Below are 57,671 nucleotides of genomic sequence, written 5' to 3'. Positions count from 1 at the left end.
ACAAATAGTGAAACGTCATCAACAGCAGAGCCAACAACCAATAGAGCAGATGCTTCTGCAACAGAGACATCTACCAATACGTCATCTTCTTCGGGAGATAGCACAGCAACAGCACAAGCAAGTGCTGATCTACTGGGCAAAATCAAATCTATTGACGGTAATACGATTACCATATACAAGTCTACAATAGATCCTTCTCAGATGGGGCAAGGTGGAGACAAAGGTATGAATGCTCCACCAGAAGGACAACCCGGTGATGGAGGTGCTTCCCCAGCAGATGGCGGACAATCCCCTCCAGCTACGCCAGACGGAGAGTCTGCTCAAGCACCCGTCAATGAAGGTTCACAAGCTCCAGCCTCTTCTGAACAAGCGAGCACGGGTGGAAAAGATATGTTCTCGGACGAGACCGTTACGATTACAGTATCCGACAGTACAAGGTTCTCTACAATGACGATGGAGAATAATGAAATGACGACAACGACCAAAGCCCTTTCCGATCTCAAAGCAGATGATGTCATCAACGTTTGGTTAAATACAGAAGATTCTTCAGTAGCCGATCAGATTCAACTATTTATTGGTATGGGCGGTATGCATAGTGGTCAGATGAAAGGTGATATTTCGAGTCAAGATACTTCCTCAGATACAACATCTACAGATCATTCATAATACAGCAAAAAAGAGTGAACACGATGGTTCACTCTTTTTGCTATACAACTAAATCTAGATCATTATTTTTATGTTATGAAGACGATTCTTGGGTAGCTAATGGAGCAGAAGCATTTGCCGGTGGAGTCGGTGGTGTACTTCCATCTACAGGTGGAGCTGGTGGTGTAGGAGGCGTACTTCCATCTGCTGGTACAGGTGGAGCTGGCGGAGTGCTTCCGTCTTTAGGTGCAGGAGGTGTCGGTGGAGTTCCGCCATTTGCTGGTGGTTGCGGAGCTTCATGAATTTCAATTTTAGTCGCTTGTTTACTTGTGTCGGATGCAAGTGTCACAGCGATATGATCTCCAACATTAAGAGCCGATAAGGAGATGGTTGTTTCCACATGTCCTTTTTCTGGACTGTGCGAAGTTTTCACAATATCGGTACCACTGTATACATTGATTGTAACGCTTGTGCCTTCTGGCAAAGGTCCTTGTGGTTTGCTATACGTATCTTTACTAACGGATGAGCGACTAGAAGATTTCGTATTTTTAGAACCCGATTTATAGTTCGCTTTGCGATCAGTTGCAGGTAGTGGTGGTTTTTCAGGTGCAGTGATCGTAATTTGATTGCCATTGATTGATTTAATTTCACCGATAACATCGGCGCGTTCTCCTTTAAGTCCTGGACCACCTAGTTTACCTGGTGCAGGTGGAGCGGGAAGGACTGGAGTGGTTCCATCTGGTAGTGTAGGTGCATCTGCAAGTACCTGACGTTGTTGAGATTGTACTGATGTAGATTGTTCAGAAGAAGATGCTGCAAATGCCGATGGGGCTGCTACAGCACCTGCAATGAGAGCTGCTGAAAAAGCGACGTTAGATAATACTTTAAGTGTCTTCATAAAGAAACCTCCTTTGGATTGGAAGGACATTTCAAAAGGCACGTCCTATAAACGGAAGTATAGAGAGCGATTGTGAACTCAATGTGAACTAAAAATGAATGAAACCTTAAAAAGTAAGATATTCCACATTATTGTCTAAACAAGAGTAAATCAAAGAAAAAAGGCAGAAAACCGCTGACTTCAACGGTTCACTGCCTGCTTGTTTCAACAAGAGACTCTTTACATTTTGTGGGAAAATAGAGATGAAAAATATTTTAAATGAATCAATATATCGATTATTTGCTAGTAGTAGCAGGCATAACTTCAATTTTGGTGGCTTTGGTAGTACCAGAAGCGAGTGTAACGAAAATAATATCACCTGCTTTAAGACTCGATAATGCTTTTTTCGTTGGAGTGGCTTTGGTGCTACCCGCAGAACGTGTCACACTTACGATACTTGTAGCACTACTTACAGTCACACTTGTCGTTGTTGTGCTAAACGTCTGAGCAGGTGGAGTAGTACCTGTTCCTGCTGTTGGAGCGGAACCTGTAGGCGGCGCGGCTGGAGCTGTTCCACTTGGAGGAGCTTCTCCTGCTACTGGAGCTTTTGATCCTGCTGTTCCTGTGGGAATATCCGGTTGAGTGGAGGATTTGTACAATGTAATTTTGCTACCGCTGATTGATTTTATTTTACCGATCAATACATTGTTCATGGCTTTGGCATCTTTGGTAGCAGTCGTGGTCGATGGGGTCGTTGTAGCGGCATGAGTTGGTGCTCCTATAGATATCGATCCCACCAATAAAGCTGCGGACAAAGCGACACTCGAAAGTACTTTTAATGTTTTCATACAATAGATTCCTCCTAAAGTGAATGAGCATTAGATAAACGATTCAGACGATATCTTATGGCTCTTCACGTAGTATAAAAGGAGAATATGAACTGCAAATGAACATTCACTTTAAGAACACAAAAAAGCCAGTTTCTCGCTTCCTCTTCATAAAGAAAAAGCAGACAACTGGCTTTTGGATATCATATTAAGTATGAATCAATCGGTTTGAAACATTGTTGATTCACGAGAATACAAGCTTTTGGTTCCAGATTGTAAGTTACGCACGCGAACAGCTTCGTTCGTATAAGCTTCTACATAACCACGTCCAATTTCACAATATACGCCAGTAGGATCTTCCTGCCATACTGTAATAAGACTGCCAGACAGTCCAGCGGTGAAAAAGTCCATATCTTCAGTAAGTGTGTGTTTCTTGTTCGATTTCATGGGGGTTCCCCTTCCTATATTTAAAACTGCCTATAGCCGACAGATGACTTCCGCTAACGATTATACTCTAAGATGCACTCATAAGGCGATGGTTTTTTACGAAAAGACAGAAAAAAATCGGGAAGTGATATATTCCCGATTTGTATTTGTTAAAATACCAAACGTATGATCGCAATAATAGCTAAATGTGCGGGATAAAAAGAACGCCATATCCAGCGTGGAGGTGAATAAAGCTTTGTTTTTGGATACAAATTTAGATGAATAGCAATTAAAGCCGTAGCCAGCACACTAAATACCTGAATATCTGAAAACCCTCCAAACAGGACAAAAACAACAGTGAGTGCCAAATGAGCGACAATCACCCAATACCCGGTCGTGTAACGAAATACCAATACAAGCAGAACGCCGTACATCCCATAATCCATATGTAGCTGATCTGCCAACCAACCTACAATAAGAATTAGAAGAAGCGAAACCGGAAAATATTTCAGGGATAGTTTATCAATTACAATCATTAAAAGCAAGGAAATAAATAATGTACAGACCACATTTAAATTAGTAATATCAAAAGCGTACATAAAAGGAAGTTGTGATAAAGCTGCAATTAGAAGTAACCTAATCGTATATTTGCGTACATTTCGTGTACGTTGATAACCGAGTACTAGAAAATAACAATAGATCGGAAAAGCTATTCTACCAATAACACGCAAATACCGTTCATCGGGAAAGAAAGCATACCCCAAATGATCGGTTAGCATCGTGATCATCGCTAACCACTGCACAGGCATACCTCCTTTAATTTACTTCATCAGACTAAAGTTAAATATCGTTTGTACAATCAATGAAATAATCAGTAGTCCAAAAATAGAAAAGCCGATTCCTGCTCCTTTACGACTTTCTTTGAAAAATTTGCGACTCAATGCAAATACAAGTCCAGCAATGGCTAATAATACGAGCACGATAATAATACGAAGAAAAATAAACACACCAACACTCACGAAGGGCACCTCCTGCAAATTTTAAATAATCTTATGTTTACTATACGACATATTGAGGGGTGTAATCCAAGTAAAAGGTGAACATTTCGCAAAACCACAAAAAAATGCTCTTTTCCCCATGGATTCTTGATCCAGTGAAGAAAAGAGCAGGGATAAAACAGAACTACATTTTCATATTACTACTGTGTCCTGGAGACAATTTCGCATCAGGATCTACATAGACTTTAGCATTGTTAATAGCGGTAGGCGCTTCACCAAAACCGACAGCGATCAATTTGAGCTTACCAGGGTAAGTCGTGATATCGCCAGCAGCGAAGATGCCTTCTACATTGGTCTCCATACGAGAATCGACCACGATAGAGTTACTATTGATCTCAATGCCCCATTCAGCGATCGGACCCAATGAAGAGATAAAGCCAAAGTTGACGATAACATCATCGACTTCGATTTCTTGTGTTTCTTTGGTTTTTACATGAGAAAGAGTAACACGTTCAATCGTATCTTCACCGTGTAGTTCAGTAATTTCTGTAGGTGTAATGATTTTGACGCCAGAAGCATTCAAGTTTTCTACACTGTGTTCGTGGGCACGGAATTTGTCACGGCGATGGATCAAGTATACTTCAGCAGCGATCGGTTCGATCATCAATGCCCAGTCAACTGCGGAGTCGCCTCCACCACTGATCAATACTTTTTTACCTGCAAAACGGCTCAAGTCGCTGACAAAGTAGTGTAGATTTGTTTTCTCAAAATGACTTGCGTTCGGTAAATCAAGACGGCGAGGTTCAAATGCGCCTACGCCTGCTGTAATAATCACTGCTTTACTTTCGTGTGTACCTTTATCAGTAGTCACTACAAAATGACGATCTGCTTTCTTTTCTACATTAAGTACTTTTTCTTCCAAACGAATATCAGAATCAAAATGATTCATTTGTTGTTGTAAGTTGTTTACCAGCTCTTGCGCTGTAATTTTCGGGAATCCAGCTACATCATAAATATATTTTTCAGGATAAAGGGCAGCTAATTGTCCGCCTAGTTGAGGCATACTTTCGATTAGTTTTACTGACGCTTGACGCATACCGCCATAAAAAGCAGCAAACATCCCGGCAGGCCCTCCACCAATAATAATAATATCGCTTAGTTCGTTGTTTGTTGTAGATGACACTTCACAAGCACCTCCGTAAATTAGTTCGATCTCACCCAATTATATATCATAAAGAGAATATTTTTAAAACGACAATTCTCAAAACAGCTCATATCCTTTTTATTGGAACGCGCAAAGTAAACAAAAAATATCTTTCGTATGCACAAAAATATATAAAAAGATAGATAAAAAATTAAATTTACTCTTGATATTTCAAAGAAAAATAGATATCATTTCAGTTGGGCTAATGATGTTTTGTGACGAAAATAAAACATTTTTTTCAGAAAACATAAATTTTTTTGAACATATCCGCTAGAAAGAGTACAATATAATGTGACATATCCTATTGCACTTTTATAGGTGAATATAATCATTTGTCTACTGTTGTGTATATTTTCACAATTTTATGAAGGTATACGGAGCAATCATGGTTATATATGGGTATTAACTATTTTAACTGATTTTATCGTTTCAGTGCAAAGTCTATTATTAATGATCTTTACCAAGTATTAATGTAGGCGATGTACTTCAATGAAATACATTCTAAGTGAATCATTGGAAGGGGAAAATGAATATGAGTAGCATTCCTAAAATTGTTATTTTGGGTGCAGGTTATGCAGGTATTCTTGCTGCACAACGTTTGCAAAAAGATCTAAATTATAATGAGGCTGACGTAACTTTGGTTAACCGCCATGACTATCATTACTTTACAACACACTTGCACATGCCAGCAGCAGGTACAGACAAATTGGATAACGCGCGTGAGCAAATTTCCAAATTGGTGGATGAGTTCAAAATTGATGTTGTAAAATCAAACGTACAAGAAATCATCCCACAAGAGAAAAAAGTTATTTTGGAAGACGGAACTTTGTCTTATGATCACTTGATCATTTGCCTAGGTGGCGAACCAGAAACTTTCGGTATCCCGGGTATGCTTGAAAATGCGATGACTATTCGCAGTATCAACTCTGTACGTAAAATCCGTGATCACATTGAAGCTCAATTTACAGCTTACAAAGTAGATAAAAAACCAGAGCGTTTGACTTTCGTAGTCGGTGGCGCAGGTTTCACAGGTATCGAATTTATCGGTGAATTGGCTGATCGTCTACAAGAATTGTGCAGAACTCATGGCATTAGCCGTTCTGAAGTTAAATTGTACAATGTAGAAGCAGCTCCAACAGCATTGCCAGGTTTCGATCCTGAATTGGTTGAATATGCTATGAAAGTTCTACAAAACAAAGGCGTAACATTCAAAATTGGTGTTGCGATCAAAGAATGTCTAACTGACGGTGTTATCGTTGGTGAAAATTCTGAAAAAATCCATGCAAACACTGTCGTATGGACAGGTGGTATCCGTGGTAACCGTCTAGTAGAACAAGCTGGATTCGAAGCAATGCGCGGACGCGTTAAAATTGACGAATACTTGCGTGCACCAGGACACGAAAATGTATACATCATTGGCGATAGCTCATTGATGTTCAATGAAGAAGGTCGTCCTTACCCACCAACAGCTCAAATTTCGATGCAACAAGGTGTACTTTGTGCACAAAACATCGTAGCAGCTATTCGTGGACAACAACCTAAGAAATTTGTATTCAGTAACAAAGGTACTGTAGCATCGCTTGGTAAAGGCGAAGCAGTAGGTGTTGTTGGAGATCGCAAACTTAAAGGTTTTGTAGCAGCTCAATTGAAAAAAGTAATCGATATCCGTTACTTGTTTATCATTGGCGGCGTATCGCTTGTTATGAAAAAAGGAAAATTCTTATAAGATGCGTCATTGTAGCGTTCAGGTACGTGGGCTTCTTACGCGTGAAGAGCTGGATCGGTATAATGGATTAATAGAAGTAGGTGGATTTTTGGAAGAGCAGGGTCGCTATGACCTTGCTTATCCTGTTCAAAAAGAAATCGATATTCTAATCTTACCAGCGATCGAACGTTTGAAAGACAAAAGCCGTGCACGAGATCGTGATGATCAGGAATATATGGCATCATTAGAACGTGATCAGGATTTGTCTGAAGAAGTCTGATTTGAAATGCTAACTAAAAAGCGAGGTTCCTCAACAGGAACCTCGCTTTTTTTGTTTTTTTATCTAACTTATTGATTTGAAGTTGGTGCTGAAGAAGATGGAGTAGAATCGCTCTCAATTTTGAATTGTCCCACTTCTTTTAATAAGTGATTCGCACTTTCAGACAGATTTTTGGATGCAGTAGAGATACTTGCAATCGATTGAGTCTGTTCGATAGTGGATGAAGCAGCTTCTTCGGTAGCAGCTGCACTTTCTTCGGATACCGCAGCAAGCCCTGTAATAACATCGGATACTTGATTTGCGCTTGATTTGAGAGAAGTCACACCATCAGATACATGACCAATTTGAGAAATAATATCGTCTACAGAATAACGAATGTGTTCAAATGAATCTTTCGTTTCATTTACCGATTGTTGTTGTTGAACGGTAGTATCACGGAATGAAGAAAGTTCCAACGAGCTTTGTTTACCTGCTTCATTTAACTGAATCAATAGCGCATCAATATCCGAAGCCGAGTGAGAAGCTTGTTCTGCTAGCTTACGCACTTCACTTGCAACAACCGCAAATCCTGCTCCATGTTCACCTGCACGTGCCGCTTCAATCGCTGCATTGAGGGATAATAGATTAGTCTGGTTACTGATTTCACGGATAACATTCGTGATTTGTGCGATTTCGTCTAATTTTTTCAATAGAATGGTGTTCGATGCTTCTACCCGTTGTGTCGATTCTTGTCCTGCTTGAGCAAGTGCAGTCTGTTGTGAAATCGCTTGTGTTCCCCGTTGCATTGCTTCGTTCACTTGTGTGATCATATGAGCCGCTTGATCAGCACTTGCAGCTACTTTTTCAAGGGATCCGGTCATATCCATAACCATCTCAGCGCCTGATTGGATCGATTCTGCTTGATCTCCTGCTCCACGAGCAATTTCTTCAATAACGGTAGAAATTTGTCCGGCGATATCCCCCGAGTTAGAAGCATTATTGTACATTTCATCAGAAGCTTTGTTCACGCTTACCGCAGATTGCGCAACGGTCTGAATTAAGTTACGAAGAGCGGCAGACATGGTATTAAAAGCAGTTCCTAACTGTGCAATTTCGTCTTTACCTTTAATTGCTACGACAACTGTCAAATCACCTTCAGCCAACTGCTGTGCACTTTTCTTAAGCAAGATAATAGGTTTAACCATCCGAACCGCTACCCAGAAAGCAAGTAAAGCAAATAATAAAGTAAGGGCGATAATCACGATTGTGTATTGATTGCGTAATTGAGTATATTCAGCAAAAGCTAATTTTTTGGAAGTGGATGAAGCAACAACCCAATTGATTCCTGGAATTTTTTCATAATATAGTAATTGAGGATCACCTTGATAAGTATATTCAACACTACCTGAATTTTGACTAAGTAATGTATTGGCGATACCGCTATAATCCGGTTGATCTTTCAATTGCTTGTTTACAAATGATTCATCGGGATGAGACATTACATTACCATTAGGATCGATCAAAAATGTGAAGCCGTTATTTGTTTTGAGTGTATTGATATAACTGGTGATTGTAGATAACAAGATATCTTCCGCAATAACACCAGCAAAGTTACCTTGAGGATCTTTCAGAGGAGCGCCAATAAATATAGCTTTGTACGTTTTGGTACCGGCATCTTCATAAGGAGCACTGATAAATAGTTTGTTAGCTTTTTTGGTTTCTTGATACCATGGTCTTGTTCTAGCATCGTAACCTTCAGGAGCTACCCAATCGCTACCATCTAGAAAAGTACCATCTTCTAACGAGAAATAAATATCAGAGATTGTTTTGGCATTGCTTTCATCTTTAAAGACTTGTAGATGTTTTAATGTAATTTGATCTAAAGGAACAGTAGTATTAATCACAGAAGCTAATGTTTCGACTACTTTACTATTGGTATTAATCCAACCATTGATCTGGGTTACCCCTTGAGTTACTGTTTTCTTTACATCTGCATCTACAGATTGAGTTGCTTGTTTTTTGATGATATACAGTGCAGACCAGCCCACAGGAACAGCAATAAGAATCGCAGTGGCTATAACAAGCAAAATCAATTTTACCTTTAAAGTCATACATACTCCTCTTTTCTCTACGTATATAAAAATAATGAACGAATATGAATACCGTCTAGTTGCTTGTTATTTATATCGTCATTCCAACTGCATTTAGTTATCTTTTCCGACAAATTTCTGCCCATATTTGCTATTTTTGTCACATAAATGATTCTTTGTACCTAATAATTAATGATTCAATTTTAAAATGGATAAAAATGGTGGTAAAGTAAAGAGTGCATGAATTTACATATAATAAAAGAGCCAAGTTCATTAATAGAACTTGGCTCTTGATTGAACACTATATTTACTTGTTATGGATTGGAGAAGAAGTAGAGGATGAGTCATCGGTTTCGATTTTGAATTGTCCAATTTCTTGTAATAGATGATTAGCACTTTCAGATAAGTGTTTGGATGAAGTAGAGATACTTGCAATCGACTGAGTCTGATCCAAAGTAGAAGAAGCTGCTTGTTCTGTAGAAGCTGCACTTTGCTCCGATACAGCTGCAAGCCCTGTAATGACATCAGATACTTGATTAGCACTATATTTAAGCGTCGTAACCCCTTCAGACACATGACCTATACGAGCAATAATCCCATCGACCGATTGGCGAATATGTTCAAATGAATATTTAGTTTCATCGACAGACTGTTGCTGTTGAGTCGTTGTAGTACGGAATGAAGACAATTCTAATGAACTTTGTTTGCCTGCTTCATTTAACTGAATCAATAGGTTATCGATATCCGAAGCCGAGTGAGAAGCTTGTTCTGCTAGCTTGCGGACTTCGCTTGCCACAACAGCGAACCCTTTGCCATGTTCCCCTGCACGAGCTGCTTCAATCGCTGCATTCAGAGAAAGTAGATTCGTTTGGCTACTGATCGCCCGAATGACATTTGTGATCTGAGCAATTTCATCTAATTTCTGAATTAAGATACTATTGGAATGTTCGACACGCTCGGTTGAAGCTTGTCCTGCTTGTGAAAGCATCGTCTGTTGCGCTATCGCTTGCGTGCCTCGATCCATCGCTTCATTGACTTCTTTAATCATATGAGCCGCTTGATCAGCACTTGCCGCTACCGTTTCCAGTGAATCGGTCATCGTCATAACCATTTCAGCACCGGATTGAATCGATTCAGCTTGCTCAACAGCACCCCGAGCAATTTCTTCAATAACGGTAGAAATTTGTCCGGCAATATCGCCTGAATTTGAAGCATTATTATACATTTCATGAGAAGCAGTATTAACTCCATGAGCCGATTGCGACACCGTTTGAATCAAATGACGAAGCGCTGTAGACATTGTATTAAACGCAATAGCGAGTTCTGCAACTTCATCTTTTCCTTTGACTGGAACATGTACAGTAAGATCGCCTTCTGCTAATTGTTGAGCACTTTTTTTCAGTCCAATAATCGGTTTGACGATTCGAACTGCTACCCAGAATGCAAAGGCTACAAATAATAAGGTCAATGCAATAATAGCAATCGTATATTGATTTCGTAATTGTGTATATTCAGCAAAAGCTAATTGTTTGGAGGTAGAAGAAGCAACGATCCAGTTGGTACCCGGAATTTTACTGTAATACAATAATTGAGGCTCGCCTTTATAATTGTATTCGGTACTGCCTGACGGTTGACTGATTAATGTATCGGCAATAGCACTATAGTCGGCTTGTTCTTTAAGAGGTTTATTGATAAAAGTAGCATCAGGATGAGACATTACATTACCATGTTGATCGAGTAAAAACGCAAATCCACCACTGACTTTAATATTGTTAATATAATCGGTAATCGTTGAAAGTAAAATATCTTCAGATAATACGCCAGCAAATGTACCTTGATTGTTGGTTAAAGGAACAGCAATCGAAATGGCATAACCATCGGTAGTGGCATCAAGGTAAGGGTCACTAATAGACAAGGCATTGGTTTCTTTGGCTTTTTGATACCATGGACGTTGTCTTGCATCATAACCAGCGTCAGGAATCCATTCACTTCCATCTAGGAAAGTGCCATCTTCCAGTCCAAAATAGACATCAGATATACTCCCTGCATTAGAAGGGTCTTGATAGACTTGCAGATGCTTTAAAGTGATCTGATTGATAGGAACCGTTTTGTTGATTACAGAACCCAAAGTTTCGATCACTTTGCTATTGGTATTGATCCAACCATTCACCTGAGTAACTGCTTGGGATACTGTATTTTGAAGCGTAGCATTGATAGATTTGGTGGATTCATTTTTGATAATATACAGTGCTGACCATCCAATCGGAACAGCGATTAGAATCGCAGTAGCCATTACTAACAAGATCAATTTTACTTTTAACGTCATAAGTATCCCTCTTTTCTATACGTATATAAAATGACTTTCTTGGATAAATTTGATTTGTAATTGTTCCTTATATCGTCAGTTGATCTGCATTTATGTATATTTTTCGACACGAAAATCTTCGATTAAGGATTTTATTATTTATTTTTTAAGCCTTGAGCACTAATAAATAGGTATATATTCTAAAAATGCTCAAATAAAAAACCTTTTTACTATCCATAAAGATAGCAAAAAGGTTTTTTAATTCTACATATATTTATTTTGTGATGCAGACTAAATTATTTTAAAGTTTGAGCATTTCTTCGAATTTAGCGGTGTCTAGCATACTACCGACATAGAAAGAACCAAATTCTCCAAAACGAGCACTTGCTTCATCAAAGCGCATTTCGTATACTAGTTTTTTGAATTGAAGTGCATCGTCAGCGAATAAAGTTACGCCCCATTCCCAATCATCCAATCCAACAGAACCCGTAATGATTTGCTTCACTTTACCTGCATAACTACGTCCGATCAATCCATGACTACGGATCATTTCACGACGCTCATCCATCGGAAGCATATACCAGTTGTCTCCTAGATTACGCGTTTTGTTCATCGGATAGAAACAGATATAACGAGAATCAGGTAGAGCTGGCTTCAAGCGAGCCAGAATATGTGGATTCTCCATCGGATCGCCTTCCACATGACTAGCCATATAGCTGCTAAGTTCTACGATACTTACATATGAATAAGATTTCTTCGTAAAACTAGCGAAAGTGGTTTTGTTAAATTCATTTTCTATCGCATTTAAATCTTCTAACGTTTCACGTAGATGCATCATCATAAAGTCAGCTTTTTGTCCAACAACAGTATAAATAACCGTACTCCCACTGCCATCGTTGCTGACAGCTTGCCAATCATGAATCAATGCATTTAACTCGTCGATTGCACCGGCACGTTCTTCATCATCTGCTGCTTTCCAAGCATGCCAATCAATAGTGCGAAAATCATGTAATGCATACCAGCCTTCAAGCGTTGCTACTGCTTCATTCATAAAATCACTCCTATATATTAGTGGAATCCGTTTTTAGGTCATATCGTGCTTACACATCTTGATCTATTGTAACCGAAGGAGTCGATACAGAGCAATTGACTTCACAGTCTGTTCATGGTTACTTCATCATTATGTTTATTTCAATCGATCATTGTATAAAATATATTCATTTCTAGCGTAATGGCGCAAAAGGATGATTGTTATGGAGATCGAGGGTGTTTATGTTCCAAATTCACCTTTCTTTTCAGCATTGAAATTTCAAGATTTGTGTTAGAATAGAATTCCGCATGCACAGGAGCAAAAAGAGAGGGGGCGGATCATGCGCATTAAGAATCTACTTCATTTTACTGAAAATCATCGATATTGCGTATACCGCGAATTCGGTATAGGTGCGCTGGATGAACGGATGCTCAGTCTGGTTTATCAACCGTTAACAGGGGCTTTTGCGATTAGTGTGTATCGATTATTGTGTGAACATGTCGAAGCACAGCAAGTCGGTTATTCGCCTATAGAACAACAGCGTCGTTTATTTTTAACTTTAGGGCTTGAACCGGGGGAACATGGACGTAAATTTTTGGTTGAACAGACTTCTTTATTAGAAGCTGTAGGCTTATTACAGACCAATCGAGTATACTTTCCCGATCAGGATGATTATATATATGAATATGAATTACAACAGCCGCTATCACCAAGTGAGTTTTTCCGCACACAACATTTAACATTGTTATTACGGGACAAAATCGGCAAATTCGCTGTGTTGTCTTTACGGGAACGCTTTTTAGCCAAAGAGCCTGATGGCTGGGGTGATAGTACAGTTCAGAAAGAAAATATTTCACAACCGTTTTATGATATTTTTGAATTAAATACGCATGTGATCGATTATGAATTAGAACAGGCGTTAACTGAAGTGAGTGCACAACAGCGTAGCAGTCAGCCGAAGCTAAGTGAAGATGATCTGATTAACTATGCAGATATTATTCGTTATTTCCCGCGCGGTTCTCGTAACCGTATATATGTAGAAAAATTACGCTTTCTTCCAGAGCAGATGAATGTACTGAGTTATATTGCTTATAAATATCGTTTGGATATTCAAGATATTTGCCGGATGTTAGATGAAGATGGTGTTTTTGATGCCAAAGGTGAGCTGGCTGAAGATGAGATTCAGCGCCGTGCTAATCTGCAATTCCGTCAAGGGAAAAAGCGTCAAGAAGAACGCCAGATTCACGAAGCTAAAGTGATCTCATTACGAGAAGAGAAAAAAGAAGAATCGCAAGATTTACCTGTAGAATATGCAGTCGAAATGGAGTATTATCTGGAAGTACCGCGTCAATTTACAAGCAAATGCGATATTCATCAATATAATACAATTTTACGCAATGAACCATATACGCGCGTTCTGGAAATGTTCTATCCCGGTAGCGTGCCTAACAGTGTGAATGATATATTCGAACATGTCGATATTAATTATAAATTGTCTGAAGAAGTGGTCAATGTACTGATCCATTATTTATTGGCAATCAAAATGTCTCAACCCGGGGAACGCTTAAGTAGTAAATTTGTCGATTGGGTCGTGACGAATATGCTTAATCAACAAGTCGATACGTATGAAAAAGCGGTTCGTTATGTAAGAGAACAGAATAAGCTAGATCTCAAAATCAGTGATCAAGCGAAATCACAAGCCAAAGGTGGAACCGCTGGCGGTAATAAACGTACCAATACACGAACATACAATCGAGCGCCTAATGCCAAACCGGAGATTCCGATTGTCAAAAGTGCACGTGAAGGTTCAAGTATCGTGTCTGATGAAGAAATTGCAGAAGCGATGCGGTTAGCTGAACAAATGCAATCCGGACAAGATCGTGTCCAAAAGACCAATAGCTGAGTGAATGTAAAAGGAAGGGGCAAACTGCCATGGAATCCCTCGGTGATCTGTTACGGCAGATGAAAAGTCCGCGCTTTCGGGAAGAGTCACAAAAGATTGCCGCGCGTCTACTCAGTGATCCGCTTGTGCTAGAACTAAGAGCAGAGCATCCAGAGCTTACCGATCAGGAACTCATGACGAACCTTAGTAAGCTGTATCAATATGTAGGCGACCGTGGTCATTGTGATAACTGCCCGGGATTGGATAACTGTCCCAATGATTTTCAAGGACATTACACCAAATTAAGTGTAGAGCCTTCAGAGTCGGGACCCAAGTTATACGATCGCAAAACACCTTGTCATAAACAATTGACAAGACAACATGAGCAACAGGTCAAACAGCGTATTCATAGTTTCTATATTGATGAACGCGCGCTGAATGAAGGGTATAATCCCAAAGAAATTGTAGCTAAAGATTCGAATCGTGTACCTGCTGTGGTACAGATTTTTCAATATATTAGTGAAACCAAGCAAAATGGATTATCGCCACAAGGCTTATATTTAGAAGGTGGATTTGGAACAGGTAAAACATTTTTGGCTTCGTATCTGTTACATGAATTAGCCAAAGTAGGTCATACCGGTGTCATTGTGTATATGCCTGACTTTGTAGAAGACTTGAAGTCAATGTTCCAGGATAATAATCGGATGAAAGAAACGATGGATATTATGAAGCATACCGATCTGTTGATTTTTGATGATATTGGAGCTGAAAATCTAAGTTCATGGGTACGGGATCATGTATTGGGTTCGATTCTGAATTATCGAATGAATCGCAAACCTACTTTTTACACGTCTAATTATTCATTAGCTGATCTGCAAAAGCATTTGAGTTTTACGAATAAAGATGGTGAAGAGTTCTACAAAGGGGAACGTTTGATGAACCGAATTAGTCCTTTTGTAAAAGTGATTCGGGTTGAAGGTGAAAACAAACGGGGCGGAATGAGCAATAGCTAGTATGCTGTTTCGTTATTTATGATACAATACTTACTAATTGAAAGATAATTATGAATAAATCGTAACATCTGTTTCGGAATGACCAATGTTGTGTTATAATAAAAGAGTCAGCAATGACAATACTTGTTTAATGTTTAAATAATATTAATTCAAAATAAAAGTTACTCAAGGAGGATATTTCACATGGCTATCGTTAATGTATCTGATCAATCTTTCACAAACGAAGTTGAAGGACAAGGAACAGTATTGGTGGATTTCTGGGCACCATGGTGTGGACCTTGTAAAATGCTTGCTCCAATCTTGGACGAGTTATCTACAGAAGTAGGCGACAGTGTTAAAATCGCTAAAGTAAACGTAGATGAAAACCCTGAAACAGCTTCACGTTTTGGTGTTATGAGTATTCCTACAATGATCTTCTTCAAAGACGGTCAACCTGTAGATAAAGTAGTAGGTTTGAATTCGAAAGATGCTCTTAAATCTATTCTTGCAAAACACCAATAATTAGTAATTCCATATACACGTAAATCCTGCCGATTTACTCATCAAGAGTCTTTATCATAAGTCATATGAATTACCAATAGACATAAGTGAGTGTATACGACTAGCTTATGTAAAACCTCCGGTCATGCACCGGGGGTTTTTTAGTTGTATAATTAGGGTACATTTGTTCTATATCGTTAGAAAGGAGAGATTTATGGACTCTCATATGGATCTTATTCAAGAGCAAGAACAAGCGATGATCAATATTCGTAACAAACTAGCATTGTTGCCCGATCTGTCGGGTTGTTATTTGATGAAAAACCGTGAAGGTACAATTATTTATGTAGGAAAAGCGAAAGTACTCAAAAATCGAGTTCGCTCTTATTTTACAGGAAGTCACGATGGTAAAACGCAACGTCTTGTTGCTGATATTCGTGATTTTGAATATATTGTGACTGGAAGCAATATGGAAGCACTTATTTTAGAATGTAATCTGATCAAAACGCATCAGCCTAAATACAATGTACTGCTCAAAGATGATAAAACTTTTCCATATATCAAAATTACCAATGAGGCGCATCCACGTCTGGAAGTCACGCGACGTATTTTAAAAGATAAAGCCAAATATTTTGGACCGTATCCTAATGCGTTTGCAGCACAACAGACCAAAAAATTGTTAGACCGTATGTATCCGTTGCGTAAATGCAAAGTGATGCCTAAAGAAGTCTGCTTGTATTATCATATGGGGCAATGTCTGGCACCTTGTGAGTTCGAAGTGCCTCAACAATCCTATGATGAGATTAAGCAAGAAATCAGCAAGTTTTTGAGTGGTGGTCATGAAGAGATCAAAAAAGAGTTGCAACGTAAAATGGAAGAAGCCGCTGAAGATTTGTATTTTGAGCGTGCTAAAGAATTGCGTGATCAGATCATTAATATCGACGCTCTGATGGAAAAACAAAAAATCACCATGGCAGATGCTAAAGATCGTGATGTATTTGGTTTTGCTGTCGATAAAGGCTGGATGTGTGTACAGATTCTGTATATGCGTCAAGGTAAAATGATTGAACGTCATGCTTCTGTGTTCCCTTTTTATGGAGAGCCGTATAATGACTTTATGTCTTATGTGACTCAGTATTATAGCGAAAATCCAGCGATGCCACAGGAGATTATGTTGCCTGTTGAAGAAGTGATTGTGGATGAAGAAAATGATGTTCAGGATGAAGCTGTAGATCATGCAGAACAAGCAGGATTGGATGATAGCGAGCAAGCGACCTCAGAAGTAATGAGTGACCGTGTAGCAGAAGAAGGAACCGCTTATGCTGTTCACACGACAGAACAGTCTGTAGAGCAAGCAGAAGCTGCTAATGCTTCTGAAGCAGCACTTGCTAATGAACAACAGGATGCACAAGCAGAAAGTGGCGAACAAGCTGATCCTTCAAGCAGTGCAGCCGCTCTCCAACAATGGCTAGGGGTTAAAGTATTGATCCCTCGTCGTGGACTCAAAAAGCAGATGACAACGATGGCACAAGATAATGCTAGAGTGTCTCTGGACGAAAAATTCCGCTTAATTGAACGTGATGAAGAACGTACGTCCAAAGCCGCAGGTAATCTAGGACAAGCGATTGGTCTAGAAAGTTTGGAACGTATTGAAGCATTCGATAACTCGAATATTCAAGGAACCAATCCGGTATCTGCGATGGTTGTATTTATAGATGGTAAGCCTGCTCGTAAAGAATACCGTAAATACAAAGTACGTACCGTTGAAGGTTCAGATGATTACGGAACCATGCGTGAAGTGATTCGCCGTCGCTACGAACGTGTGGTAAAAGAAAATCTACCGATGCCTGATCTAATCGTTGTCGATGGTGGTAAAGGACAAATTTCAGCGGCAACCGATGTATTAGAAAATGAGCTAGGTCTATTTATTCCAGTCTGCGGATTGGTCAAAGATTCTAAGCACCGTACCTCTCAATTGATGGTGGGCGATCCAGCAGAACCAGTGAACTTAGCAAGAGATAGTCAAGAATTTTATCTATTGCAACGGATTCAAGATGAAGTCCATCGTTTTGCCATTACATTCCACCGTGAACAACGGGGCAAGTCGATGATTACTTCGCAATTAGACAGTATCCCAGGAATCGGAGACAAACGTCGTAAGCTGTTACTGAAGCACTTTGGTTCACTCAAAAAAATCAGAGAAGCCAGTGTAGACGATTTCCGCCAGTTGGGTATTGGAGACAAATTAGCGAAGCAGATTTTGGATGCTTTAAAAGAAGAATAAATGTACCAATAATATCAATACAATGATTATAATAGCTCCCTACAATCAACAAAATATAGATAAAAAAAGAGTAGCCTAATGGCTACTCTTTTGGTTTATTTTCCTGTTCAGACGGTGGCACTGGATTAGAATACTGTTGAAATTGCTGCGGATGATCTGGATACTGCTGCTGTCCTTGTGTAGGATCATAATACACTTGAGGGATAGGTGCGGGCGGTACATAAGGTGGATAAGCATTTTCGACACCTTTATTTTTGGTAAAAGTATAGATGATAACAGCCACAATAGCAGGTAACACAATATAGAATGCACCGAGCAAGATATTGACGATTCCACCCATACTAATCAGACTGAGCGACATCAATATACTATCAAATATAACGTGTGCAAATACGGCTGCAATAAAACCATATCGTAAGAAGATAAAGCTAAACAATAAACCGATAAATAATAACTCGATCGGACGTGAATATATTGGATAGATTGGATATAACGTATGTCCAAGCGCCCAGATCATCGTCGTGATAAAGCAAGCTACAAATGTATTGCGTAACAGTTTCTTCAACATGCCGATTCCGAATAGACGGTAAACTGCTTCTTCGCCAATCCCTGCCATCCATGCTAATAATGGGAATAAGGCTGGATAGATCATATTATAAGGCGAACTCGTATCATCTGTAGCAGAATAGACACCTAGCGCATTTTCTAAGATTAAATAAATAATGGATTGTACACCTAGTAAAATAAGTGCATACAAGTAACCTACAGCTACGCTATGCAATACATATTTACCATAACCGATTTCTTTGGAACGTGGCCAGATATTGATTCCTCGTTCTCTCCATAATCCATCTCCACCTACAAAAGAGAAGTAGAGTAAAACTGCCATCAATATATTTAATATTAATTGTAGACCGATAATCACATAAGAAACGATCTTGTTGGATTCACCTAAAGTAATATCTACTAAAATAGGCCACATATTCACAACGCTAAATATAGAAATTGCACAATAGATTACACTTAGCACAATACCCCGTTTAAATGAAGTATGTCTGCGTTTGAGTGCGCCGAATACAATCGCGAGTACACCGAGTACAAGAGTGAACAATCCATAACCCAAAGCTGTTAACCAGCCAGCTAAAGCGGTCTGTTCTTTTACATAAGCTGTATACGTATCCGGTGGAGTTAATACCGGTTGGAAGGAACGAATTTGTCCATATTCATAGGTGAACTTGAGTTGTAATTGACTATCACCTAATTTGCCATCTGCGGCAGTGTACAGTAAATCTTGCTCGTTACCTTTAGTCTGTAATGTTAATTGTCCTGCATCAAATCCTAGTGCTTTTAAAATAGGTTGTGCTTGTTCTTGCTTTTCAGCCAGTGTAACGGATTCGTCTTTTTCCGTAGTTGCCGTAGGATCTAGACTGAACGGTTGTGATGCTCCTGTCTGGTTGTCATACATAGAAAAAGCAACCACTTTACCGGTATTCATATGTACATCAATATCAAGTGCATCTCCAGTACCCACATCTGGATAATGAACACGGAATACATCATAAGGAGCTACTTTTTCTAACTTCTTCATATACGTCTGTGTTAATTTTTCTTTGGCTACATAACCGCTTAATTCAGCATTCGTATGATACGTTACTGAAGGGGCGGGAAGATCGGGTAATACCAATGTGTCACTAGCAAACGCTTTGGCGCTTTCGATCGCTTTTTCCTGACTGATGATATTCACTTGTTGCACTTCTAACGTATCTGAAGCAGTGGAAGGGAATACTTGTAAAAGCAAAAATAATACCAGTCCGACAGCAGCGAGTACACTGAGAATTTTGTAATTCGGTTTGAGCTGTACGGGTTGTCCGGTGGGGTTCATGAATGTCCTCCTTCAATTTTAAAAATACCTAGTTAGCATAGAGAAAGATATTTTGGTGTACACAAATTCTTTATACTTAAGCTATTCGCATGTATACTACTAAATGCTAGTGTAACGTAATCTTTTTTTGATTGCAAAACGCTATAGCCGTCTGTCTTCAGAGCCACTATAATCAGAAGCAGTGAACAGATTGGAATAAGTCATATTTAGAGAATAGAGAGGTTGAATAGATTTTGAAAAATGTTTTTGCAATAAAAGTTTGGACACCACCTCGTATTCTCGCTTTAGGCTATGCTATCTGTATTTTATTAGGAACGTTTTTATTGATGTTACCTGTTGCGCATCAAGGTGGAGAAGGGTTGAGTTTTTTAAATGCCTTTTTTACAGCGACTTCAGCGACTTGTGTAACAGGTCTAGTCGTTGTGGATACAGGCACTTTTTTCTCGACCTTTGGTCAAGTGGTAATTATGTGTCTGATTCAAATTGGTGGACTCGGATTTATGACGATTGCTACATTATTTGCTTTGGTGTTTCGAAGACGTATTTCTTTACGAGAACGTCTGGTGTTGCAAGAAGCCATGAATCAAGGAGATATGGAAGGTATTGTTCGTTTAATAAAAAAAGTGATTTATTATTCATTTGCTATTGAATTGATTGCTGCATTTTTATTTACGCTACGCTTAATGGCAGATTTTCCTCTTGGACAAGCTATGTATTATGGTGCTTTTCATGCCGTATCGTTATTTAATAATGCAGGTTTTGATTTGTTCGGTCATTACAGTAGCTTTACCCGATATGTATCCGATCCAGCATTCAATATCATATCTATGGCTTTGATCGTATTGGGCGGACTCGGATTTGTTGTATTGTCTGATCTGATTGAATATCGCAAACATCGTAAATTATCAATACACTCTAAAGCTGTATTGTGGATGACTTCTATTCTGCTTGTTGGAGGGTTTATACTGGTTTTCATATTTGAATTTACGAACCTAAAAACGATTGGAAGCTTGAGTTGGGATGGTAAGATATGGGGTTCATTATTTCAATCGGTCACCACAAGAACAGCAGGCGCGAATACGCTGGATCTAACTCAATTAAGACAAGCTACTTTATTCCTGACGATTATTCTGATGTTTATTGGAGGTTCGCCGGGTTCAACAGCCGGTGGTGTCAAAACAACAACGATTCTACTGATTGTTGGAGCAGTCATCAGTATGGTCAAAGGAAAAGAAGATGTGGTTCTATTTTATTTTCGAATCAACAAAGATCGGATCTATAAAGCATTAACGATTACAGTGTTTTCATTATCGTTAGTGATTGTGGCTACGATGGTTCTTACGATGACAGAAGCGACTGACTTTATGAGTGTTTTATTTGAAGCCACTTCTGCCTTCGGTACGGTTGGACTGTCTCTTGGATTAACTCCCAATCTAAGTACGACTGGTAAATTAGTGATCTGTTTATTGATGTTTGCTGGACGGGTAGGCATGATTACACTGGTCTGGGCACTCGCTCCCAAACAAGACAAAGAACTATATCGCTATCCTGAAGGTAAGATTATGATTGGTTAAAAGGGCATATTTATTCATCTAAACGAATAGGATCATTTATCGTTTCAAATTGTTCTTTGGTATCAATAATCCATTGTCTGGCTGCTGAGCCTAGATCAGAACTTTCACTATAAAGGAGACAGGTGGTGCGGCGTGTCTGCTCTAGTTCAGGAATATGAAGAGAGACCAGCTCGTTCCCTGATAACAACTGTTTCCCAACATAGGATTTGGGCAATAATGCAGCAGCCATACAAATAGGCAATAAACGTACAATCGCTTCAAAAGAATCAATTTCCATACGCAAGTCGGGCATCACTGTATACCGATGAAATACATCATCTATTAATTTACGGTACCATGTGCCTTTTGAGAAAATAATCATAGCCAAACCTTGTAAATCCTGCATTGTAGTCTCTTGATGATCTGCAAGCGGGTGATTGCTCGGGACGACTAATTCAAGATGATCATCAAATAAAGGCACGCAAGTAAGACCCGATTCATGGATCGAGGACGCTACAATACCGACGTCTACTTTTTTATCACGGACGGCATTTACAATTTCATGCGTTTTGCCGGTAATCAATTTGAGCTCTGCATAAGGGTGTTTACGAGTAAAGCTACTAACAAGTGGTGGCAACGTCGTCTGTAAGGTCGTCAGACTGGCGCCAAAGGTCACTGTGGTCTGATCTTCAGACTTATAGCGGTTAAGGCTCTGCAAGAACTTGAGGTTCTGCTGACGCTGTTCTAATGCAAATGTATAGGTTAATCGTCCAATTGAAGTTAATTCAAGCCGCTTTCCATTACGATTGAACAATGAGACACCTAGATTTTCTTCTAATTTAGAAATTTTACGAGAAAGAGCAGGCTGAGATAAATTCAATAATTTGGAAGCCTGATTTAAGCTAGATTGTTCCACAACGACCGCAAATATATCAATATCTTCAAGCATCTGGAATTTCTCCTTTCCTCTTATGCGTTTTAGTTATAACAATTAATAATTATATTGCAATTCCATTATAAGTCAAAGTAGAGTAACATAAAAAGTGACACAAGTTGTTCACAGTCTTAGAGCATTGTGAACAGATTGTAAAGCTACGGAAGATGGGGACTTCCTACGCGGAGATTAACGAAGGTCCGAATATCTCTCGTTGATCCACGTCTGGGACAGCATTAACCAATGACTGTCACTATGAAAACGCTCTTATTATGAAAGGGGAACGTCATTCATGAAAGGGTTTTACGCCAGAAGGTTACACTCACTGCTAGGGGTCATTCCGCTCGGAGCTTTTTTTATTGAGCATATGATTACCAATTTTTCTGCATATGAAGGCGGAAAAGAATCCTTTGATAAAAGTGTGGCATTTTTGAATAACTTGCCACTTGTATTGGTTTTGGAAAGTTTATTCATCTTTTTACCACTGATTTATCATGGAGTATATGGTCTTTATATCGCTTATCAAGCGAAGCCAAACAATGCGAATTACGGTTACGAACGTAACTGGCGTTATACACTTCAACGGATTACAGGTGTAATCACGTTTGTGTATATTGTATGGCATGTATTTGAGACTCGTTTCCAAGTTGCACTCGGTAATGTCACTCATGAACAGCTCGGCGGAGTCATGTACAATATCGTGACCAACCCGGTAACCTTCGTTCTTTACACTATTGGTGTATTGGCAGCTTCGTTCCACTTTGCAAATGGTCTATGGTCTTTCCTTGTAAGTTGGGGAATTACAGTAGGACCGAGAGCACAACGTGTATCCTCATACGTGTGTATGACGCTTTTCGTTATTGTGTCAATTATGTTTATTCTATCTCTTGTTGCTTTCCGCAATATGGAGTTCGAAGATCCAACGGTTGCGCTACAAACGATTCGTCATTTTGTAGCATAAGCATATAGCAAGATCCGTGCGGCATTGTTCAATACAACAGTGGATGGCACAGCAGATGTCTCATTGATCAAAATGATGCACAGTACAGCTCGTAGTCGAACAGAGTTAAAGGAATGAACGGTGGCAAGTGAACCGTTCTGCTGTTCGTTTAAGGTAGATAGGATCTAAGGATCAGTAGGCTAAGGGGAGGGTAACTCGTTATGGCAACATCCAATATTATTGTCGTGGGCGGCGGTCTGGCTGGATTGATGTCTACTGTCAAAGCAGCAGAAGCAGGCGTTCATGTACATTTATTCTCATTGGTACCGGTCAAACGTTCACATTCCGTATGTGCGCAGGGCGGGATCAATGGAGCTGTAAATACAAAAGGTGAAGGCGATTCACCTTGGGTCCATTTTGATGACACTGTATATGGCGGTGACTTTCTAGCGAATCAGCCACCTGTCAAAGCAATGTGTGAAGCAGCACCTGGTATTATTCACTTGATGGATCGGATGGGCGTGATGTTCAACCGTACACCAGAAGGATTGCTTGATTTCCGTCGTTTTGGCGGAACGAAGTTTCACCGTACTGCTTATGCAGGTGCAACAACAGGTCAACAATTGTTGTATGCCCTTGATGAGCAAGTACGTCGCTGGGAAACCGCAGGTCTGGTAACCAAGCATGAGAACTGGGAATTCCTTTCTGCTGTATTGGATGATGAAGGCGCATGTCGTGGAATTTGTGCGCAAGATCTTCGCAATATGGAAGTGGTTACTTTTGCGGCTGATGCTGTTATTTTGGCAACAGGTGGCCCCGGTATTATTTTCGGTAAAACAACCAACTCGGTGATCAATACAGGAACAGCTGCAAGTGCTGTTTATCAACAAGGTGTACATTATGCGAACGGAGAATTTATTCAAATTCACCCAACAGCGATTCCGGGCGATGACAAATTGCGTCTGATGTCTGAATCTGCACGCGGTGAAGGTGGACGAATCTGGACGTATAAAGATGGTAAGCCGTGGTACTTCTTAGAAGAAAAATACCCATCCTATGGTAATCTCGTTCCCCGCGATATTGCAACACGTGAGATTTTCCAAGTGTGTGTGGATGAGAAATTGGGTATTAACGGTGAGAACATGGTATATCTGGATCTTTCTCATAAAGATCCAAAAGAACTGGATGTTAAATTAGGTGGAATTATCGAAATCTATGAGAAATTCATGGGCGATGATCCTCGTAAGATTCCGATGAAAATTTTCCCGGCAGTCCATTATTCAATGGGCGGTATGTGGGTAGATTATAATCAGATGACCAATATTCCAGGTCTATTCGCTGCTGGCGAATGCGAATACCAATATCATGGAGCAAATCGTCTAGGTGCTAACTCGTTAGTATCTGCGATTTACGGTGGTATGGTTGCAGGTCCAAAAGCAGTGGAATATATTAAAGGATTGAAAAAATCGGCTGCTGATATGCCAACAACGATGTACGATCAAGTTCGCAAACAGCAAGAAGATAAATATAATCACCTGATGAATATGCAAGGCAATGAAAATGCTTATGTTTTGCATAAAGAATTAGGCGAGTGGATGACTGATAATATGACAGTTGTTCGTTATAACGATAAGCTTCAAGCTACGATCAATAAGATCAAAGAGCTGAAGCAACGTTATACCAAAATCAATATGAATGATTCATCCAGTTGGAATAATCCTAGCGTAGCGTTTACCCGTCAATTGTGGAATATGCTTGAATTGTCTGAAGCAATGACACTTGGAGCATTAATGCGTGATGAGAGTCGTGGAGCTCACTATAAGCCTGAATTCCCAACACGTAATGATGAAGATTTCCTTAAAACGACGAAAGCGACATGGACACCAGATGGTCCACAGATTTCTTATGAAGATGTGGATGTATCCTTGATTCCACCGCGTATTCGTGATTATTCTAAAGATTAAGTCACCAAGACGGCATTCTCAAGTAAAGTGATTAATTTAAGGGGGCATTAGAAATGGCGGAAGTCTCAACACAGAGTCACCCAGCTAATGTAACGGCCAAAAAAAACGTCAAGTTTATTATTACCCGTCAGGATAAGCCGGATAGCCCATCATATACAGAAGAATTTGAATTACCTTATCGTCCAGGGATGAATGTCATCAGTGCGCTGATGGAGATTCAACGTAATCCTGTAGACAACACAGGTAAAGCAACAGCACCTGTTTGTTGGGAATCCAACTGTTTGGAAGAAGTATGTGGAGCTTGCTCGATGGTGATCAATGGTAAGCCACGCCAAGCATGTTCTGCTCTAGTTGATAAATTAGAGCAACCCGTTCATATCGCTCCAATGAAAACTTTCCCAGTGGTACGCGATCTTGTTATTGATCGTAGCCGTATGTTCGGCGCACTGAAAAAAGTAAAAGCATGGATTCCGATTGATGGTACGTATGATCTGGGTGCAGGACCACGTATGCCAGAGAAAAAACGTCAATGGGCATATGAATTGTCGAAATGTATGACTTGTGGCGTATGTCTGGAAGCTTGCCCGAATGTGAATGACAGAACAGACTTTATCGGTCCTGCGGCATTGTCTCAGGTTCGTCTGTTCAATGCTCATCCAACAGGTGAGATGAATAAAGAAGATCGTCTAGATGCATTGATGGAGCCGGGTGGTATTGAGGGATGCGGTAACTCGCAGAACTGTGTACGCTCTTGTCCAAAAGGTATTCCTTTGACAACTTCGATTGCTGAAATGAATAAAGACACATCCAAGCATATGTTCAAACGTTGGTTGGGTGTATAATAGTATAGTCGTATATACGATTATACCGGGTTGATAGTAAGCCACTAATCAGGCGGGTTCCGTGTAAAAGCGGAAACCCGCCTTTTATCTTGAGCCGGTGATCGATAGGAGTGATGTTGATGATCAGTGAAAGACCGATAAGTTATGATCAATTAGTCGATGAATTTAAAGCGTTAGGGATTACAGAAGGGATGAATATTCTAGTTCACTCTTCTTTGAAAAGTCTTGGAGGATGGATTCCCGGCAGTGCTGAAACCGTTATCTTAGCGTTAGAGGCTGTTTTGGGAGAGTCAGGTACATTAATTATGCCAACGCAGACTTCGCAATTAACCGATCCCAAAGGGTGGATGTATCCACCTGCTGAACAGCGTTGGTGGAATCTGATTCGTGACAGTATGCCGCCTTATGATCCTGATTTTACAGTGACGACAGGGATGGGTGTTATAGCGGAGACATTCCGTAAGCAAAAAGGAGTATATCGAAGTGCACATCCGCAAGTCTCTTTTGCAGCATGGGGCAAACATGCAGAAGAATGGATGAGCGATCACGATCTGGATTTTGGATTAGGAAGTCATTCTCCGTTGCAAGATTTATATAATGCAAATGGGTATATATTGATGTTGGGGACGACTTATCATACCAATACATCCATTCATTTAGCAGAATATTTTGCAGAATGGCATGGTAAAAAAGAGATTACGATGAAAGCACCGATGATGACAGATAACGGTAAACAGTGGGTGAAATTCAAAGATTTGAATTTTGACTCTGATGATTTCGATGAGATCGGAGCCGATTTTGAACAAGATTGCCCAAATTTATTTGTTCAAGGCACGATTGCCAAAGCGCAAACGAAGTTGATTCAGCAGCGTGGACTGGTCGATTATGCCGCAGGATGGTTGGAAACGCATCGTTAAGGATAAATAATGAATAATAGAAGTTACATCCTATAGAAATGACTGATATCGAAAGGGGTATACTTATGATTTGGAGAGAGAATGAAGATGCTTTTATTATGATTCGTCAACATGATCATGCGAAGCTATCAGGAGAATTTGCTCGTCATTGGAAGCCTGAATATATTGAACAAGATGAACGCTGGGATGAAGTGCTTATTGGCTGTGAACAACATGATCGTGGTTGGATTCCATTAGATGAAATTCCACTATGGGATGATGCGAAGCAAGTTCCATTTTCGTTTATGCATTTTCCAGAACCGGCGAAGCTGGTTTTTTACAGATATGGAATTAACGAATTGGAAAATATGACTCCGTACGGAGGAATGCTTGCCAGTTATCATTATGCCGCGCTAGTCGGTCATTATGGTGAAGAAGATCCATTTGGGATCGCTTTTGTGCAAGAAGAGAAAGAGCGTCAGGAACGGATCAAAGCACAGTTGAATCCTAACGAAAAAGCACTCAAATTTCACCGATCGATCTTGGAATTATGCGATGATCTTTCACTCTATGTCTGCTTGAATGATCCTGGAGTGAGCAAAGAAAATGAGCAAGAATGGTGGAAAGAAGGATTTGAAGTCGGGAAAAAGTTTGCGTTCACTAACGATCAAGCGATTATGCCACGGTGGGTAGATGAGCATAGTATTAGCCTTGCTCCATTTCCATTTGAAGCTCCTTTTGAATTGGAATTAATCTATCGCAAAGTTAGCAAAACACATATTCAACAATCCGGTCTAGCACAAGCTTTTGCCGATGCTGACAAACAAACGTGGACGATTACATTTGTTCCTGCTGAATCCTAATTGATGATCTATTGCTAGGGGTATCTCTTAATGATGAAGAAAGGATATATATCTATTAAGAGATACATTTTTACATATGTATTTGATTGTAAAAAGAGTAGTCCACTATCGTAAATTTGACGATAGCTGTTGGATTCGGCACAATAAACATAATATATTCAACCGCCTGAGGGCAGCCGAATCCAAAGGAGGAATTTTAGCCTGAATGCCTATTGCTCTTTATACACATTTTACAATCCGATAAGAATTCCTTTTTATTTTAAGCATAGATATGAAATTACACGTCGGCAATTTCTCAAGCGAGGTACGTTGGTCGTGGCTTCGCTTGGACTAGGAACAGCCGGATACAGCTGGCTAGGAGAACCCAACTGGTTAGATAAAGTCTATATTGATCTGGCATTACCTCAGCTTCCTCCAAGTCTAAATGGAATGAAATTGATCCAATTCAGCGATGTTCATTTAGGGATGGGAAAAGAAGCCGCCGATCTGGAAAAGTTAGCCGATATCATTATGGCGGAGAAACCAGATATGATCTGTTTTACTGGAGATATGGTAGATGATGATCCAAACCCTTTACGTGCAGGAGTAGGAGCGCTTCAGAAAATGTCTGCACCGTTAGGTAAATTTGCAGTTCTCGGTAATCATGATTATTTAAACGATGTACTGCTTGTTTCGGAGATGATGGAACAAGGCGGATTCACCATGTTAACCAACGAAAATATACAGATTAAGCGGCCAGACGGAACGCTTGCTATTATTGGTCTGGATGATCAGTTATTAGGAAAGCCGAATGTGAACAAAGCAACATCAGATATTGCTGAAGATGCTTGTCGCATTTTATTAATGCATGAACCGGATTATGCAGATAAGATTCCGATTAACTTTGGTTTTCATTTACAATTATCAGGTCATAGTCACGGCGGGCAGATTCGATTACCGTGGTTCGGCGCTGTGATTACTCCTCGTGGTTCACGTAAATATATTATGGGTTGGTATCAAGCAGGGCCACAGCGTCAGCTACCGCTCTATGTTAATCGGGGCATCGGAACGTCTCAAGTGCCTATTCGATTGATGTGTCGACCGGAATTAACGATATTTACGCTTAGACGAGCAGATCAATAAAGATAAGCAATAGTGGTTATTAAGCCAAGCGCTGAAAGAAAGGTATTTTGCAAGCAAAAATCATGATAGATTGAACTACATGATGGATTGAAGTAGAAGAAGTCGCACTTATCATGCCAAGCGCTAGGAGGAATGAAGGATGGAACGTATTGCTTTGGTGTCTGATATTCATGGTAATTATCCAGCATGGCAGGCGGTATTAGCAGATATTGATCAAAGAGGGATTAAGCGTATTTTTTGTCTTGGCGATCTAGTAGGTAAAGGACCAGATGCTGTCAAAATTACGGATGAAGTTGCGCAACGTTGTGAAGTGATTATTCGTGGCAATTGGGAAGAGCTTGTTGCTCGGATGAGCAGTGATGATGAATTATTTGGCTGGCAAGCTCAGCAATTGGGACCAGAGCGAGTCAAGTATTTGGAAGAATTACCATTTCGCCATGAATTTTTACTAAGTGGACGATGGGTATCGCTAGTCCATGCATCGCCTGAAAATGTATTTCATCGTGTACAACCATGGGATGATCTAGAACGCCGTTTAGGTATGTTTGCACCTGTGGTGAATCCAACGACGCAAGAATCCATTATTCCCGATATCGTAGGCTATGGAGATATCCATAATGCATATATGCAACATCTAGAAGGTCGACTATTATTTAATACAGGGAGTGTAGGGAATCCACTAGATATACCCGCAGCTTCTTATGCGATTCTAGAAGGGGAATATTTATCGGAAGAGATAGCTCCTTATTCGTTACAATTTGCTCGTGTGCCGTATGATATCGAGCAAGCGGTACAAGATGCCCGTGATGCGAATATTCCAGCACTGGATTACTATATCAAAGAACTACGCACCGGCGTATACCGTGCGATGCAGCAAGACTAACTATAGGAGGAATGGCGATGTTGAGTAAACAGGATTTGAAAAAGGGCTTTCCTGATCTGTATACAGATCGACTCAAATTACGCCGTCTAACTGCACAGGATGTGGAGATCTGGTGGGAATGTGCCAGTGATCCACAAGTGATGAAATATTTGTACGGAGCGAAAGAGAGCAAGGAATATCAGTCATTACAGCCAGATCGTCTGGGGCGCAGAGTCGAAGAAGCTTTTCGCAGTCTCAGCTCGATGCATTTTGCAATCACATCCAAAGACGATGGTACTTTATACGGCGTGTGTTCTTTTCAACGATGGGATGAACGGGCAGCACGGGCAGAGATCGGCTTTGCTCTTTGTCGTAGTCATTGGGGAAGAGGATATGCTGCTGAAGCGTCCAGTCGCATGGTTGATTTTGGCTTTGAAGATATGGGTCTATCGCATATTGTGGGGCGTTGTCATGCAGATAATGCACTCTCTCAACGGGTGCTTGAGAAAAATGGAATGCGTCCACAACAACCATCTTCTAATGCAGGGATTCAGAGCTACTGGGAAGAGATGGGCATTATGATTTATTCTATCGCTCATACGGAATACTTGTTGCGCAAAGAACGTGCCGCTTCTCATACACACAGTCAGGAAAGAAGCGGAGGCGCTTCCTCTTCATGAACGGACAACAGTGGTTCACCCGTCCGCTTGGTATTTGGAGCAGTTCACTGATCGCTACCATTTTGTGGGGGAGTGCACTGCCTTTTATCAAGTTAAGTTATGCTCATCTGGGGATACAAAGTCATGATATTTTTGCGCAATGGTTATTTGCAGGATATCGCTTTACACTGGCAGGGCTATTGTTGATGGTATTAGCCAAAATCTTAAATCCCAAAGGGCAACCGATTCCTCATATTCCGGCTAAGCGATTAATCAGCCTGTCAATGTTTCAGACATTATTACAGTATATTTTTGTATATGCAGCACTTGGCTTGGGATCAGGCATGACGATGTCGATTATTGCTGGCTCTGTATCGCTATTTCAAATGTTATCGATTCGTTGGATTGATCAGACCGAACGATTATCGATGCGCAAATGGTTCGGGTTGTTGCTAGGATTTACAGGGATTGCGGTCATGGGCTTTGGGCAAAGTGGAGGCAATGTACATTTTGGTTTTGGACTGGGTGAACTGCTGATGTTACTGTCTGCTCTGACAGGAGGCTGGGGGAATGTGCTAGCACGCCGTGAAGCAGGGATTGAACCTGTACTGAGTCTTACCGGTCGTCAGATGTTCTGGGGCGGTCTAGGCTTGGTTGTCATCGGTTCCTTAACAGGACATCCTTTTCCTTTTCACTGGGATCTAGCGGCTGTAGGGATGCTTCTATACCTTGTCGTACTCTCTGCTGGAGCATTCGCTCTCTGGAATACAGTGATGAAATACAATAAAGTAGGCAAAGTGTCGATGTATCTATTTTTAACGCCATTATTTGGAGTGGTGTTATCGGCTCTCTGGTTAGATGAAAAGTTATCGATCTGGGCGGCGCTTGCTCTAATCTTAGTAGCAAGCGGTATTATATTGGTCAATCGAGAACGTGTTGTACATAAAGAGTAAGATTTTGTTATACAACTGCAATCGTGTTGCAACTCAATCTCAATAGAGAAAAGGTAAGATTGTTCTCAAGACCCCCTTTTTGAATATATGATGGACCTGCGTGAGTGCAGGTCTCTTTTTTTGCGCTTTTATATTATTATCCCGCCGAATAAAAACAAAAACTAAAGAAATACATAACAAAAACTCCAATCTTTATACTGGATATACTACTTGTACGGCTAAGCGGCATATAGCAAAAGATTGGAGTAAGTTGAAAATCTATCGGACATGTACAGTTATCATTTAATATCTATACATTCCCTGTTTAAAAAAGATAATCAAAAATGGCTATAAAAATGAATTGAAAATATTTAAAGCGCTACAGCATGACGTTGCTTTTGCTTATAATAAACCCATTCAGTAAAGCCAATCTCACGCAATTTTTGAGCGACTTTATCAATATCATCACCCACACGCTGAGGGATATGCGAATCAGAGCCAAATGAAATATCGACGCCAAAATGATGAGCACGCTCTAGAATTTCATCAACAGGATGCCAGAGTCCACAGACTTTGATCTTCCCGGAGGTATTCACTTCAATCGCTACACCGCATTCGGCAATCACTTGTAATGTACGGTCGATCGCTTGTGGAGCTTCAATTTGAGTAAAGTCAGGATAATTGCTTTTCATTGCATCGATATGTCCAAGAATCTGGAACATGCCACTACGTGCAGATTCAGCGATCATTCGGAAGTATTCTTCTTTGGTCGCAATCTGATCGGCGGAATTCATGCCTTTCCAACGAGAACGATCGAAAATGCTATAACCACTACTATAATGAACCGAACCGATAATATAATCAAAAGGATATTGAGACAAAATGTCTTGATATAATTTGGCGTAATCAGGGAAATAATCGGATTCGATTCCTAATAACACATCAATTTTGCCTTCGTATTCTTTTTTGAGATCCAATACTTCTTGTACATAATGTTGAAGCTCGCTTTTGCCCATAGCAGTCTGCGGGAAAGCTTGTTCTTTGTCACTGCCGAAAAAAGGGGTATGATCTGAAATTCCGATCACCTGAATATCCGCAGCAATCGCAGCTTCAATATAATCACGGATATCGCCATCCGCATGTCCACAACGATAATGGTGGGTATGAAGATCAAATTTCATAAAAATCGCTCCTTATGTGCTTGGCAGTATAAGCGCAATTTCGTATAGTGAATCAAAAATGATTTTTGCAAAGCAAAATATCTTACTCTGTACTGATAAATTGATCGGCTGGCATGCCTTTGAGATCATCTAGAAATTGACGCATGGCTGAGTTCAAATATCGACCTGATTTATAAATTAGACCTACAGGATGACTTACCTCGAATTCTGGCATTGGAATCATCACCAGTGTACCATGACGCAATTCACTGGTAATTGATTGTCTGGAGATAATCGCGACACCAAGATCAATCTCAACCATCCGTTTTACTTCTTCACTACTAGACAGCTCCATTACAATCTGAGGTTCAATCCCATGTTCTTTGAATACTTCATCTACAAATCGGCGACCTACCGTATCTGGAGATAACATAATAAGAGGTAACTGTTGTAGATCTTGAATATGTGCTTTTTTGGTACGAGCTAAAGGATGCTGTGGAGAAACGACTAACTCAAACATATCATAATACAAAATCGAAGTATTCAAATTCGGATTGCGTTCGATCAGGTAGCTGATGCCTACATCAACCAGACCATTTTCCACACTATGATAAACCTGTGAAGAAGACATGGAATGAATCATCGTCTGAATCAGTGGAAATTGATCCTGAAAATACGAAAGCACTCTCGGTAAAATTTGAATTGCAATCGAAGTTGGAGTGCCAAGCGTAATCCGCCCTTGCGGAGTCTCATCCAAGTCGGATAACCGCTGTTTTAATTGTTCAACAATCGCTAACATCTGTTCAGCATGCTCTAAAAAAACAACACCCTGATCGGTTAATGTAACCGGTTGGTTACGATCGACCAGTACCGTTTTGAATTCATCTTCCAGACTTTTGATCTGAGCAGATACCGCAGGTTGAGTCAGATTAAGTAGTTCTCCTGCTTTACGGAAGCTCATTGTCCTCGAAATGGTCAATAAGGTTTCCAATTGACTGATATTCATGAGTTCCTCCTTATGTATGCCAAATTGTTAAATACTTGCCTAACCGATGAAGTATTCAACAATCGATACCTATTTTAAATTATAGGGGATTACACAAAAAGCATCAATGTACTAAGAAATGTTTAAAATCTATTCATATAAAATGTACATAAATCAGTGCTTGCGACCGATAATAGATAAAGACAGTTAAAAAGACCTAAGATCCATAAAAAAGAGCAACAAATTTACTAGAAAATGTCGATTCATAAGATTATTAGTAGTAGATTTACAAAAAATATTAAAAAATGGAATATACAGCAATGATTCTAGATGATTTGAACTAGGTTATAAGGTATAATATCCATTAACATCATAGGTCAAAAGTTGTATTTAAATATGAACCCAATTGTAAAGGGGAGTAAACGAATTATGAAAGCGGAAGTAATCAATCCATTTTTGGAAGCTGCTCGACTCGTCATTGGACAAGTAGTACAAGTGGCTCCTTCTACAGGAAGCCTTGGTATCAAGGATATGGAACTAGTAGACGGTTATATCTGGATTCAAATCGGAATGACCGGGCAAATGAGTGGTGATATTATGTTCGGAATTGAAGAAGCTGTAGCTTTACGTATGGTTTCAGCAATGATGGGCGGCTTTGTCATTACAGAAATGGATGAGATGAGCCAAAGTGCTATTTCAGAGTTAGGTAACATGATTAGTGGTAATGCAAGTACCATTTTGTCTAATCAAGGCGTTACAGTAGACATTACACCTCCAAAGGTAATGAAGACTAGTGCCATGACTGGATTTGTGTCCACCAAAGCATTAACAATTCCTTTGTTAATGGATGGAATCGGAGAACTCGATATTCAAGTAATGATCTCTTAATCGGGAAGCTATTCAAGTACGATCTCTTATCTTTACAAGAGAATCAGAAAACCTCTTTGACCATAGTCACTATGGTTAAAGAGGTTTTTTGGTATGGGAGTATAAAAAGGTGTAACAACGGATAACATAGGCTATATGGCGTTAAGAGCTCACTTTTTTACCTTCACCACTCAATATTTTCAAAATATCATTCTCATATGCCAAAATATAATGGAGCTTATAAGAACTGTAGACAGTACCAGAATCTTTGCGCTCTTCGGCGGTGATCTCTACAGTGACTTTCACCTGTTCTCCGTCTTTGGTGGCAATAATCGAATCCATAGAGACAGCCCCTGTATTTATATATCCTTGCCGAAAATCAGCATAAGATAGATTACTTTGCCAGCGACTACCCAGTAAAGAATACGCAGTTACATAATCTTGCATACTTAGACTTTCATAAAAGTAACTGACTATATACTGCGCTTCATCTTGGACAGAAGGCATCTCATCATCGACATTTTCAGAAGATGCAGAAGTAGTTGGTACATCTTTCATTGGGGTTTTAGACCAGTTTTGTACGGTTTTTTGGATCTCGGCTACTGGAATACTAAATCCAATCGTATTGGATTCACTTGCCATCGCTGAGTTGATGCCCAGTACTTCACCGGTGTCTGCATGAATCAGTGGGCCTCCGCTATTACCGGGAGCGATAGGTGCAGAGATTTGATACAGATTGGTATACACATAAGGATCGATCGTAAAGTCACGTCCAACTCCGCTAATAATGCCTGTAGTGATCGTATTTTGTAAGCCAAGCGGGCTACCCAGTGCCAGTACATTATCGCCTACATCCGCCGAACCTTTTTGAGCTAGTTTTAAAGGTTCAGTGCCTACCAGTTCTGGTACACGAACCACTGCAATATCCGTATCTGTTCCGATACCAATCACTTTGCCTGTTAGTGTGCGAGCATCTGCTGTTTTGACTTTAACATTCAGCGCCCCTGCCACGACATGCGCATTAGTAATAACATCTCCCTGATCGTTATACAGAAATCCTGATCCTAGTGATCCATCTTCCAATTCAATCATCACTACTTTTTTCTGAGTGTTAAAAATAACATCTTTCAGTGTCGAAGTGCCTGTGTTTGTTTGACTGGCTGTTTGGGCAGTCGTACTCGCTAACAAAGGCTTGTTCGGTAATTGAGTAGGCACTGTACGATTGATATACGAGAAGGAACCTATACCTGCTGCTATAATCACGACACTGGCAATACTGCTAAATATCCATGCTTTATTCATATAGGCTCCTCCTTATTCCAGATACCATGTTATATTATCAATCTGTACAGTTACTTCTTCATACCAATCATATTCATAAGCACTGTAAGATCCGGTTGCACCGGGTTCTAGATCGTAAGGTTCTACTGACGCTGAAGAAGAGAATAGATAATTGCCTGCCGCATCATAACCGGAATAATAGACAGTGATTGAATAGATCGGTTTGGTGGCTACATTTTTAACTTCGCCATAGATTTCAATATCACCGTATTCATTCAGTTGTGTATCTACATTCAATAATTCTACGCCGGCTGTTCGGTTTTTCAAATCTTCTTCTTCGGCTTGTTGAATCGCTCGTTCAATACGCTGTTTTTCAGCCAGTTCAAAAGCTTCTTTTTCAGAAGTGATACGTTTTTGTAAGGATAACAATTTTTCGTCTTTGCTAGAATATTGTAGCCCTGCTTTGACGGCTGCTGTCGCTTGACTAAAATCATTCTGTTGGAGAAGTTTTTCAGCATTTTTCATGCTGATCGTGATGATTTTGTTAATAATCAGTTGATGTACTTCTTTGGCTTCTTGATTGTTCAGTCGATCCACTTCGTCTAGCTTGTATGCCAGCGCATCAATCGTATCTAATTGATCCAATTCTTTTTTCACTTTGAGGACAGCTAACAAATCTTGATTGCGATTAGCTAGTGTTTTTTCTTGCTCAAATATAGATTCTTTACGAGTATCTAAGGCTTTTTGTAAAGTGATTAATGATTTCTCAGCGGGTTCAAGTTGATTTTGTTTAAGGTTAGAAGAGACCGTTTCCAATTTAGTATGAATACGATTCGCTGTCTCAATCATAGTCTGATCTTTTGTTAATACAGCATAGGTGGGTCGTAATGTAGTCGCTTGCGTGATTTTGGCAAGAGCTGGTTCATATTGCCCTTTCAATGCCAGTTGACTGGCTTCTTGATGCAATTGAGTGACTTGTACATTGATATCTTGTTGATGTTGATACCACCAAAATAAAGTGCCTGCAATCCCCAGCAAAAGTACAGTCGGTATAATCCATGTAAGATGACGGGCTGGAGAAGTAGACCGATAGGGTGGTGATCCTGATGGTGGTAGAGATACAGTCGATGATGCAGGTTCTGCGCGATGAATCGGTTTATTAGCAATAGGAAGAGTAGGTTCGGAATCGGTATGATTTGAAGATTGATCAGAACGAAGTTGATCTAAATAATCGACAGGAGTCTGCTCTTTATCTATCTCCTGCTCACTCGGTACTGTGGATTCGGATTGTGTCTGAAGCTTGGCTCCGCATTGACTGCAAAAAACAGCATGATCCGGCTGATTTGCCCCACAATGATTACAATACATATATAACCCCTCCTCAGCGCTTGGCAGTATAAGCGCAACTTCTTCTAGTACAATCAAAAATGATTTTTGCCAAGCAAAATATCTTACATCCAGCGCTTGGCAGTATAAGCGCGACTTCTTCTAGTACAGTCAAAAGTGATTTTTGCCAAGCAAAATATCTTGCATCCAGCGCTTGGCAGTATAAGCGCGACTTCTTCTAGTAGAATCAAAAATGATTTTTGCCAAGCAAAATATCTCACATCCAGCGCTTGGCAGTATAAGCGCGACTTCTTCTAGTACAGTCAAAAATGATTTTGCCAAGCAAAATATCTTACATTCAGCGCTTGGCAGTATAAGCGCGACTTCTTCTAGTACAGTCAAAAATGATTTTTGCCAAGCAAAATATCTTACCTTCCAGCGCTTGGCAGTATTATCACAACATCTTCCATCACTAAGATAATCGCCAAATAACTGACTAAAATATAACATGTTTTCTTGATGTTTAGGAAATAATTTCCTATAAGTAAATCAATAGATCTTTAGATGATTTGGCAGTTCAGACGGATCAAAGTATAATGAAAAAGAATTTTGTAAAGTCTTACCATCAAGACATGCAGGAGGAGGAACATGGCAAAGCAAGCGAACAATTCGATACCTGTACTGATCTACCGTTATCAAGGGCCCAAAAGAAATATAGGATTTCATTTATCCCCTTTTAACAAGGAAGAAAATCAAACAGAGATTTCATTCAAAGATATGTTGTTTATATATAATGAAGATTTTAATTATATTCGTCCGTTATTGGACAAACGATTTCCAATGATACATCCATACACGATGGAAACGATGAATCAATTCGATCCATGTTGGGATAATCCTATTGGTAAAGAAATATGGATGGATATCTTAGCAGAATTGCAACAACAGAATGGGGAAGAGGAAGAACTACAGCTGTTTTTGCAACAATTTCATACATGGATTAGTGAACGGTTACAGTCAGCAGAGGGTATAGAGGTTACTGGTAATTTATAGATTTCGGGTTGGTGATAAAAGGGAGGAATGCAGTATGTTTACTGCGACAATATGGTAAAACTTGCGAATAAAGTTGTTCTTATCACAGGTGCTTCTAGCGGGCTAGGTGCAGGAGTTGCTTCATTATTAGTCGAAAAAGGAGCGATTCCGATTCTGACAGCACGTTCTGAAGATAAGCTTCAGACGTTATCCAGACAATTGAAAGGTGAGCATCAGATTATTCGAATGGATGTTCAGCAAGATGAGGATGTGAAGCGTGTAGTCGTACAAGTCATTAAGCAATACGGTAAGATCGATATTTTGCTTAATAACGCTGGCTACGGACAATTCAAAACGATAGCTGAAATGCCGATCGAAGATTACCAAACGATGATCGATGTCAATTATCTAGGTATTGTACGTTGTACACAAGCCGTGCTTCCTCATATGTTAGCCGCAGGTACAGGACAGATTGTGAATATCGCTTCACTGGCGGGTAAATTCCCGACAGCCAAATCGACCTCGTATACAGCAACTAAGCATGCGGTGTTCGGATTTACCAATGCCTTGCGACAAGAATTAAGAGAAACGAAGATCAAAATTTCGTCTATTAATCCAGGGCCGATTGCGACAGCCTTTTTTGATCGTGCAGATCCTTCAGGGGATTATGTCAAAAATGTGAGCCAATTTATGATGACAACAGATAAAGTTTCTCGGGATATTGTGAAAGTGATGGAAAAGCGCAAAGAAGAACTGGATTTACCACGAATAGCGATTCCTGCTATGCGTATATACGGACTTTTTCCACGATTTATTGATCGGTTAACATATCGTTTGTTTGATCGAAAATAAAAGCATTCCACACTAAAAAGAGTGATCCAGCCGGTTCGCATAGAACCGGTTTTTGGTGCGTTATGATTATATTTGGTGTCCTCTCTGTTTTCGCATATAATAGTAGAGTGTTGTACTCTGTCTGTTTACAATGTTTTAGAATATAAACAAGTGTTGAATAGTTTGTACTTATGAAATGATTCAAGGGCTTGAAAGGATGAAATGTATGGAATCAAATGTGAATTTTCTCGGACTAGGCATCCATGAATGGTTGAACGATGTGCTGGAACGTTATGGAATTACGGAGCCGTCTCCGGTACAAGCGGAGGCTATTCCTCATTTGCTTGAAGGAAAAGATGCTATCGCTCAATCGCAAACAGGTAGTGGTAAAACACTGGCTTATTTGTTACCTGTGTTACAACAGGTCGATCCAGAGCGCAAGCAATTACAAGCGATGATCTTAGCGCCTACGCAAGAATTAGCAATGCAGATCGTACGTGAAAGTGAACGTTATGGAGCAGAACATGGCATTATGACATTGGGTCTGATCGGTGGAGCAGCAATGAAGCGCCAGATCGAGAAGCTCAAACGTCATCCGCAAATCGTTGTCGGTACACCTGGACGGATTAGTGAATTGATCAATCTACGCAAGTTAAAAATGCACCTCGTGAACACGCTGATTGTCGATGAAGTCGATCAAGTGATTGGACTTGGTGGTGGCGGAGATGTGAAGAAAATTATCCGCAGTACACGCAAAGATCGTCAACTGGTGTTTTTATCCGCTACAGTGAACGAAGAGATTTTGACACTAGCGAATCGTGAAATGAATGACTTGCTCGAAATCGGTATCGAACCAGATACACGTACATCCGCAGGGATTGAACATGTGTATTTTGTAGCTGAAGAACGAGATAAGTTAGAAATTCTACGACGTGTATTACGCCATTACAATTCTCCACGTTCACTGGTATTCGTGAACGATACCAATGATATTGCAGAAGTGGAAGCGAAGCTGAACCATCTGGGTCTATCTGCGCGCGTATTGTATGGAGATGCGAACAAGGTAACTCGTAGTACGGTATTGTCTCAATTTAGAGAAGGCAAAATCAAAGTGCTTGTCGCTTCAGATGTAGCGGCGCGAGGACTGGATATTGAAGGCTTGAATCTGGTCGTTAGTCTTGATCCTGCGTTTGACACTGATCATTATGTACATCGTAGTGGACGTACAGGACGTATGGGTAAACAAGGGGTAGCGGCTTCGATTATTACCGAACGTGAACGGTTTATTATGCGTAAATTTGCCGATGCCCTTCATATTGATCTGCAAGAGCATGTATTAAAAGGTGGAGCTGTACTGACACTGGAGCAACAACAAGAACGTGAAGAATCGTATCGTGCTTCGCGTGCAGAAGCAGCGGCAGCTCGTTCTGTTCGCCCTACGTCTACACCAGCGGTCAAAAAAGAAACCAAATCTGCTGAACCTCGTTCATCGGTGGAATCTCCTGTGACGACAGAATCGAATATGAATAGCAGTACACCAACAGCTCGCCCGGCAGAGCGTTCACCTAAACCGAGAACAGCGCCACCTGCGGCTAAAGTGAATCCGAAAACAGATAAAAAGAAACGCAAACCAAAAGTAGATACCAAAAGTAAAGGTGCACCGAAATGGTTAAAAGAAAAACGGGCTGCATCTCAAGACGAAAAGTGAGGTAACAATAATGGAACAGGTAGCTATACTTAACGTGGATCACCTGAGTGGTGGATACAGTCGTGGTAAGCCTGTCCTGCATGATATCAGCTTTGAAGTCGGTCGCGGTGAGATGATTGGACTGATTGGTCTGAATGGTGCAGGAAAAAGCACAACCATGAAGCATATTTTGGGATTGATGACGCCGCAACAAGGTGAGATTCGGATTCAAGGTTCTACACTGGCAAAAGAAACCGAGCAGTACCGTGCTTCACTTGCTTTTGTACCGGAATCTCCGCAATTGTACGAAGAAATGACGGTGCGTGAACATCTTGAATTTACCGCTCGTGCGTATAATGTGAGCCAAGCGGATTATGAAGAACGTTCCGCTCATTTGATCAAGTTGTTTAATATGGGAGACAAAGAAGATAGTCTGTCGATGCATTTGTCTAAAGGAATGAAGCAGAAAGTCATGATTATGTGTGCTTTTGTAGCGGCTCCTCCATTGTATGTGATTGATGAACCTTTTCTGGGACTTGATCCGCTGGGGATTCGTTCATTGCTTGATTTTATGGTACAGACCAAAGAAAGTGGATCATCGATCTTGCTGAGTTCACATATTTTGTCCACTATCGAAAATTATTGTGATCGATTTATTGTGTTGCACAAAGGAAAAGTGATTATTCAAGGGACATTAGAGCAGATTCGTGAGCAGACGGGTCAGCAGAACGTACCACTCGAACAGATTTTCTATGATCTGGTTCAGGATGGACTGTAATTATGAATGATCTGCTCAAGTTACGTCAGCAGAGGCAACAAGCTTTTTGGGGAGAAGTGCTTCCTTATTTACGCTATGTGATGCAAAGCGGACTCGCAATCGTCACTTTTTTTCTGCTCATTGTATTTGCAGCATGGTATACCACGTTTTTGCAAAATGTACCTCAAGGTCTGCCTGTACACTGGATATTACTGATTTTATTTACACCATTAGCGATTTACGGCAGTGTGCGTACGTATATGCGGACAGCAGATATTGTCTTTATGTTGCCACTCGAAGTGCGAATGCGTGAATACTTTGCTCCAGCATGGCGTAGTAGTGTGATTGGGAAAACGATCTGGTTGTTGATTCTAGCACTGGTCGCTTTTCCGTTCTATGTCCGAGCAGACATGAATGCCAAGTCGTTAAGTCTACTTGTGATTGTGCTAATTATTGCCAAATTGCTCGGTAGTTATGGAAGCTGGCAAGAATTGCGTATGAATACAGCGGCTGCTCGCGTCGGTTATCGTCTATTGCGTTATGTATTGATTATCGGATTACTGGCGGCATTTCTCTGGTTGCCACTAATGACCGCACTGATCGCAGTCGTCGTGATCGCTCTCGTCTATATCGTGCTATTGCGTATTCCTGGCAAAGCATCGGTACCCTGGGAACGATTGATTGCGACTGAAAAAAATCATGCCGCAGGCGTGATGCGTCTACTTGGTTGGTTTGTCGATGTACCGAATGGGGAGCGTAAAGTCAGCCATCGTCGCTGGTTATCTTTTGTCGGGAATCGAGTACCCTGGGTGCCTGCCAAATCATTCCGTTTTCTCGTTTCCAAAACATTAGTGCGCGGAGAATTATTACCGATCTTAATCCGCTTTGTGATTATCGGTGTGGTATTTGTTTTGATCACTCGTGAATCGTGGTTCGGGATTGTTGTCTATCTGCTGTTTATTCTATTAGCAGGTATGCAGATGACCAGTTTGCGTAAGCAACATACCGATACGCTCTGGTTGTCGATCTATCCAATTCCACCTGAATCGCAACGTCTGGAAACGGTGAAATTGATCACACAGACACAAGTATGGATCACGCTTCTACTGTGGTTGCCACTTGCAAGCGCAGGCGATCCGATGCGTATGATTCTTACATTTATCGCAGGCTTAGTAGCTGTCTGGCTTTATCGCCGTTCACTAAATCGCAAATGGCTTAAAGATATTGAAGCTGAAGCCGAATTTGATTAACATTCAGTGCTTGTCACTATAAGCAAGACTTCTTCTGATACAGTAAAAAGTGATTTTTGTCAGAAGAAATATCTTATATCGAACTTTCTTCCACGATTATTAATAATCATCTAATGATATGATTTCTATCTAAAACCTGTTGTTCGATCTGCTACTCTTCATGTGGTGGATCAGGATCAACAGGTTTTTTTGCAATGAATGTCAATTGAATTATCCAGAATTGTAAATTCCAGAAAAAAACAGTATATTCAATAAAGCCTATCATGTATCGAACGGGTAAAATTGCTGACTACAGGTGGTGTACTATGATCCCAAAAATCAACGAAGTGGATATTGATAATTTACAAACATTGGTCGAAAAAATAAGCGAAGTGATGGATACCCCTGTAACGATAGAAGATGCAGAACATCGCCTACTGGCATATAGTTCTCATGATCCTAATTCCGATCCTGCACGCATTGCTACGATCGTGGGCCGCAAAGTTCCAGCAGATGTGGTGCAAGCCTTGTACGAATCAGGAGCTATGCAACAACTACTAGACACATGGGAACCGGTACATGTTCAGGGGATGAGTCAGGTTGGTCTCAATAATCGAATGGCAATCGCAATCCGACACTATGATGAAGTGATCGGTTATATCTGGTTGCTTGAAAATAACGGTTCGTTTACCCCCGAGCAAATCCAACAATTAAAATATAGTGCTAACCTCGCCGCATCCAAAATGATTCAAATGCAAAAGCGTAAACAAAGTATCGACTTTTTCAATCGTTTATTAAAAGGTCGGTTTACTTCAGAACAAGAAGCTCTCATCCAAGCCCGTGAAGTCGGTATTCAAATGCCTGCGTATTCATACATTCTTATGATCGAACAAGAGGATGGCGCACCAATAAACGATTGGTTAGAAAAAGCATCTCAAGCCGCTACCGAACATGCTGTACGCATCGTTCTTCACGTACGGGAACAACATCGATTGATTCTATTATGTAGTACAGCCAAAACAGCTCTTTCAGTTCTTTCTGTCGAAAAAACGATTATTCCGTTAGTAAATCGTCTCTATACCTTACTGCCACATTCTTCTATTGAGTATGGAGCAGGTAGTGTGGTGCAATCATTGCTAGAGATTAGTCGTAGTTATAACGAAGCACAGCATCTATTGATGTTACACCGCCGATTACCTGAGACATCTTCGATCTTATATTATCCGCAGGCAGGGTTTTACCGTTATCTGTATGCAATGAAGCAAGAAGCCGAGCAATTTCCAGCTTATACTTCGCCACTGGATACGCTAGCCGCTTATGATCAAGAGCATCATAGTCACTTACTGCATACATTAGCTGTATTTCTAGATCACAATAGTGATGCCAAATTAGCCGCACAACAATTGCATGTGCATACCAACACCTTGAATTATCGACTTAAACGAATCGCTGAAGTAGGCAAGATCGATCTGAACAGTATGGCGCAAAAAGTAACTTTATATTTGGAAATCAAGCTTTTGCTATTAGAAGAATCTCAATAAGGGTATATATGTAGTATAAAGATTGTCTTATCATGTAAAATTCCTGATCAATTTTTTAGTATTATTGCTTATTGAAAATGATCGTGTTAGATTATATAACATATAAGATAATCTTTTGTATTTTTACACAAACTAAAACCTTCAAATTTGGGGAATTAGACGATTACATGACATTTTATCTATCCTATAATGATGAGGTAGAGCAAGCACGTACCTTAAAGGAGGAACTGGCATGAGAATTGGAGTCCCGAAAGAAATTAAAAATAACGAGAATCGGGTAGCCATCACCCCTGCGGGTGTAGCGACATTGAGCGGAGCAGGGCACGAGGTCTATATTCAATCTGGAGCAGGCACAGGTAGTGGATTTACCGATAGTGTCTACGAACAAGCAGGAGCACAGATGCTGGACGAAGCTTCTCAAGTGTGGGCTACCGCAGATATGGTGTTGAAGGTGAAAGAACCGTTACCCTCCGAATATGGTTATTTTCGTGAAGGCTTAATTCTATTCACGTATCTCCATCTTGCCGCAGAACCGAAGCTGGCTGCTGCTCTAATTGAGCACAAAGTGATCGGGATTGCTTATGAGACGGTAGAAGTGAACCGTACCTTACCGTTACTCACGCCAATGAGCGAAGTGGCTGGACGTATGGCAAGTCAGATCGGTGCACAGTTCCTTGAAAGTCCTCATGGAGGAAAAGGTATTTTGCTCAGTGGTGTACCGGGTGTGAAAAAAGGAAAAGTGACGATTATCGGCGGTGGAGTTGTTGGAACTAATGCCGCTAAAATGGCGATTGGCTTGGGAGCCGATGTGACCATTATGGACTTGAATCCAGACCGATTGCGTCAATTAGAAGATATCTTTGGATCATCAATTCAGACGTTAATCTCCAACCCGTACAATATTGCAGAAGCGGTAGCCGCTTCGGATCTAGTAATTGGAGCCGTATTGATTCCTGGAGCCAAAGCACCAAAATTGGTAACCGAAGCGATGGTACAATCCATGTCGCCTAGCTCTGTGATTGTTGACGTAGCGATCGATCAAGGCGGCATTGTCGAGACGATTGACCGGATCACCACGCATAACGAACCGACCTATATGAAGCATGGCGTGGTACACTATGCAGTAGCCAATATGCCGGGTGCTGTGCCTAGAACATCGACGATGGCACTAACGAATGCAACGTTACCTTATGTTGTACAGATTGCGAATCAAGGATTGAGAGTAGCCTTGGAAAGTAATCCTGCTTTGAAATTAGGAGTGAACACAGCAGCGGGACGTATGACGTATGCGGCGGTGGCGAGAGATTTGGGATATACGCATGTGGATGTGAATGAAGCGTTGGTGGAGACTTTTGCGGCGTTGAGTTGAGGGTTGGATAAACAAAAAAGAGTTACCGCAAGGAAGATGCGGTAACTCTTTTTGCGATTAGCTAGTTGTGTTTAATTTAGTTGTAGATATCTAACTTCTATACAACAATAAATATTCAATATGTTCCATTTGCGAAAAAGAAAAGAAGAGTATATTGAATTATACATTTGTAGAATCCTAAGTTAACACTCCAAGCAGATAAGACCAGTCTTTAGGCTCAGTCACAATTTCAAAAAGTAAACCAACTATTACTACACCAATCCCCGCAAATACATTGACTTTTTTCTCACTGATTTTTGTTTTCTCAAATAGAAATATTAGCGCTACCATAAATAACATATAAGATACATTTTTAGCACTATCATTCCAGACAAGACCTACATAATGGGACAAGAATAAGGCTATCCCCAAAGATAGAACGATTAATGGAATACGCAGTTTCATTAATAAAGACCTCCTTCAATTGGGATATATCTAGTTATAGTATTCAAAGTTATCTTAAACTAAATGTATGCGATTTTTGCATAAATAAATAGGCTTGCTCACTCTGTAGTATATGATGATTATAAGGTATTCAGCCAATCCTATTGAATATATATCCTCAACTACAGAAAGGATAAAAAATCATGAGCAGTCTGTTAGAAAGTATCTACTATGGCAACTTACGTCCCGATGAAAAAGCTGTATCTCAGAGCGCAGAATATACACAGATCAGTGAGCAAATATCAGCAAAAATGGCAGAGTGGAAAGTGAAGCTTTCTCCAGAAGAATGGCTAGAACTGGAAACCATGTGGGACTTGTATTACCAGTTAAATAGTATGGATCGTGCAGGTTCGTTTACATATGGATTTCGTTTAGGTGGAGAATTGATAATAGACATGTTAAAAGGAGAACGTTAAGATCAGTACAGATTAAATAATAGTAGAGGAGTATGTATATTTTTTATATAGAATTACATATTTTCTAAGCATCTGGTGCAAGTCGCTAGATGCTTTTTTATCGTCCTCATGCATTACATATCTAAAATTTAAAATAAATATTGACAGTAATCGTTTTCAAAATCTATAGTTATCAAACAGTCGTTTAAAACGATTGTTTAAATCCACAAAATAAAGTAAACGGTAGACATAGCCGATACAGGGGGAAATATGAAATCTATTTTTGCAGCATTTATGAAGTTACCTACAACCAAAGTAGGGATTGCCACAGCGATTTTGTTTCAGCTTATTTTTACAATTATATGGATGACAGGCTATCACGGGATTACAGATCGGTTGGATCAATTGAAGGTAGCGGTTGTTAATGAAGATACAGTGTACGGAGAGCAGTTGATTACTAATCTACAATCTTCACTACCTGTTGGCGTGCACACAGGCATGACGTTAGCTGAAGCTCAGCAACAATTGCAACAACGTGATGTACAGATGATTATTGAGATTCCAGCTGATTTTTCATCAACTGTACAATCTCAGACTCCTGCGCAATTGCATTATTTTATCAATGAATCCAATCCAATTATGATCAAAAATATGATGACTTCGATTGCAGACAAAGTGACAGCAACTGTTAATCGAGCGGCTGTTGAAAGTGGGCTTAAAGGTGTATTTGCTGGACAACTTTCTGATGATCAAGCACAAACAGCAGCAACGATGATGTCTCAGCGTGTTGTCTCGGATATTCAATCAGTTAATCCTGTACAAGGCATGAATAACCAGATGGTTCCAATGATGATGATCCTAGCTTCTTATGTAGGGGCAATGATTATGGGACAGAATTTCCAAATTTCATCCAAAGCACTGGCAAGTCGATTCGGACGTTGGTCACGCATGTCTGTGCGATTGTTAGTTACCGCAGGTGCTTCGATTGTGGTATCACTGGTAGGGACTTCTCTCGTCGCCTTGTTCGGTGGGCAATTGGGGCATGGGTTTATGGCGTTATGGGGTTTCCAAGCGCTATTCTTATTAACATTTATGCTGGTTGCACAGATGTTTTTATTTGTATTTGATATGGCAGGAATGTTATTTAATATTTTGATTTTGTCCGTACAATTGGTGTCTTCGGGAGCGATGATGCCGCGCGAATTACTACCTGACTTTTACCAGTGGATCGGGTCTGTTTTTCCAGCGACCTATGCTGTACAAGGGTTAATGAATCTATTATTCGGTGGCACCGGTGTAGGCAAAGATTGTCTGGCACTTATACTGATTATGGTCTTTGCTCTTATTGTGATTGCTATTGCAACGTCATTACGCAAAGATAAGATGCCTGTCTCACCATTGGTAGCGGTCGCCGAATCTTGATGGTATTATAGAGAGAATATGAGCTGGAAATCGTTAACATTGCAGAGTGTTATTGCAAATGGATTTATTTTCGGCTTTAAGGAATTAGAGGCAGGGAAGTGAACGTGGTGGATAAAGGTGAAGACCATGTTAAAATGCGAATTTTACAAGCAACCAAAAAATTAGCAGCAACTAAAGGATTTGAAGCGACTTCGGTACGAGAAATCTGCAAAGAAGCAAATGCGAATATCTCTCTAGTGTCCTACTATTATGGTGGGAAAGAGCCTTTATTCGAAGCGATGTTGCAGGAATTTATCCCGATTCCTGTATTTTCAGAACAGCTTCGCCATGAAGAAATGAATCCGATTCAAGGTATGAAGCGATTGATTGAACAGATGTATCGCTTTTGTAAATCTGATCCTGAGATTTCGGATATTGTACATCAGGAATTTACGTTACATTCGGAGCGGATCGATATCATTCAAAAGTATACTCTTCCGGTATGGTTGTTACTTCGCCATTACCTAGAAGCAGGTCGGGAACAAGGTGTATTCCATTTTCATTCGCTAGATCATACCTTTTTGCAGGTAATGGGCAGTATTTTATTTGGCAGTAATGAAGCCAAGTCATTAACGATAGTAACATTATTAGATATTCAGCTTGTAGAACAAGGCGATCCGCTAGAAGAACTGATTGTTTATATTCTGCGTGGATTAGGTTGTACGGTTGAACAGATCGATAATAAGTAAGTTGCCAAATGTGAAAAAACTCAAGTTGTTGTGTGACTGAGGCTGTTATTTTTAAAGTTATTCTATAGTGAAGCCAGAATTTATTTTATCTTTGGATACCACGAAGATAAGATCATATTCTGGCTTTTTCTTTCTGAACTAAGTGTTACATAAAATAACATAAATAGCTATTTAAGCTTTATTTATAAAGGTATTAAATGATTATGTGCAATAAGCTCACATTAATAAAAGAGTAGTGAGGTCTTATAAAATAATAACCTTTTAATTCATAAATCAGTTAAAAAGAATAAAATAAGTATTGATAACCTAAAATTTCACAGTATAATAAGCATAAATCAGTTAATAATCAATATTAATTATATTATTTGGAATAAGAAGAAATAAATTCTAATTGAATAATATAATGGATATCGTTATACTGATGTAAGAAATAAGCAACATAGTTAATTTAATGTGTTACTAAAGTTAACATTATTAAAGGGGGATTATGATGAGAAGCAAGTGGAGTGGGTTGATGGTCGCAGCATTGATTACAGGATTACTAGCAGGGTGTGGAAATGGAGCAACAAGTTCTTCGGGTTCAGCTGGTGGTTCGACTGCAAGCACAGGTGATAAAGTGATCAAAATTGCTACGCAATCCCCATTGTCCGGTGGTAGCTCTATCCAAGGCGAAGCGATTAAGCTGGGCGCTCAGATGTCGATGGAAGATCACAAAGAAGAGTTTACCAAATTAGGATACTCGCTTGAATTGGTTCCTTATGATGATCAAGGTGATCCTAAAAAAGGGGTAGCCAATGCTGAATTGATCGGTGCAGATCAACAAGTACTGGGCGTTATTGGACATTTGAACTCCGGTGTATCTATCCCTTCTTCGGTTGTCTACGAAAAATACAACATTCCGATGATCTCCCCTGCAAGTACCGCTACAGAACTTACAGATCGCAAACTCAAAGTGGTAAATCGTGTTGTGGCACGTGATGATTTTCAAGGCCCTGCGGCAGCTGAGTATGCTGTCAAAACAGTAGGTGCCAAAAACATTTTTATTATACAGGACAAAACAGCTTACGGTCAGGGATTGGCGGAAGCTTTTCGTGATGCCGCTCAAGCGCAAGGAGCAACTATTTCAGGCTATGAAGGAATCACCGTCGGTGAAAAAGATTTCAACGGTGTACTTAATATTGCGGCTACCCAAAAGCCCGATTTTATATTTTTCGGTGGATTGTATGCAGAAGCAGGTCTATTGATTAAGCAAGCACGAGATAAAGGGATTATGGCTCCTATTATGGGCGGAGATGCGCTGGATTCTTCAGGGTTAGTGGATATTGCTGGCGCAGATGTTAAAGGGGCATTGTACAGTTCAGTAGCAGGAGATATCAGTAAATTGCCAGATGGACAAGAATGGACAGCACGTTATAAAGAAGCTTTTGGTAAAAATCCAGAAGGGTACTCTGTCTATGCTTATGATTCGATGACGGTCATGTTAGATGCAATCAAAACAGCGATGGGTTCAGGAACAGAAGCGCCTGCTCGTGATGCGGTACGAGATGCTGTGCGTGCGACCAAAGATTTTGAAGGTGTTGCGACTAAAGTGAGCTTTGATGATATTGGAGACAATGCATATGCGAAAGTCTTTATTTACAAATTCGCAGATGCCACGTATCCGGGGTCACTGGAAGCAGAGATTGCTCAACCTGCCAAATAAGAACTTTGATGTACACCAAAAGCCAAAAGGTATGTGCTGTGATATACACATCTTTTGGCTTTTGTTTTAGAGAATTTTTGCAAAATCATCCTATAGCTAAATGACGATGAACGTATGAAGGGAGTAACTGAATGTTCTCAAGTATTTTGCAAACTTTACCTCAAGTATTGATTGATGGTCTGGCGCTAGGCGCAATCTATGCGGTTGTAGCACTCGGTTATACGATGGTATACGGTATTCTCGAATTAATTAACTTTGCGCATGGTGAGATTTTTATGACCGGAGCATTTGTAGGGACAGCGGTGCTTTTTATTTTTCAAGGAGCAGGATGGTTAACCGGCATGCCGGCATGGTTATCGTATGTACTGATTATTCTGATTGCTATGCTGGTCACCGGTGCGCTTGGTGTCGGGATTGAAAGGGTAGCTTATCGACCGTTACGCAAAGCGCCCAAGTTAATCTTATTGATCTCTGCATTTGGTGTCTCATTCGTTTTGCAAGATGTGATTCGATTTATTGCTGAACTCAAAACAGGTAACTATATTATCAGCACTCCGCAATTATTTGATCAACGTTATCAATTACCTCTTTCTTCGATATCCAGCTGGTTTACCGATGCTTCCGTCAAAGCGAATACTTTGTTTATTTTTGCTATTGCGATTGTATTAATGATTGGGCTTGATATTTTTGTGAATCGTACCAAATGGGGCGGAGCGATGCGTGCAGTTGCGCAAGATCGAGAAACAGCTTCGCTGATGTCTATCAATGTGAATAAAGTGATTGTATTAACCTTTTTTATCGGTTCTGCTCTGGGTGGATCAACAGGGGTATTATTTGCACAACAATATGGAACGATTGATCCGTATATCGGCTTTATTTTAGGGCTCAAAGCATTTACAGCCGCTGTGCTGGGAGGTATCGGAAATATTCGCGGTGCGATGTTCGGCGGGATTGTGCTGGGTGTACTTGAAATGTTTGCTTCATCGAATCTGGGCATTTTGACAGGTGGTAACTTTGGAGCAGAGTACAAAGATGTTTTTGCCTTTATGATTCTGATCATCGTATTGATTTTCAAACCGGAGGGTATATTCGGCAAAGCAATCAAAGAGAAAGTGTAGGTGACACCGATGGGAAAGATACAAACGATGTTGCAAGCGAATAAACTTGCACAAGGATTACTATTAGCCGCATTTATACTTGTAACCGCAGGCGCTGTCTATCTGATCGATCGTTCGGTCACTGCCTTTCTTTTGATGCTGGCTTCGCTGTTGCTGTTGTACTATACGTCTTTTAGTAACGGGATGAAATGGAGTATTGCTGTTTTTTTATTGGTGATTGTAATTCCATTTGCCACTTCAGGCGGCACCTCACGTGAATCGTATATGGAAGTGGCGACCCAGTGCGGTATCTATGTAGCGATGGCACTCGGGCTGAATATTGTAGTAGGATTTGCAGGCTTGTTGGATATGGGATTTATTGCTTTTTTCGCTGTAGGGGCTTATACATACGGCATTTTTGCGACAGGGCAAGCCAATAATTTTATCTCGGGTGAACTCTTTCCGTTATCCGGTGGAAGCTTCTGGATTTTTATTCTTATTGGGGGCTTTATTGCAGGGATCTTCGGCATATTGCTCGGTCTGCCTGTGCTACGTGTCAAAGGTGATTATTTAGCGATTGTGACACTGGGCTTCGGGGAGATCATTCGTATTATTTTTAATAATTTAGAAAAGCCGGTCAATATTACAAACGGCGCGATGGGCTTATCTTCGATTCAACCGCCTGATTTGTTTGGCTTTCAATTCACCTTTCCGCACCAATTTTATTTTATTGTGATCGGGATATTGTTAATTGTGATCTTTGCTGTAAGGCGATTAGAACATTCACGTCTTGGTCGTTCATGGAAAGCAGTGCGTGAAAATGAAATTGCTGCTCAGTCGATGGGTATTCCGCTAATCCGTACCAAGTTGATGGCTTTTGCAATTGGAGCTTCTTTTTCAGGGATGATGGGTGTGGTATTCGCAGCGAAGCAGACATTTATTGATCCGACCAGCTTTACATTAATTGAGTCGATTACGATTCTAGTGATGGTCGTATTGGGCGGAATGGGTAGTGTGCCCGGTGTGATCTTAGGAGCAAGTCTAGTGACGATTCTGAATTTGCAGGTATTGACGGAATTCACAAGCTGGCTTAATCAATTGTCTCAGCAGGGGATTTTTGAAGTGCCGAATGCGTTATCTCCTTCTAAAATGCAACGCTTTATTTTCGGTATGATCTTAATTCTAGTCGCTGTTTTCCGTCCTCATGGATTGATTGCTGCTAGAAATCGTAGACTTCCTCCAGAAGCAGTCAAAGATCCATCTCCACCGTTATCCAAGCCAGAGGTACAACCCGATTAAAGGCGATCGGACTAAGGGAAATAGCGAATCAATCGGGCAATATTCAATTAGAAAGGAGCATATCAATGAGTGATCACCAGAAACATAATGTGTTGAAAGTGACTAATCTGATAAAGCGCTTTGGTGGATTGACAGCTGTAAACGGAGTGAATTTTGATTTTCCTAAAGGGCAGATTTCAGCAGTAATCGGTCCCAATGGCGCAGGGAAAACCACTTTTTTCAATATGATTACAGGCATATATGTACCGGACAAAGGCAATATCGAACTGGATGGAGAATCGATTGTGAATATTAAGCCTGATCGGATTACCAGTCGCGGGATTGCACGTACTTTTCAAAATATTCGCTTGTTCGGGAGTATGACGGTTCTTGAAAATGTGCAGGTCGGTATGCATATTCATCTCAAAACAGGGATTGTCGGCACATTGTTAAATTTACCTCGTGTCCGTCATGAAGAACATGATGCTCAACGTGAAGCTTATCGGTTATTAGAATACGTAGGTCTTGCTGATTGGTATAACGAAGAAGCAAGCAGTCTATCGTATGGAGCACAGCGGCGCTTAGAAATTGCCCGCGCGCTTGCCGCTAAGCCCAAAGTATTACTGTTAGATGAACCCGCCGCAGGCATGAATCCCCGTGAGACATCTGAATTGACTGGATTGATTCGCCGAATACAGCAAGAACTCAATATTTCAATTATTTTGATTGAGCATGATATGAAATTAGTGATGGAATTATCTCATCATATTCTTGTACTGGATCATGGAGAAAAGATTGCTGAAGGTGGACCAGAAGATATTCGTTCTAATCCGAAAGTGATCGAAGCGTATCTCGGTAAAAGTGCGGTCGAGGAGGAGATACAGATATGAGTCTGGTGGAATTGAACAATGTACAAGCTTTTTACGGTGGAATCGAAGCACTCAAAGGAATCAATCTAGAAGTCAAAGCAGGTGAAATCGTAACATTAATCGGTTCTAATGGTGCAGGCAAATCTACGACACTCAAATCAATCTGCGGTCAAGTACAGACTAAAGGTGAAATCTGGTTCGATGGCCAAAAGATTACCTCGCTTGAACCGCATGTGATTGCACAAAGTGGGATTGCTCATGTACCGGAAGGACGACGTATTTTTCCACGTTTAACTGTGAAAGAGAATTTGGAAATGGGTGCTTTTTCAGTCAAAAGTAAAAAGCTGATCAAAGAGAGAATTGAAAAGTCATTTGTTTATTTTCCACGGCTTAAAGAGCGTTATCATCAGACTGGCGGAACGATGAGTGGTGGCGAACAGCAGATGCTTGCGATTGCTAGAGGACTGATGATGAATCCCAAAATTCTACTCTTGGATGAACCTTCGATGGGACTGGCTCCCGTATTGGTAGATCAAATTTTTGAGATTATTCAGGAGTTAAATAGTACAGGAATGACGATTCTACTGGTAGAGCAAAATGCGTATCAAGCGCTACAGATTGCGCATCGGGGATATGTGATTCAGACAGGGGAGATTATTTTGCAGGATGATGCGAAGGTACTTCTGACGAATAATCAGGTGAGGGAAGCTTATTTGGCATAAGTTCATTGGTTTTGAACATAGTTGAATATAACCGCTACAGCAAATACGTTGTTCTTATTGTCACTGATGGTGGTCTTTATGGATACAAAGTAAAAAAAGCTCTTGTCGTGTAGTGATCTCGACAGGAGCTTTTTGCTTATAAATAAGAAAAGTTAAATATAAATCAATCAGCCTTTTTTCACATCTTGAACCGCTTGATAGATCAATTTGAACAGGTCTTCCAAATATTCTTCTGCAATACAAGAGAAAGCGATACGTAGATCATGTGCACCTAGTGCGATTGTACCGACTTCATATTCACGTAGTAAGCGTAGACGTACATCTTCAGCAGAGACATCTTTTAATTTCAAACACATAAAGTAACCGGAGTTAAAAGGATAGTATTCCCATGTGTCTGCGTATTGATCAGTGTTGAGCAGTTCTTTAACTTTGTTCGCTCTGCCCTTCATCACTTGGAACTTTTCTTCTTTTTGCGCTTCGAAATTAGGGTCTTGTAATGCTTTCAAAATAAATGTCTGGGATGGGTGTGGTCCGCTGGAAATGGTTGCACGGATAATACCCAGTGTTTTTTGTTCCAACGCGACAATCGCTTCAAGATCTTGTGCGCCATACGTGATAAAACCAACACGGAATCCCCATACATATTCTTCTTTCGTCGCACCATCGACTTTGATCGGTAAAATACGAGGATGCAAGTCAAGCAATGATCCGAACAACGATTCATGTAGAGAATCTTCGAAAAACAATCCGAAATAAGCATCATCGGTAACCACAACGACATTGATTCCAGCTTCAGCGGCTTCGTTAATGGCAGCTACAATTTTTTTACCGTCTGCTACACTTGGCGTATAACCTGTTGGGTTATTTGGGAAGTTCAAGACGACAATCGCTTTACCTTTTTCTTTTTGCGCGAGTAGAGCATCTCGTAATCCATCACTATTGAATGTCATTTCTTCTGTAAATAATGGATAAGTGATGATCTCAGCTCCGCGACGAACTGCGAAAGTAAGCTCATAGTTTTCCCAGTTTTTATCTGGATATATAACAGCATCGCCTACATCTGCGAACAGATCTGCTACAATACTTAGACCATGAGTCAACGCATTGGTTACGATAGGATTGCTGAATTTTTTATCTTGTAGTGAAGGATTGTCTTTGATCATTTTCTCACGCCATACACTGCGCAATTCTGGTTTGCCAGCAGGAGGAGCATAAGGATACAGATCTTTAGGTGCAAAAGCAGACAACGAATCTTGTAGAACCTTCAAATGCATGGGCCCGCCATTTTCGGTTGCAATTCCAATCGTTGCATTATATTTTTTAGCCTGGCTTGATGCTTCTGCCGATTGGCTTAATATACCTTCTTTAGGGAAATAAATCTCTTTACCAAGAGTGGATAGCATCTCATAAATGTGAGGGCTATCTGTTTTCAATTTCGCGTTCAATTGTCCAGCCAGTGGGTTCATCGTTTTCATCCTTCCAGGTCTGTTAAATAATGAATCAGCCGCACCTGATGATAATGGAACAGTAGAAGTTCGCCTGATTTCTGCTGCCCTAGTATATCATTTTTCGCGCGGAAGTGTCACCGTGTAGGAAGTGAAATTTGATGGGTTAGTTGTGAATATGATGTGAATATTAAATGATTTAAGACGATATGCTTCAACTTTGGTGATGCGGGCAATATTTTTTCATCATTTCGATCGTTGTGAGATCATCATCCAGCCCTCGTTTTTGTAGTCCATCCATAATATGTTGACGTTCTTCTTCTTTAGCATTTTGACCAAATTTGAACTTGGCTGTCCACTCCTGCGGGACAATTTTGATCAAAGCGACCCCGTTTAGCCGCGGAATATAACGAGGATCTTTGGCATCAATCGTATCATACCCACCTTCAGGTTGAAGCTTGTGCATAAAGATCGAAAAGGCATCTGCTTTTTCTTCCAGATCGGTAATCAATTCTGCATGACCACGTACCGTAACACTTTTGAAAAAGGCAGAAGCCGGACATGCCATTTCAGCATCGGTAAAGTAAGAAGGGATTAATGCATACTCTTTCGCCACTGAAAACGTCACACGTGTATCATTTTTAAGCAATTTCATTTTTTCGCCTGCACGACTACCATGAATATAAAATACACCATTACCATAAGCAAAATTAAGTGGAGTCACACGTGGAAATCCATCCTCATGACTCATTCCCAGAAATCCAAAACTCATTTCCTCCAAAAATAACGCCAATTCTTCTTCTTCCTCTATCGTAAATTCTTTTCTTCTCATCGGTATCTCTCCTTCTCTCTGTTGACCAAATCTTATTTTCAGCATATGCTACAATTGGATTAGTCAAAAGAGCCAATTTGAATGAAAATAAGTAGTCCAATAAAGGAGAACGTTATGGATATTACTATTGCTTATCAGCGTGCTATTCAGACGTATCAGCACAAATATCTAGCGTTATATCATGCCTTACGGGAAGGGATTCTAGGTGGGTCACTTGCCAGTGGAACACGTTTACCTTCTACTCGTGATCTGGCTGCGATGTACGGATTATCGCGTGGAAGTGTATCGGAAGCATATGATATGTTACTGGCTGAAGGGTATGTTCAATCTGCTGTCGGTAAAGGAACATTTGTAATTGAACAGCCTATTGTGTCTGGCAAAGAAGTACATATTGAAGCATCATCCTACATAAATGAAAAAGCACCTTTGTCTTCTTTATCTGTATGGGGACAGCGTATTATCCAAATGGAACAAGAAATTATACAGTTTCGAAAAGATCATTCTGATCAGAGAGATGACCAGACTCCTTCTGCTATAAGTAACACTCGTCCGCCACTAGAGCAGATTTCTTTTCAATCAGGAGACATTATGTTAGAAGGAAGTTCGCAGACTTCTTGGAAAAGTGCTATGTCTGCTGCTAGCAAAGATTTGCAAAAATCTACTACTGATTCAGCACTTACGACTGTGCAAGGAGATATCGGGTTACGTGAAGCGATCTGCAATCATGTAGGAAGAACAAGAGGAATTACAGCGACTGCTGAACAAGTTGTATTATGTAGCGGTTCGATGGAAGTGATTACATTGTTGTGCCAGTTGTTGATCAATGAAGATGATCAAGTGATTCTGGAAGATCCTTGTTATTCGGGTATGCGGCGTGCGATTATAGCTTGCGGAGGAGTGATCCAGCCGGCTCCACTAGATGAGCATGGTGTTATTCCGCAGGATTGGAAGGCTAGATTGTTATTTGTAACACCGGGTCGCCAATTTCCTACAGGTGCTGTTTTACCATTGGCTCGTCGTCAACAGCTACTAGAGTGGGCGAATACCCATGGTGCATGGATTATCGAAGATGATTATGATAGCGAATTTCGCTGGTCAGGTCGTCCTATCGAACCGCTTAAAGCATTGGATCAAACAGATAGCGTTATCTATGTCGGTTCCT

The 57,671-nt window shown here is 40.4% G+C and carries 53 protein-coding genes (2 of these 53 only partly in view); 35 read left to right on the top strand and 18 right to left on the bottom strand.

From position 1 onward, the window contains the following. Positions 1-666, top strand: partial view of a hypothetical protein gene (locus PO903_RS00870; protein WP_273592387.1) — the 3' portion only. It extends 63 nt beyond the left edge of the window; 666 of the gene's 729 nt are visible here — the last part of the coding sequence; the start codon falls outside the window, past its left edge; its stop codon occupies positions 664-666. Positions 667-739: 73 nt separating this feature from the next. On the opposite strand, the gene PO903_RS00865 is transcribed toward PO903_RS00870, so the two are convergent. The 6 genes from PO903_RS00865 to PO903_RS00840 form a co-directional block, all read right to left on the bottom strand. After that, positions 740-1,543 carry a hypothetical protein gene (locus PO903_RS00865; RefSeq protein WP_273592386.1) on the bottom strand — a complete coding sequence of 268 codons (804 nt, stop codon included), beginning with the start codon at positions 1,541-1,543 and terminating at the stop codon, positions 740-742. 275 nt (positions 1,544-1,818) lie between these two features. Next, positions 1,819-2,370 (bottom strand): hypothetical protein, encoded by a 552-nt coding sequence (locus PO903_RS00860; RefSeq protein ID WP_273592385.1) that lies wholly within the window; start codon positions 2,368-2,370, stop codon positions 1,819-1,821. A 198-nt stretch (positions 2,371-2,568) separates the two neighbouring features. Further along, positions 2,569-2,796, bottom strand: coding sequence for a hypothetical protein (locus tag PO903_RS00855; protein ID WP_273592384.1), 228 nt, complete (start codon positions 2,794-2,796; stop codon positions 2,569-2,571). 149 nt (positions 2,797-2,945) lie between these two features. Further along, complete coding sequence (locus PO903_RS00850) at positions 2,946-3,584, bottom strand: TraX family protein (protein WP_241669374.1); 639 nt, start codon at positions 3,582-3,584, stop codon at positions 2,946-2,948. 12 nt (positions 3,585-3,596) lie between these two features. Further along, on the bottom strand, positions 3,597-3,794 hold the full coding sequence (locus tag PO903_RS00845) for a hypothetical protein (RefSeq protein WP_069326228.1): 198 nt from the start codon (positions 3,792-3,794) through the stop codon (positions 3,597-3,599). A gap of 163 nt (positions 3,795-3,957) precedes the next feature. Continuing rightward, on the bottom strand, positions 3,958-4,956 hold the full coding sequence (locus tag PO903_RS00840) for an NAD(P)/FAD-dependent oxidoreductase (protein WP_069326229.1): 999 nt from the start codon (positions 4,954-4,956) through the stop codon (positions 3,958-3,960). A 553-nt stretch (positions 4,957-5,509) separates the two neighbouring features. Here PO903_RS00840 and PO903_RS00835 point away from each other — a divergent pair. Together PO903_RS00835 and PO903_RS00830 are read left to right on the top strand one after the other, a co-directional pair. Further along, on the top strand, positions 5,510-6,703 hold the full coding sequence (locus PO903_RS00835; protein WP_069326230.1) for an NAD(P)/FAD-dependent oxidoreductase: 1,194 nt from the start codon (positions 5,510-5,512) through the stop codon (positions 6,701-6,703). 1 nt (position 6,704) lies between these two features. Next, positions 6,705-6,962, top strand: coding sequence for a hypothetical protein (locus PO903_RS00830; protein ID WP_069326231.1), 258 nt, complete (start codon positions 6,705-6,707; stop codon positions 6,960-6,962). A gap of 68 nt (positions 6,963-7,030) precedes the next feature. Here the strand turns inward: PO903_RS00830 and PO903_RS00825 are convergent, their stop codons facing one another. From PO903_RS00825 to hemQ, 3 genes are all read right to left on the bottom strand, one after another. Further along, on the bottom strand, positions 7,031-9,052 hold the full coding sequence (locus tag PO903_RS00825; RefSeq protein WP_069326232.1) for a methyl-accepting chemotaxis protein: 2,022 nt from the start codon (positions 9,050-9,052) through the stop codon (positions 7,031-7,033). A gap of 286 nt (positions 9,053-9,338) precedes the next feature. Next, entirely contained in the window at positions 9,339-11,357 is a 2,019-nt protein-coding gene (locus tag PO903_RS00820) for a methyl-accepting chemotaxis protein (protein ID WP_273592383.1), read from the bottom strand. A gap of 280 nt (positions 11,358-11,637) precedes the next feature. Continuing rightward, positions 11,638-12,387, bottom strand: coding sequence for a hydrogen peroxide-dependent heme synthase (hemQ, locus tag PO903_RS00815; protein WP_069326234.1), 750 nt, complete (start codon positions 12,385-12,387; stop codon positions 11,638-11,640). 319 nt (positions 12,388-12,706) lie between these two features. On the opposite strand from hemQ, the gene PO903_RS00810 reads away from it, so the two are divergent. The 4 genes from PO903_RS00810 (at position 12,707) to uvrC (ending at position 18,022) form a co-directional block, all read left to right on the top strand. Beyond that, positions 12,707-14,269, top strand: a complete 1,563-nt coding sequence (locus PO903_RS00810; RefSeq protein WP_069326235.1) for a replication initiation and membrane attachment family protein — start codon at positions 12,707-12,709, stop codon at positions 14,267-14,269. Positions 14,270-14,298: 29 nt separating this feature from the next. After that, positions 14,299-15,261: a primosomal protein DnaI gene (gene dnaI / locus PO903_RS00805; RefSeq protein WP_069326236.1), complete on the top strand. Its 963-nt coding sequence runs from the start codon at positions 14,299-14,301 to the stop codon at positions 15,259-15,261. Between the two features lie 174 nt (positions 15,262-15,435). Next, positions 15,436-15,762 carry a thioredoxin gene (trxA, locus tag PO903_RS00800; RefSeq protein WP_465264549.1) on the top strand — a complete coding sequence of 109 codons (327 nt, stop codon included), beginning with the start codon at positions 15,436-15,438 and terminating at the stop codon, positions 15,760-15,762. Between the two features lie 193 nt (positions 15,763-15,955). After that, positions 15,956-18,022: an excinuclease ABC subunit UvrC gene (uvrC, locus tag PO903_RS00795; RefSeq protein WP_069326238.1), complete on the top strand. Its 2,067-nt coding sequence runs from the start codon at positions 15,956-15,958 to the stop codon at positions 18,020-18,022. A gap of 82 nt (positions 18,023-18,104) precedes the next feature. Here uvrC and PO903_RS00790 read toward each other — a convergent pair whose 3' ends face one another. Next, the gene (locus tag PO903_RS00790) at positions 18,105-19,904 is read right to left on the bottom strand and encodes a CPBP family glutamic-type intramembrane protease (protein WP_273592382.1); all 1,800 of its coding nucleotides are present in this window, start codon (positions 19,902-19,904) and stop codon (positions 18,105-18,107) included. A gap of 233 nt (positions 19,905-20,137) precedes the next feature. On the opposite strand from PO903_RS00790, the gene PO903_RS00785 reads away from it, so the two are divergent. Further along, positions 20,138-21,478, top strand: coding sequence for a TrkH family potassium uptake protein (locus PO903_RS00785; RefSeq protein WP_273592381.1), 1,341 nt, complete (start codon positions 20,138-20,140; stop codon positions 21,476-21,478). A 10-nt stretch (positions 21,479-21,488) separates the two neighbouring features. On the opposite strand, the gene PO903_RS00780 is transcribed toward PO903_RS00785, so the two are convergent. Further along, on the bottom strand, positions 21,489-22,406 hold the full coding sequence (locus tag PO903_RS00780; protein ID WP_069326241.1) for a LysR family transcriptional regulator: 918 nt from the start codon (positions 22,404-22,406) through the stop codon (positions 21,489-21,491). 277 nt (positions 22,407-22,683) lie between these two features. Between PO903_RS00780 and PO903_RS00775 the strand changes: the two genes are divergently transcribed. The 9 genes from PO903_RS00775 to PO903_RS00735 all read left to right on the top strand — a co-directional run bounded on the left by PO903_RS00775 (position 22,684) and on the right by PO903_RS00735 (position 31,492). Further along, on the top strand, positions 22,684-23,352 hold the full coding sequence (locus tag PO903_RS00775) for a succinate dehydrogenase cytochrome b558 subunit (RefSeq protein WP_069326242.1): 669 nt from the start codon (positions 22,684-22,686) through the stop codon (positions 23,350-23,352). Positions 23,353-23,552: 200 nt separating this feature from the next. Then, positions 23,553-25,295, top strand: coding sequence for a succinate dehydrogenase flavoprotein subunit (gene sdhA, locus PO903_RS00770; RefSeq protein WP_069326243.1), 1,743 nt, complete (start codon positions 23,553-23,555; stop codon positions 25,293-25,295). 53 nt (positions 25,296-25,348) lie between these two features. Beyond that, on the top strand, positions 25,349-26,137 hold the full coding sequence (sdhB, locus tag PO903_RS00765) for a succinate dehydrogenase iron-sulfur subunit (protein WP_069326244.1): 789 nt from the start codon (positions 25,349-25,351) through the stop codon (positions 26,135-26,137). 119 nt (positions 26,138-26,256) lie between these two features. Further along, the gene (locus PO903_RS00760; RefSeq protein WP_273592380.1) at positions 26,257-27,054 is read left to right on the top strand and encodes an AAC(3) family N-acetyltransferase; all 798 of its coding nucleotides are present in this window, start codon (positions 26,257-26,259) and stop codon (positions 27,052-27,054) included. Positions 27,055-27,119: 65 nt separating this feature from the next. Continuing rightward, complete coding sequence (locus PO903_RS00755; RefSeq protein WP_161594271.1) at positions 27,120-27,896, top strand: DUF3891 family protein; 777 nt, start codon at positions 27,120-27,122, stop codon at positions 27,894-27,896. A 156-nt stretch (positions 27,897-28,052) separates the two neighbouring features. After that, entirely contained in the window at positions 28,053-29,018 is a 966-nt protein-coding gene (locus PO903_RS00750; RefSeq protein WP_350339082.1) for a metallophosphoesterase, read from the top strand. 139 nt (positions 29,019-29,157) lie between these two features. After that, entirely contained in the window at positions 29,158-29,901 is a 744-nt protein-coding gene (locus PO903_RS00745; protein WP_273592378.1) for a metallophosphoesterase family protein, read from the top strand. Between the two features lie 17 nt (positions 29,902-29,918). Next, on the top strand, positions 29,919-30,560 hold the full coding sequence (locus PO903_RS00740; protein ID WP_069326249.1) for a GNAT family N-acetyltransferase: 642 nt from the start codon (positions 29,919-29,921) through the stop codon (positions 30,558-30,560). Next, a complete protein-coding gene (locus PO903_RS00735; protein WP_273592377.1) occupies positions 30,557-31,492 on the top strand; it encodes a DMT family transporter in 936 nt (311 codons plus the stop codon). Before PO903_RS00740 ends, PO903_RS00735 begins: the two co-directional genes overlap by 4 nt. Positions 31,493-31,842: 350 nt before the next feature. Here the strand turns inward: PO903_RS00735 and PO903_RS00730 are convergent, their stop codons facing one another. Together PO903_RS00730 and PO903_RS00725 are read right to left on the bottom strand one after the other, a co-directional pair. Further along, positions 31,843-32,652: a histidinol-phosphatase gene (locus tag PO903_RS00730; protein WP_069326251.1), complete on the bottom strand. Its 810-nt coding sequence runs from the start codon at positions 32,650-32,652 to the stop codon at positions 31,843-31,845. A gap of 82 nt (positions 32,653-32,734) precedes the next feature. After that, a complete protein-coding gene (locus tag PO903_RS00725) occupies positions 32,735-33,637 on the bottom strand; it encodes a LysR family transcriptional regulator (protein ID WP_069326252.1) in 903 nt (300 codons plus the stop codon). A gap of 408 nt (positions 33,638-34,045) precedes the next feature. On the opposite strand from PO903_RS00725, the gene PO903_RS00720 reads away from it, so the two are divergent. Further along, entirely contained in the window at positions 34,046-34,504 is a 459-nt protein-coding gene (locus tag PO903_RS00720) for a chemotaxis protein CheX (protein WP_069326253.1), read from the top strand. A 141-nt stretch (positions 34,505-34,645) separates the two neighbouring features. On the opposite strand, the gene PO903_RS00715 is transcribed toward PO903_RS00720, so the two are convergent. Then, complete coding sequence (locus PO903_RS00715) at positions 34,646-35,785, bottom strand: S1C family serine protease (protein WP_273592376.1); 1,140 nt, start codon at positions 35,783-35,785, stop codon at positions 34,646-34,648. Between the two features lie 12 nt (positions 35,786-35,797). Then, positions 35,798-37,132 (bottom strand): FxLYD domain-containing protein, encoded by a 1,335-nt coding sequence (locus PO903_RS00710; RefSeq protein ID WP_273592375.1) that lies wholly within the window; start codon positions 37,130-37,132, stop codon positions 35,798-35,800. 211 nt (positions 37,133-37,343) lie between these two features. On the opposite strand from PO903_RS00710, the gene PO903_RS00705 reads away from it, so the two are divergent. The 8 genes from PO903_RS00705 to ald all read left to right on the top strand — a co-directional run bounded on the left by PO903_RS00705 (position 37,344) and on the right by ald (position 45,536). Further along, positions 37,344-37,571: a hypothetical protein gene (locus PO903_RS00705; RefSeq protein ID WP_273592374.1), complete on the top strand. Its 228-nt coding sequence runs from the start codon at positions 37,344-37,346 to the stop codon at positions 37,569-37,571. A gap of 167 nt (positions 37,572-37,738) precedes the next feature. Beyond that, positions 37,739-38,143: a hypothetical protein gene (locus PO903_RS00700; RefSeq protein ID WP_273592373.1), complete on the top strand. Its 405-nt coding sequence runs from the start codon at positions 37,739-37,741 to the stop codon at positions 38,141-38,143. 51 nt (positions 38,144-38,194) lie between these two features. After that, positions 38,195-38,974 (top strand): SDR family NAD(P)-dependent oxidoreductase, encoded by a 780-nt coding sequence (locus PO903_RS00695; protein WP_273594605.1) that lies wholly within the window; start codon positions 38,195-38,197, stop codon positions 38,972-38,974. A 205-nt stretch (positions 38,975-39,179) separates the two neighbouring features. Beyond that, entirely contained in the window at positions 39,180-40,661 is a 1,482-nt protein-coding gene (locus PO903_RS00690; protein ID WP_069326258.1) for a DEAD/DEAH box helicase, read from the top strand. 10 nt (positions 40,662-40,671) lie between these two features. After that, positions 40,672-41,418 (top strand): ABC transporter ATP-binding protein, encoded by a 747-nt coding sequence (locus PO903_RS00685; protein WP_069326259.1) that lies wholly within the window; start codon positions 40,672-40,674, stop codon positions 41,416-41,418. 2 nt (positions 41,419-41,420) lie between these two features. Next, complete coding sequence (locus PO903_RS00680) at positions 41,421-42,647, top strand: ABC transporter permease (RefSeq protein WP_137223727.1); 1,227 nt, start codon at positions 41,421-41,423, stop codon at positions 42,645-42,647. Positions 42,648-42,952: 305 nt separating this feature from the next. Next, complete coding sequence (locus tag PO903_RS00675; RefSeq protein ID WP_273592372.1) at positions 42,953-44,167, top strand: PucR family transcriptional regulator; 1,215 nt, start codon at positions 42,953-42,955, stop codon at positions 44,165-44,167. A 232-nt stretch (positions 44,168-44,399) separates the two neighbouring features. Beyond that, on the top strand, positions 44,400-45,536 hold the full coding sequence (ald, locus tag PO903_RS00670; RefSeq protein WP_069326263.1) for an alanine dehydrogenase: 1,137 nt from the start codon (positions 44,400-44,402) through the stop codon (positions 45,534-45,536). Between the two features lie 177 nt (positions 45,537-45,713). Here ald and PO903_RS00665 read toward each other — a convergent pair whose 3' ends face one another. Further along, positions 45,714-45,980, bottom strand: a complete 267-nt coding sequence (locus PO903_RS00665; RefSeq protein ID WP_273592371.1) for a hypothetical protein — start codon at positions 45,978-45,980, stop codon at positions 45,714-45,716. 182 nt (positions 45,981-46,162) lie between these two features. Here PO903_RS00665 and PO903_RS00660 point away from each other — a divergent pair, with 182 nt between their 5' ends. The 8 genes from PO903_RS00660 to PO903_RS00625 all read left to right on the top strand — a co-directional run bounded on the left by PO903_RS00660 (position 46,163) and on the right by PO903_RS00625 (position 54,232). Further along, complete coding sequence (locus PO903_RS00660) at positions 46,163-46,435, top strand: DUF6809 family protein (RefSeq protein WP_273592370.1); 273 nt, start codon at positions 46,163-46,165, stop codon at positions 46,433-46,435. Between the two features lie 249 nt (positions 46,436-46,684). Next, positions 46,685-47,836: a YhgE/Pip domain-containing protein gene (locus PO903_RS00655; RefSeq protein WP_273592369.1), complete on the top strand. Its 1,152-nt coding sequence runs from the start codon at positions 46,685-46,687 to the stop codon at positions 47,834-47,836. Between the two features lie 107 nt (positions 47,837-47,943). Next, positions 47,944-48,564, top strand: coding sequence for a TetR/AcrR family transcriptional regulator (locus tag PO903_RS00650; protein ID WP_069326267.1), 621 nt, complete (start codon positions 47,944-47,946; stop codon positions 48,562-48,564). 490 nt (positions 48,565-49,054) lie between these two features. Continuing rightward, positions 49,055-50,266 (top strand): branched-chain amino acid ABC transporter substrate-binding protein, encoded by a 1,212-nt coding sequence (locus PO903_RS00645; protein ID WP_273592368.1) that lies wholly within the window; start codon positions 49,055-49,057, stop codon positions 50,264-50,266. 131 nt (positions 50,267-50,397) lie between these two features. Next, positions 50,398-51,384: a branched-chain amino acid ABC transporter permease gene (locus tag PO903_RS00640; protein WP_137223714.1), complete on the top strand. Its 987-nt coding sequence runs from the start codon at positions 50,398-50,400 to the stop codon at positions 51,382-51,384. Between the two features lie 9 nt (positions 51,385-51,393). Further along, positions 51,394-52,662 (top strand): branched-chain amino acid ABC transporter permease, encoded by a 1,269-nt coding sequence (locus PO903_RS00635; protein ID WP_273592367.1) that lies wholly within the window; start codon positions 51,394-51,396, stop codon positions 52,660-52,662. Positions 52,663-52,727: 65 nt separating this feature from the next. Beyond that, the gene (locus tag PO903_RS00630) at positions 52,728-53,531 is read left to right on the top strand and encodes an ABC transporter ATP-binding protein (RefSeq protein ID WP_137223710.1); all 804 of its coding nucleotides are present in this window, start codon (positions 52,728-52,730) and stop codon (positions 53,529-53,531) included. Next, positions 53,528-54,232: an ABC transporter ATP-binding protein gene (locus PO903_RS00625; protein ID WP_069326271.1), complete on the top strand. Its 705-nt coding sequence runs from the start codon at positions 53,528-53,530 to the stop codon at positions 54,230-54,232. Before PO903_RS00630 ends, PO903_RS00625 begins: the two co-directional genes overlap by 4 nt. Positions 54,233-54,399: 167 nt before the next feature. Here the strand turns inward: PO903_RS00625 and PO903_RS00620 are convergent, their stop codons facing one another. Both PO903_RS00620 and PO903_RS00615 read right to left on the bottom strand, forming a co-directional pair. Continuing rightward, the gene (locus PO903_RS00620; RefSeq protein WP_273592366.1) at positions 54,400-55,698 is read right to left on the bottom strand and encodes an aminotransferase class I/II-fold pyridoxal phosphate-dependent enzyme; all 1,299 of its coding nucleotides are present in this window, start codon (positions 55,696-55,698) and stop codon (positions 54,400-54,402) included. A gap of 193 nt (positions 55,699-55,891) precedes the next feature. Beyond that, a complete protein-coding gene (locus PO903_RS00615; protein ID WP_069326273.1) occupies positions 55,892-56,509 on the bottom strand; it encodes a pyridoxamine 5'-phosphate oxidase family protein in 618 nt (205 codons plus the stop codon). A 114-nt stretch (positions 56,510-56,623) separates the two neighbouring features. Between PO903_RS00615 and pdxR the strand changes: the two genes are divergently transcribed. Beyond that, positions 56,624-57,671, top strand: partial view of a MocR-like pyridoxine biosynthesis transcription factor PdxR gene (gene pdxR, locus PO903_RS00610; protein ID WP_273592365.1) — the 5' portion only. 488 nt of this gene lie beyond the right edge of the window; only the first 1,048 of its 1,536 coding nucleotides appear in the window; the start codon lies at positions 56,624-56,626; its stop codon lies beyond the right edge, outside the window.

This window comes from Paenibacillus sp. PK4536 (assembly GCF_028594455.2).
Taxonomy (GTDB): Bacteria; Bacillota; Bacilli; order Paenibacillales; family Paenibacillaceae; genus Saccharibacillus; species Saccharibacillus nuruki.
This window is presented reverse-complemented; position numbering and strand designations above follow the sequence as displayed.

Coding starts and splice junctions, on each gene's coding strand:
- PO903_RS00865 (WP_273592386.1), bottom strand. CDS start 1,543: ATGAAGACACTTAAAGTATTATCTAACGTCGCTTTTTCAGCAGCTCTC.
- PO903_RS00860 (WP_273592385.1), bottom strand. CDS start 2,370: ATGAAAACATTAAAAGTACTTTCGAGTGTCGCTTTGTCCGCAGCTTTA.
- PO903_RS00855 (WP_273592384.1), bottom strand. CDS start 2,796: ATGAAATCGAACAAGAAACACACACTTACTGAAGATATGGACTTTTTC.
- PO903_RS00850 (WP_241669374.1), bottom strand. CDS start 3,584: ATGCCTGTGCAGTGGTTAGCGATGATCACGATGCTAACCGATCATTTG.
- PO903_RS00835 (WP_069326230.1), top strand. CDS start 5,510: ATGAGTAGCATTCCTAAAATTGTTATTTTGGGTGCAGGTTATGCAGGT.
- PO903_RS00830 (WP_069326231.1), top strand. CDS start 6,705: ATGCGTCATTGTAGCGTTCAGGTACGTGGGCTTCTTACGCGTGAAGAG.
- PO903_RS00825 (WP_069326232.1), bottom strand. CDS start 9,052: ATGACTTTAAAGGTAAAATTGATTTTGCTTGTTATAGCCACTGCGATT.
- PO903_RS00820 (WP_273592383.1), bottom strand. CDS start 11,357: ATGACGTTAAAAGTAAAATTGATCTTGTTAGTAATGGCTACTGCGATT.
- hemQ (WP_069326234.1), bottom strand. CDS start 12,387: ATGAATGAAGCAGTAGCAACGCTTGAAGGCTGGTATGCATTACATGAT.
- PO903_RS00810 (WP_069326235.1), top strand. CDS start 12,707: ATGCGCATTAAGAATCTACTTCATTTTACTGAAAATCATCGATATTGC.
- dnaI (WP_069326236.1), top strand. CDS start 14,299: ATGGAATCCCTCGGTGATCTGTTACGGCAGATGAAAAGTCCGCGCTTT.
- uvrC (WP_069326238.1), top strand. CDS start 15,956: ATGGACTCTCATATGGATCTTATTCAAGAGCAAGAACAAGCGATGATC.
- PO903_RS00790 (WP_273592382.1), bottom strand. CDS start 19,904: ATGAACCCCACCGGACAACCCGTACAGCTCAAACCGAATTACAAAATT.
- PO903_RS00780 (WP_069326241.1), bottom strand. CDS start 22,406: ATGCTTGAAGATATTGATATATTTGCGGTCGTTGTGGAACAATCTAGC.
- PO903_RS00775 (WP_069326242.1), top strand. CDS start 22,684: ATGAAAGGGTTTTACGCCAGAAGGTTACACTCACTGCTAGGGGTCATT.
- sdhA (WP_069326243.1), top strand. CDS start 23,553: ATGGCAACATCCAATATTATTGTCGTGGGCGGCGGTCTGGCTGGATTG.
- sdhB (WP_069326244.1), top strand. CDS start 25,349: ATGGCGGAAGTCTCAACACAGAGTCACCCAGCTAATGTAACGGCCAAA.
- PO903_RS00760 (WP_273592380.1), top strand. CDS start 26,257: ATGATCAGTGAAAGACCGATAAGTTATGATCAATTAGTCGATGAATTT.
- PO903_RS00755 (WP_161594271.1), top strand. CDS start 27,120: ATGATTTGGAGAGAGAATGAAGATGCTTTTATTATGATTCGTCAACAT.
- PO903_RS00745 (WP_273592378.1), top strand. CDS start 29,158: ATGGAACGTATTGCTTTGGTGTCTGATATTCATGGTAATTATCCAGCA.
- PO903_RS00740 (WP_069326249.1), top strand. CDS start 29,919: ATGTTGAGTAAACAGGATTTGAAAAAGGGCTTTCCTGATCTGTATACA.
- PO903_RS00735 (WP_273592377.1), top strand. CDS start 30,557: ATGAACGGACAACAGTGGTTCACCCGTCCGCTTGGTATTTGGAGCAGT.
- PO903_RS00730 (WP_069326251.1), bottom strand. CDS start 32,652: ATGAAATTTGATCTTCATACCCACCATTATCGTTGTGGACATGCGGAT.
- PO903_RS00725 (WP_069326252.1), bottom strand. CDS start 33,637: ATGAATATCAGTCAATTGGAAACCTTATTGACCATTTCGAGGACAATG.
- PO903_RS00720 (WP_069326253.1), top strand. CDS start 34,046: ATGAAAGCGGAAGTAATCAATCCATTTTTGGAAGCTGCTCGACTCGTC.
- PO903_RS00715 (WP_273592376.1), bottom strand. CDS start 35,785: ATGAATAAAGCATGGATATTTAGCAGTATTGCCAGTGTCGTGATTATA.
- PO903_RS00710 (WP_273592375.1), bottom strand. CDS start 37,132: ATGTATTGTAATCATTGTGGGGCAAATCAGCCGGATCATGCTGTTTTT.
- PO903_RS00705 (WP_273592374.1), top strand. CDS start 37,344: ATGATTTTTGCCAAGCAAAATATCTCACATCCAGCGCTTGGCAGTATA.
- PO903_RS00700 (WP_273592373.1), top strand. CDS start 37,739: ATGGCAAAGCAAGCGAACAATTCGATACCTGTACTGATCTACCGTTAT.
- PO903_RS00695 (WP_273594605.1), top strand. CDS start 38,195: ATGGTAAAACTTGCGAATAAAGTTGTTCTTATCACAGGTGCTTCTAGC.
- PO903_RS00690 (WP_069326258.1), top strand. CDS start 39,180: ATGGAATCAAATGTGAATTTTCTCGGACTAGGCATCCATGAATGGTTG.
- PO903_RS00685 (WP_069326259.1), top strand. CDS start 40,672: ATGGAACAGGTAGCTATACTTAACGTGGATCACCTGAGTGGTGGATAC.
- PO903_RS00680 (WP_137223727.1), top strand. CDS start 41,421: ATGAATGATCTGCTCAAGTTACGTCAGCAGAGGCAACAAGCTTTTTGG.
- PO903_RS00675 (WP_273592372.1), top strand. CDS start 42,953: ATGATCCCAAAAATCAACGAAGTGGATATTGATAATTTACAAACATTG.
- ald (WP_069326263.1), top strand. CDS start 44,400: ATGAGAATTGGAGTCCCGAAAGAAATTAAAAATAACGAGAATCGGGTA.
- PO903_RS00665 (WP_273592371.1), bottom strand. CDS start 45,980: ATGAAACTGCGTATTCCATTAATCGTTCTATCTTTGGGGATAGCCTTA.
- PO903_RS00660 (WP_273592370.1), top strand. CDS start 46,163: ATGAGCAGTCTGTTAGAAAGTATCTACTATGGCAACTTACGTCCCGAT.
- PO903_RS00655 (WP_273592369.1), top strand. CDS start 46,685: ATGAAATCTATTTTTGCAGCATTTATGAAGTTACCTACAACCAAAGTA.
- PO903_RS00645 (WP_273592368.1), top strand. CDS start 49,055: ATGAGAAGCAAGTGGAGTGGGTTGATGGTCGCAGCATTGATTACAGGA.
- PO903_RS00640 (WP_137223714.1), top strand. CDS start 50,398: ATGTTCTCAAGTATTTTGCAAACTTTACCTCAAGTATTGATTGATGGT.
- PO903_RS00635 (WP_273592367.1), top strand. CDS start 51,394: ATGGGAAAGATACAAACGATGTTGCAAGCGAATAAACTTGCACAAGGA.
- PO903_RS00630 (WP_137223710.1), top strand. CDS start 52,728: ATGAGTGATCACCAGAAACATAATGTGTTGAAAGTGACTAATCTGATA.
- PO903_RS00625 (WP_069326271.1), top strand. CDS start 53,528: ATGAGTCTGGTGGAATTGAACAATGTACAAGCTTTTTACGGTGGAATC.
- PO903_RS00620 (WP_273592366.1), bottom strand. CDS start 55,698: ATGAACCCACTGGCTGGACAATTGAACGCGAAATTGAAAACAGATAGC.
- PO903_RS00615 (WP_069326273.1), bottom strand. CDS start 56,509: ATGAGAAGAAAAGAATTTACGATAGAGGAAGAAGAAGAATTGGCGTTA.